The organism is Clostridium minihomine (assembly GCF_900240385.1).
Taxonomy (GTDB): Bacteria; Bacillota; Clostridia; order Oscillospirales; family Acutalibacteraceae; genus Faecalispora; species Faecalispora minihomine.
The window spans coordinates 1-57671 of sequence record NZ_OEQH01000001.1 but is presented as its reverse complement, the minus strand read 5'-3'; the positions used below and the strand labels follow the sequence as shown (position 1 = coordinate 57671).

General features: G+C 43.9%; 50 protein-coding genes, 4 tRNA genes, 1 rRNA gene, 1 other RNA gene and 1 pseudogene (1 of these 57 running past the window's edge). 32 read left to right on the top strand and 25 right to left on the bottom strand.

Annotated elements, in window-relative coordinates; genetic code table 11:
• The 14 genes from C1A02_RS00280 to C1A02_RS00220 form a co-directional block, all read left to right on the top strand.
• Positions 1–77 carry the 3' end of a DUF4366 domain-containing protein gene (locus tag C1A02_RS00280; protein ID WP_101696215.1) on the top strand. 649 nt of this gene lie to the left of the window's left edge, so 77 of the gene's 726 nt are visible here — the last part of the coding sequence; its start codon lies beyond the left edge, outside the window; its stop codon occupies positions 75–77.
• Entirely contained in the window at positions 74–244 is a 171-nt protein-coding gene (locus C1A02_RS13360; protein WP_164997117.1) for a hypothetical protein, read from the top strand. The genes C1A02_RS00280 and C1A02_RS13360 overlap by 4 nt, the downstream gene beginning before the upstream one ends.
• Positions 241–2352, top strand: a complete 2112-nt coding sequence (locus C1A02_RS00275; protein ID WP_101696214.1) for a type IA DNA topoisomerase — start codon at positions 241–243, stop codon at positions 2350–2352. Before C1A02_RS13360 ends, C1A02_RS00275 begins: the two co-directional genes overlap by 4 nt.
• Positions 2353–2551: 199 nt before the next feature.
• Positions 2552–3514 (top strand): DUF4365 domain-containing protein, encoded by a 963-nt coding sequence (locus C1A02_RS00270; protein ID WP_101696213.1) that lies wholly within the window; start codon positions 2552–2554, stop codon positions 3512–3514.
• Positions 3515–3534: 20 nt separating this feature from the next.
• Positions 3535–3933 carry a hypothetical protein gene (locus C1A02_RS00265; protein ID WP_101696212.1) on the top strand — a complete coding sequence of 133 codons (399 nt, stop codon included), beginning with the start codon at positions 3535–3537 and terminating at the stop codon, positions 3931–3933.
• Positions 3934–4130: 197 nt separating this feature from the next.
• On the top strand, positions 4131–6671 hold the full coding sequence (locus tag C1A02_RS00260) for a YodL domain-containing protein (protein WP_101696211.1): 2541 nt from the start codon (positions 4131–4133) through the stop codon (positions 6669–6671).
• A 2-nt stretch (positions 6672–6673) separates the two neighbouring features.
• Positions 6674–6892, top strand: a complete 219-nt coding sequence (locus tag C1A02_RS00255; protein WP_101696210.1) for a transposon-transfer assisting family protein — start codon at positions 6674–6676, stop codon at positions 6890–6892.
• Positions 6893–6999: 107 nt separating this feature from the next.
• The gene (locus tag C1A02_RS00250) at positions 7000–7872 is read left to right on the top strand and encodes a hypothetical protein (protein ID WP_101696209.1); all 873 of its coding nucleotides are present in this window, start codon (positions 7000–7002) and stop codon (positions 7870–7872) included.
• Between the two features lie 93 nt (positions 7873–7965).
• Positions 7966–15909 carry a helicase-like domain-containing protein gene (locus C1A02_RS00245; RefSeq protein ID WP_101696208.1) on the top strand — a complete coding sequence of 2648 codons (7944 nt, stop codon included), beginning with the start codon at positions 7966–7968 and terminating at the stop codon, positions 15907–15909.
• A complete protein-coding gene (locus C1A02_RS00240) occupies positions 15909–16244 on the top strand; it encodes a plasmid mobilization protein (RefSeq protein WP_101696207.1) in 336 nt (111 codons plus the stop codon). The genes C1A02_RS00245 and C1A02_RS00240 overlap by 1 nt, the downstream gene beginning before the upstream one ends.
• Positions 16245–16332: 88 nt before the next feature.
• On the top strand, positions 16333–16617 hold the full coding sequence (locus tag C1A02_RS00235) for a CD1845 family protein (RefSeq protein ID WP_101696206.1): 285 nt from the start codon (positions 16333–16335) through the stop codon (positions 16615–16617).
• Between the two features lie 226 nt (positions 16618–16843).
• On the top strand, positions 16844–17854 hold the full coding sequence (locus tag C1A02_RS00230; RefSeq protein ID WP_101696205.1) for a hypothetical protein: 1011 nt from the start codon (positions 16844–16846) through the stop codon (positions 17852–17854).
• A 32-nt stretch (positions 17855–17886) separates the two neighbouring features.
• A complete protein-coding gene (locus C1A02_RS00225) occupies positions 17887–19221 on the top strand; it encodes an AbiJ-related protein (protein WP_101696204.1) in 1335 nt (444 codons plus the stop codon).
• A gap of 68 nt (positions 19222–19289) precedes the next feature.
• A complete protein-coding gene (locus C1A02_RS00220) occupies positions 19290–20690 on the top strand; it encodes a relaxase/mobilization nuclease domain-containing protein (protein WP_101696849.1) in 1401 nt (466 codons plus the stop codon).
• A gap of 291 nt (positions 20691–20981) precedes the next feature.
• On the opposite strand, the gene C1A02_RS00215 is transcribed toward C1A02_RS00220, so the two are convergent.
• Positions 20982–21338: a helix-turn-helix domain-containing protein gene (locus C1A02_RS00215; protein ID WP_442338921.1), complete on the bottom strand. Its 357-nt coding sequence runs from the start codon at positions 21336–21338 to the stop codon at positions 20982–20984.
• Between the two features lie 214 nt (positions 21339–21552).
• Between C1A02_RS00215 and C1A02_RS00210 the strand changes: the two genes are divergently transcribed.
• From C1A02_RS00210 to C1A02_RS00180, 7 genes are all read left to right on the top strand, one after another.
• Positions 21553–22419, top strand: coding sequence for an AraC family transcriptional regulator (locus C1A02_RS00210; RefSeq protein WP_101696202.1), 867 nt, complete (start codon positions 21553–21555; stop codon positions 22417–22419).
• A 4-nt stretch (positions 22420–22423) separates the two neighbouring features.
• On the top strand, positions 22424–22879 hold the full coding sequence (locus tag C1A02_RS00205; RefSeq protein ID WP_101696201.1) for a GyrI-like domain-containing protein: 456 nt from the start codon (positions 22424–22426) through the stop codon (positions 22877–22879).
• A gap of 1 nt (position 22880) precedes the next feature.
• The gene (locus tag C1A02_RS00200) at positions 22881–23831 is read left to right on the top strand and encodes an ABC transporter ATP-binding protein (RefSeq protein ID WP_101696200.1); all 951 of its coding nucleotides are present in this window, start codon (positions 22881–22883) and stop codon (positions 23829–23831) included.
• Complete coding sequence (locus C1A02_RS00195; protein WP_101696199.1) at positions 23831–24586, top strand: ABC transporter permease; 756 nt, start codon at positions 23831–23833, stop codon at positions 24584–24586. The genes C1A02_RS00200 and C1A02_RS00195 overlap by 1 nt, the downstream gene beginning before the upstream one ends.
• A 452-nt stretch (positions 24587–25038) precedes the next feature.
• A complete protein-coding gene (locus tag C1A02_RS00190) occupies positions 25039–25461 on the top strand; it encodes an RNA polymerase sigma factor (protein ID WP_101696198.1) in 423 nt (140 codons plus the stop codon).
• A gap of 598 nt (positions 25462–26059) precedes the next feature.
• Positions 26060–26221: a hypothetical protein gene (locus C1A02_RS13355; RefSeq protein WP_164997116.1), complete on the top strand. Its 162-nt coding sequence runs from the start codon at positions 26060–26062 to the stop codon at positions 26219–26221.
• A gap of 55 nt (positions 26222–26276) precedes the next feature.
• Positions 26277–27971, top strand: a complete 1695-nt coding sequence (locus tag C1A02_RS00180) for a recombinase family protein (protein WP_101696196.1) — start codon at positions 26277–26279, stop codon at positions 27969–27971.
• Here C1A02_RS00180 and rlmD read toward each other — a convergent pair.
• Together rlmD and C1A02_RS00170 are read right to left on the bottom strand one after the other, a co-directional pair.
• Positions 27863–29251, bottom strand: coding sequence for a 23S rRNA (uracil(1939)-C(5))-methyltransferase RlmD (gene rlmD, locus C1A02_RS00175; protein ID WP_101696195.1), 1389 nt, complete (start codon positions 29249–29251; stop codon positions 27863–27865). The genes C1A02_RS00180 and rlmD overlap by 109 nt on opposite strands.
• 666 nt (positions 29252–29917) lie before the next feature.
• Positions 29918–31723 (bottom strand): HAMP domain-containing sensor histidine kinase, encoded by a 1806-nt coding sequence (locus C1A02_RS00170; protein WP_243577861.1) that lies wholly within the window; start codon positions 31721–31723, stop codon positions 29918–29920.
• 117 nt (positions 31724–31840) lie between these two features.
• Between C1A02_RS00170 and C1A02_RS00165 the strand changes: the two genes are divergently transcribed.
• Both C1A02_RS00165 and C1A02_RS00160 read left to right on the top strand, forming a co-directional pair.
• The gene (locus C1A02_RS00165; RefSeq protein WP_101696194.1) at positions 31841–32362 is read left to right on the top strand and encodes a transcription repressor NadR; all 522 of its coding nucleotides are present in this window, start codon (positions 31841–31843) and stop codon (positions 32360–32362) included.
• A 272-nt stretch (positions 32363–32634) separates the two neighbouring features.
• The gene (locus tag C1A02_RS00160) at positions 32635–33225 is read left to right on the top strand and encodes a hypothetical protein (protein ID WP_101696193.1); all 591 of its coding nucleotides are present in this window, start codon (positions 32635–32637) and stop codon (positions 33223–33225) included.
• Between the two features lie 151 nt (positions 33226–33376).
• Here the strand turns inward: C1A02_RS00160 and C1A02_RS00155 are convergent, their stop codons facing one another.
• The 6 genes from C1A02_RS00155 to C1A02_RS00130 form a co-directional block, all read right to left on the bottom strand.
• Entirely contained in the window at positions 33377–34075 is a 699-nt protein-coding gene (locus C1A02_RS00155; RefSeq protein WP_101696192.1) for a winged helix-turn-helix domain-containing protein, read from the bottom strand.
• Positions 34076–34094: 19 nt separating this feature from the next.
• Entirely contained in the window at positions 34095–34757 is a 663-nt protein-coding gene (gene phoU / locus C1A02_RS00150) for a phosphate signaling complex protein PhoU (RefSeq protein WP_101696191.1), read from the bottom strand.
• Positions 34758–34831: 74 nt separating this feature from the next.
• A complete protein-coding gene (pstB, locus tag C1A02_RS00145) occupies positions 34832–35587 on the bottom strand; it encodes a phosphate ABC transporter ATP-binding protein PstB (protein ID WP_101696190.1) in 756 nt (251 codons plus the stop codon).
• Positions 35588–35589: 2 nt separating this feature from the next.
• On the bottom strand, positions 35590–36513 hold the full coding sequence (gene pstA, locus C1A02_RS00140) for a phosphate ABC transporter permease PstA (RefSeq protein ID WP_101696189.1): 924 nt from the start codon (positions 36511–36513) through the stop codon (positions 35590–35592).
• The gene (gene pstC / locus C1A02_RS00135) at positions 36503–37855 is read right to left on the bottom strand and encodes a phosphate ABC transporter permease subunit PstC (RefSeq protein ID WP_101696188.1); all 1353 of its coding nucleotides are present in this window, start codon (positions 37853–37855) and stop codon (positions 36503–36505) included. The genes pstA and pstC overlap by 11 nt, the downstream gene beginning before the upstream one ends.
• Positions 37856–37934: 79 nt before the next feature.
• Positions 37935–38810 carry a phosphate ABC transporter substrate-binding protein gene (locus tag C1A02_RS00130; RefSeq protein ID WP_101696187.1) on the bottom strand — a complete coding sequence of 292 codons (876 nt, stop codon included), beginning with the start codon at positions 38808–38810 and terminating at the stop codon, positions 37935–37937.
• A gap of 315 nt (positions 38811–39125) precedes the next feature.
• Between C1A02_RS00130 and C1A02_RS00125 the strand changes: the two genes are divergently transcribed.
• Positions 39126–40400, top strand: a complete 1275-nt coding sequence (locus C1A02_RS00125; protein ID WP_243577860.1) for a hypothetical protein — start codon at positions 39126–39128, stop codon at positions 40398–40400.
• Positions 40401–40607: 207 nt separating this feature from the next.
• On the opposite strand, the gene C1A02_RS00120 is transcribed toward C1A02_RS00125, so the two are convergent.
• The 3 genes from C1A02_RS00120 to C1A02_RS00110 form a co-directional block, all read right to left on the bottom strand.
• Positions 40608–40880 (bottom strand): DUF2087 domain-containing protein, encoded by a 273-nt coding sequence (locus C1A02_RS00120; RefSeq protein ID WP_101696185.1) that lies wholly within the window; start codon positions 40878–40880, stop codon positions 40608–40610.
• The gene (locus tag C1A02_RS00115) at positions 40867–41223 is read right to left on the bottom strand and encodes a GIY-YIG nuclease family protein (protein ID WP_101696184.1); all 357 of its coding nucleotides are present in this window, start codon (positions 41221–41223) and stop codon (positions 40867–40869) included. Before C1A02_RS00115 ends, C1A02_RS00120 begins: the two co-directional genes overlap by 14 nt.
• Before the next feature lie 310 nt (positions 41224–41533).
• Positions 41534–42121 carry a nitroreductase family protein gene (locus tag C1A02_RS00110; RefSeq protein ID WP_101696183.1) on the bottom strand — a complete coding sequence of 196 codons (588 nt, stop codon included), beginning with the start codon at positions 42119–42121 and terminating at the stop codon, positions 41534–41536.
• A 411-nt stretch (positions 42122–42532) separates the two neighbouring features.
• Here C1A02_RS00110 and C1A02_RS00105 point away from each other — a divergent pair, with 411 nt between their 5' ends.
• Both C1A02_RS00105 and C1A02_RS00100 read left to right on the top strand, forming a co-directional pair.
• On the top strand, positions 42533–44119 hold the full coding sequence (locus C1A02_RS00105; RefSeq protein ID WP_101696182.1) for a peptide chain release factor 3: 1587 nt from the start codon (positions 42533–42535) through the stop codon (positions 44117–44119).
• Between the two features lie 529 nt (positions 44120–44648).
• Positions 44649–45734, top strand: a complete 1086-nt coding sequence (locus C1A02_RS00100) for a LacI family DNA-binding transcriptional regulator (RefSeq protein ID WP_101696181.1) — start codon at positions 44649–44651, stop codon at positions 45732–45734.
• 58 nt (positions 45735–45792) lie between these two features.
• On the opposite strand, the gene C1A02_RS00095 is transcribed toward C1A02_RS00100, so the two are convergent.
• The 3 genes from C1A02_RS00095 to C1A02_RS00085 form a co-directional block, all read right to left on the bottom strand.
• The gene (locus tag C1A02_RS00095; RefSeq protein ID WP_243577859.1) at positions 45793–47151 is read right to left on the bottom strand and encodes an MATE family efflux transporter; all 1359 of its coding nucleotides are present in this window, start codon (positions 47149–47151) and stop codon (positions 45793–45795) included.
• A gap of 51 nt (positions 47152–47202) precedes the next feature.
• Positions 47203–49146: a 2-dehydropantoate 2-reductase gene (locus tag C1A02_RS00090; protein ID WP_101696180.1), complete on the bottom strand. Its 1944-nt coding sequence runs from the start codon at positions 49144–49146 to the stop codon at positions 47203–47205.
• Positions 49147–50394: 1248 nt separating this feature from the next.
• Complete coding sequence (locus C1A02_RS00085; protein ID WP_101696179.1) at positions 50395–50955, bottom strand: hypothetical protein; 561 nt, start codon at positions 50953–50955, stop codon at positions 50395–50397.
• Positions 50956–51432: 477 nt separating this feature from the next.
• Between C1A02_RS00085 and C1A02_RS00080 the strand changes: the two genes are divergently transcribed.
• From C1A02_RS00080 to C1A02_RS00065, 4 genes are all read left to right on the top strand, one after another.
• A complete protein-coding gene (locus tag C1A02_RS00080; protein ID WP_101696178.1) occupies positions 51433–51750 on the top strand; it encodes a DUF1292 domain-containing protein in 318 nt (105 codons plus the stop codon).
• Between the two features lie 63 nt (positions 51751–51813).
• Positions 51814–52002, top strand: a non-coding RNA gene (gene ssrS, locus C1A02_RS00075) — 6S RNA.
• A 205-nt stretch (positions 52003–52207) separates the two neighbouring features.
• Positions 52208–52555, top strand: coding sequence for a sulfite exporter TauE/SafE family protein (locus C1A02_RS00070; protein WP_101696177.1), 348 nt, complete (start codon positions 52208–52210; stop codon positions 52553–52555).
• Positions 52555–52974 (top strand): sulfite exporter TauE/SafE family protein, encoded by a 420-nt coding sequence (locus C1A02_RS00065; protein WP_101696176.1) that lies wholly within the window; start codon positions 52555–52557, stop codon positions 52972–52974. Before C1A02_RS00070 ends, C1A02_RS00065 begins: the two co-directional genes overlap by 1 nt.
• Positions 52975–52979: 5 nt before the next feature.
• Here C1A02_RS00065 and C1A02_RS00060 read toward each other — a convergent pair whose 3' ends face one another.
• Together C1A02_RS00060 and C1A02_RS00055 are read right to left on the bottom strand one after the other, a co-directional pair.
• Positions 52980–53825 carry a carbon-nitrogen hydrolase family protein gene (locus C1A02_RS00060; RefSeq protein ID WP_370737771.1) on the bottom strand — a complete coding sequence of 282 codons (846 nt, stop codon included), beginning with the start codon at positions 53823–53825 and terminating at the stop codon, positions 52980–52982.
• Between the two features lie 14 nt (positions 53826–53839).
• Positions 53840–54247 carry a Fur family transcriptional regulator gene (locus C1A02_RS00055; protein ID WP_101696174.1) on the bottom strand — a complete coding sequence of 136 codons (408 nt, stop codon included), beginning with the start codon at positions 54245–54247 and terminating at the stop codon, positions 53840–53842.
• A gap of 166 nt (positions 54248–54413) precedes the next feature.
• On the opposite strand from C1A02_RS00055, the gene sigK reads away from it, so the two are divergent.
• Positions 54414–55100, top strand: a complete 687-nt coding sequence (gene sigK / locus C1A02_RS00050; protein WP_101696173.1) for an RNA polymerase sporulation sigma factor SigK — start codon at positions 54414–54416, stop codon at positions 55098–55100.
• Between the two features lie 351 nt (positions 55101–55451).
• Here sigK and C1A02_RS00045 read toward each other — a convergent pair whose 3' ends face one another.
• Both C1A02_RS00045 and C1A02_RS00040 read right to left on the bottom strand, forming a co-directional pair.
• Positions 55452–55736: a hypothetical protein gene (locus C1A02_RS00045; RefSeq protein WP_101696172.1), complete on the bottom strand. Its 285-nt coding sequence runs from the start codon at positions 55734–55736 to the stop codon at positions 55452–55454.
• 24 nt (positions 55737–55760) lie between these two features.
• Positions 55761–56333 (bottom strand): hypothetical protein, encoded by a 573-nt coding sequence (locus C1A02_RS00040; protein ID WP_101696171.1) that lies wholly within the window; start codon positions 56331–56333, stop codon positions 55761–55763.
• A 253-nt stretch (positions 56334–56586) separates the two neighbouring features.
• Here C1A02_RS00040 and C1A02_RS13655 point away from each other — a divergent pair.
• Positions 56587–56745: pseudogene (locus C1A02_RS13655) on the top strand (transposase); the annotation flags it as partial.
• 75 nt (positions 56746–56820) lie between these two features.
• On the opposite strand, the gene C1A02_RS00030 reads toward C1A02_RS13655, so the two are convergent.
• The 6 genes from C1A02_RS00030 to C1A02_RS13610 all read right to left on the bottom strand — a co-directional run.
• Positions 56821–56897 (bottom strand) — tRNA-Ile (locus C1A02_RS00030).
• A gap of 67 nt (positions 56898–56964) precedes the next feature.
• A tRNA-Asn gene (locus C1A02_RS00025) sits at positions 56965–57040 on the bottom strand.
• Between the two features lie 7 nt (positions 57041–57047).
• Positions 57048–57164: ribosomal RNA gene (rrf, locus tag C1A02_RS00020) — 5S ribosomal RNA — on the bottom strand.
• A gap of 84 nt (positions 57165–57248) precedes the next feature.
• Positions 57249–57323: transfer RNA gene (locus C1A02_RS00015), tRNA-Glu, on the bottom strand.
• Between the two features lie 61 nt (positions 57324–57384).
• Positions 57385–57460, bottom strand: a tRNA-Lys gene (locus C1A02_RS00010).
• 22 nt (positions 57461–57482) lie between these two features.
• Positions 57483–57671, bottom strand: a 189-nt coding sequence (locus tag C1A02_RS13610; protein WP_207204859.1) for a hypothetical protein, incomplete at its 5' end; no start/stop codon positions are given.

Below are 57671 nucleotides of genomic sequence, written 5' to 3'. Positions count from 1 at the left end.
AGGACGAGGATACTGAGGAAGAATACGAAACCGAAGATGATACGGAGGACACCGAACAGGAGGAGGATACCAAGTGACCTATTTTACAGACAGTCCCTTTGAAAAAATGATGATGCAGAAACCACGGAGAGGGCGGGGGAACCCGCCCTCTCCCCATAAAGAAAAACAGGAAAAGGCTCACGATAAAAACGAACATTACCGTGAGCTTATCATTACCCCCAAGGAAAGGAGCGACAAAAAATGAATTTAGTGATCGCAGAAAAACCGAGTGTGGCACAGTCCATTGCCTCTGTTATCGGTGCAACCAATAGAAAAGACGGATATATGGAGGGCAGCGGTTACCTTGTTTCGTGGTGCGTAGGGCATCTGGTGGAGCTTGCGCCTGCCGATGCCTACAACGAAAAGTATGCCAAGTGGACATACCATGATTTACCTATCCTGCCTGCCACATGGCAGTATGCTGTGGCAAACGGCAAGGATAAACAGCTCAAAATTCTCCGTGAACTGATGAGCCGTTTTGATGTGGACACCGTAACCGCCGCCACAGATGCAGGACGTGAAGGAGAACTCATTTTTCGCCTTGTCTACAACCACTGCAACTGCAAAAAACCAATTAAAAGGCTTTGGATTTCTTCAATGGAGGAAAGTGCCATTGAAGAAGGGTTTGAAAACCTCAAAGATGGCGCAGAGTATGAACTGCTTTATCAGTCTGCTCTATGCCGTTCCCAAGCTGACTGGATTGTGGGAATCAATGCCACTCGTCTATTTTCCGTCTTGTACCATCAGACCCTAAACGTAGGCAGAGTGGTTTCTCCCACCCTTGCCATGCTCGTTGAACGTGAAAGTGCAATTTCCTCCTTTGTGCCAAAACCGTTTTACACAGTACAGCTTGATTGCAACGGTTTCGTGCTGTCCGGCGAAAGGCTAAGTGACAAGGCGGCGGCTGAGGCACTTTGCAAAGCCTGTGACGGTCAGAGCGTTACTATCGAAAGCGTGGAAAGCAAAGAGAAAACCGAAAAGCCGCCCAAGCTCTATGACCTTACCACTCTGCAACGAGAGGCAAACCGAATGTTTGGCTTTACCGCTCAACAGACCCTTGATTACACCCAAAGCCTTTATGAGAAAAAGCTCGTGACCTATCCCCGTACCGACAGCCGATTTCTAACCACCGATATGGTGGAGAGTACCCCTGCCGTAGTAAAAACCGCCGCAAAGATTTTTTCATTTGGGAACACTCTGGAGCTGTCCATCAACATGGAGCAAGTGACCAATAACAGCAAGGTATCCGACCACCATGCCATTATCCCCACAATGACGGTAAGTAGATCCAAGCTTGCTGAACTGCCTGCCGGAGAGCGTGACATTCTTTCTCTTATCGCCTTACGGCTGATTTGTGCTGTGGGCAAAAGCTGTGTGTATGGGGAAACAGTCATCACCGCCGACTGTGGCAACAATTCTTTTTCTGCAAAGGGCAGAATGGTGCTTGATGAGGGATTTAAGGCGGCTGAATGGCTGTTCCGTTCCACGTTGAAGGAAAAGCCAGAGAGAGAAACTGGAGATAGCGTGAAAACCGCCGCCCTGCCGAGTATCAACCAGGGCAAAGTGTTTTCTTCTGCAAAAGTTGCCATCAAAGAGGGCAAGACCACACCGCCCAAGCACTTTACCGAGGACACCTTGCTTTCTGCTATGGAAACAGCAGGCATTGAGGATATGCCCGAAGATGTGGAGCGAAAAGGCATCGGCACTCCTGCCACCCGTGCAGGCATTTTGGAAAAGCTCATCAAAACTGAGCTTGCCGAGCGTAAGGGTGATAAAAAGACCCAACATTTATTGCCCACTCACAAGGGCGTTTCCCTCATTACCATTTTGCCGGAGGCAATCCAATCACCACAGCTCACTGCCGAGTGGGAGGAAAAACTTAAACACATTGAGCGTGGTGAGCTTTCCGCTGATGCGTTTATGCAGGGCATTACCGATATGACCGATACCCTTGTAAAAACCTATGAAGTGGTTAAGGGCGGCAATGTCCTCTTTCCCTCTCACCGTGAGGCTATCGGCATCTGCCCTCGCTGTGGCGGGAATGTGGTGGAGAACAAAAAAGGCTTTGCCTGTGAAAACAGGGATTGCGGCTTTGCTCTCTGGAAAGAAAACAAGTTTTTCACCGCAAAGAAAAAGGCACTGACAAGGGCGGTGGCCACCGAGTTGTTGAAAAGCGGCAAAGTAAAACTCACTGGCTGTTTTTCTGAAAAGACAGGCAAAACCTATGATGCTATCGTCCTGCTTGATGATACGGGCGGTAAGTATGTGAACTTCAAGATGGATTTTCTCCAAAAAAAGTGGGGCAAAAAGTAAATGGGCAAAAAACAATAAATTCTATTTGAGTAGAAATGCTCATGCTTTTATGCTATAACAATATTAATAACGGCAGCAGATAAATTTGAATTTATCGACTTGTGATATTGACTGTGATTCATGCTAATTGAATTATAGGCGATATGTTGATTTTAACGATGATTTATTTTATAGCTATTATTAAGAAAGGAGATTGTTTATGGCAAGTTCAACTGAACGAATAGGCGTGCATCATTGTGGAGAAATTGCTGAACGTAATAATTGGATGTTTCGAGAGCAACCAGTTGATGATATCGGTATTGATGCTCATATGGAGTTAATCGAATCGTCGGGCAAACCAAAGCAGCTTCTTGCATTGCAAATAAAATCTGGTGCAAGTTGGTTTAAAGAGAAAAAAGATGATTATATAATTTTTAGAAAAATTAATGAAAGACAGTACAATTATTGGACCATGAATTCTTTACCTTGTATTTTGGTTTTATATAATCCTGATGATGAAATATGTATTTGGCAAAAGTTAACGACGGAAACTATTGAAAGAACTAATGATGGGAAAGGAAAGGGCTTTTTTGTTAAAGTTCCTTTAACTCAAATTTTCTTGAATGCTTTGTCAAATGAAAAACTTTTTTCTTTTACAAATTTGCCAGAACATATTACAAATTACAACTTTTTGCTGTCTCAAAAGAAATTCATGCAAATCATTCAAGATGGTGGCGAAATTAAACTGCATTCAACGGAATGGGTAAACAAGAGTAGCGGCAGAGGAGACACGGAGTTAATTGTGGATGACGGAAAAAGTATCGAAAAGTATTCATATCCGTATTGGTTTCCGTTTACACCGTATACTGAGGTTTTTCCACGACTATTCCCTTGGGCAGATTTTTCAGCTGACGAAGATTTTTTTGAGGAAAATGACGAATCTTTTTGGCATGAATACCACTGTTATTATGATAAAGAGGATGATGAATGGTTACTTGTGGGAGATACATTTGAAGAATATCGTAGAAAATTAAACCCAATGCGTAGTATTGACCATTCAGGAGAAGTTGCTGAATATATGATGGTACTTAGCTTAAATGAGTTGGGCAGGTCATTTTTGAATGTAGATAAATTTGTTTCACAAAATCGACCTTATGCTGATACAAGACCAAAAGGAGAATGAAATATTAGGGAGAGAGAGATATGAAAAAAATTAAACTCAATGAGAATTTAGAAAAAAAAACTTCAATTGATGAATACAAACTTGATCCTACTGAAAAGTATGTGATTGACATTGAAGAAGAAATGGAATTTCAAATAGCGACGATGATGTCATTTCAGATAATGGGACCTCCTCCTGCACTTAAGAATTACCATGCGTGGTTATTTGAAAATGATTTCAATGTAGATGCACCAAATCCGACAAATGAAGTTGTCGCTCGCTATTATGGTGTTAAACCACTTTGGAAAACTGCTTATTCACAAGGTATTGTTGTAATGGCTGAGAATGATAGCGACTATTTCATTGTTATGGAATGTAGTAGTAAGAATAAGGGATATAAGCATGCAAAAGTCATTCTTACCATGGGTGGTTGTATGTGAAATAGCTATGCACATGGTAACTTGTTCAAAATGCGATAGTATTATTACCTTGCATGATAGAGAATGCAGCGAATGTCAGCAGAAAACAGATTAAGACAAATTCCAATTTGTCAAACAAATAGATACACCCGTACTTAGAGCAATCATTTTATGGTTGCTCTTTTTTCATGCCTAAAAACAGAAAGGAGCCTTAAACTATGGCCGATAACACCACAAACAAAGACCGCCTAAAGGAAATAACCGACAGTATAGAAAGCGGTATCAAAGAGCTATTCCAAAGCGATAAGTACATGAATTACCTCCTCACTATGTCACGCTTTCACAAATATTCTCTCAACAACACCCTACTCATCTCCATGCAAAAGCCAGATGCCACCCATGTGGCAGGCTTTAACAAATGGCGTGACCAGTTTTCCCGCAATGTTAAAAAGGGCGAAAAGGGCATTAAGATTATTGCTCCCACACCCTATAAGGTAAAAAAGGAAATGGAAAAGCTCGACCCTGTGACACAGGCTCCCATGCTAAATACCGATGGCAAGGTCATTACAGAGGAAGTAGAGGTTAAAATACCTCTTTATCGTGTAGTATCTGTTTTCGATGTGGCACAAACCGAGGGGAAACCTTTGCCGGAGCTTGCAAGCAATCTGACGGGCGATGTGAAACAGTATGAGCTTTTTATGGAGGCTCTTTCTCGTTCTGCCCCTGTTCCTATCTCTTTTGAAAAGATGGATGCAGATACGGACGGATATTTCAGCAGTCAAAATCAGAAAATCGCCATCCGTGAGGGAATGAGCGAAGTACAGACGGTTTCTGCCCTTATCCATGAGATTGCCCATTCCAAACTTCATGACCGTACCAAACAGCAGGCAGAGGTGGCACAGCTAAGTGAAAATACCGAACCACCGAAGCCCAAAGACCGCCGTACCGAGGAAGTAGAGGCAGAAAGTATTTCCTTTGCTGTCTGCCAATATTACGGTATCCAGACAAGCGCGAACAGCTTTGGCTACATCGCCACATGGAGCAAAGACAAGGAACTGCCAGAGCTTAGAGCATCCCTTGAAACCATCAACAAAACTGCTTCTGGCTTGATTGAGGACATTGACCGCAATTTCTCTCAAATAATCAAGGAAAAGAGCATTGACCTTACTCCCGAACATTTAGCTTATGAGGTTGGCGAGCTGTATTTTTCCATACAGGAAACGGAGGGCAGCTATGATTATTCCATTTACGATAAGGACTACAATCTCCTTGATGGCGGCGTATATGATGACCCCGGCATTTCCATCTACGAAGCAATGGACAGCATTGTGGAAGATGCCCCTGTGAACGGGATTGTCGCCCTAAAAGACCGAGCCAATGCAAAACAAATTAATTATGAAGAGCTGACGGAAAAAGCCGATGCCGCTTTTCAAGAGCGTGTTAATCCGACCCCCATCGGCATTAATAGCAGCCATATCAAGGTTGAGGGGCACATCGGCACTTGGTATGCCATTGACAGCACACAAATGGAGGGCAAGGATTATTTTCTTTTGGAACATGAGGACTATGGTGATGAAGCCGCCTGCTTGATAGTCACCACACAGGGCGAGGTTGTGTTAGACGATGTCTGGAATGGCTTTGGCGATTTAGAGGAACACTTTGCCGCAATCATTACTCCTGAGAACACAGAACCGATAATCGTGGAACTCTCCTATCCCTTGCCTGACCCTAATATAAGCCTTGCAGACCGCAATGCTTATGGCTATTTAGATGATGAAATGCTGCCGCTTTCACAGGTACGGGCGGTGGAGCTTTTTGAACAGGATTTGACGGTATATCTTCTTTATGAGGACAACACCGAGGCAATGGCATTTGACCGTGAGGACATCGACAACCACAACGGTATTTTCGGCATGGAACGTGCCGATTGGATCGCTTTGCAGGACTTTGAGGAAATCAAAGGAGATGGTAAACTCTCGCCTGAAATACGGAAACAGCTTTTTATGGAAAGCTCTTATGACACTTATGCCATCTATCAGCTCAAAGACGGCAATGAAACAAGAGATTACCGTTTTGAGGGATTGGAACGCTTGCAAAAATCAGGACTTTCTGTGGAGCATGAGCATTATGAGCTTGTCTATACCGCTCCACTTAAGGATTTTAACGAGAATAAGGCGGCTGCTCTGGAACATCTCTATGAGCAGTTTAACCTAAACCACCCTGCTGATTTCAAAGGTCATTCCCTGTCGGTCAGTGACATCGTTGCTCTTAAGGTGGGTGGTACGGTATCCTCTCACTATGTAGATAGCTTTGGTTTTGTCGAGCTGACACAGTTTTTAGAGCCTGCACCTCTCTCGCCGGATGACCTTTTGACAGGAGAAAGGATTGATACGCCACGGGGCAGCTTTTCCTTGACCTCGATGACACGAGAGCAGATGTCGGCGGCAGGCTATGGTTTCCACCACTCGTCTGATGACGGAGCTTATCACATCATGGGAAACGGTACTCGTGCCTTTGCCATTAGAAACGAAGATAATCCCCTCCGTACCGCTGAACTGTCCACCGAGCAGAATTATAATCAGATTGACGGTGTGCTGAATAATCAACCTACGGTTGCCGAGCTTGAGAAAGATGTAAAAAGCGGCAACCCTATCTCCCTTATGGATCTGCTTGATGCCACACGCAGGGAGCAGAAAGCAAATCCACCACAGAAAAAAGAAAAAACAGCACCGCCAAAAGGTGCAGAAATGGAGCTATGATTATGGGGAAATTTACGATGGAAGAATGTAATCTCATGTGCATCTATGACACAGGCACAAAGGACGGTCTGCTTGGGGAGCTTACGGCAATGCAGGCACATTTACAGCCGGACGAAACCGAGCTTTTGGAGCTGACCCACCGTGTAATGGATAAACTCACTGCTATGACCGATGAGGAATATAGAGAAATTACGGCAGAGCTTATTGCCGATTTCGCATGAATATGCGTTGAAGTTCCAATGCTGTCATAGTAAAATAATAAATAGAAGACAAAAAAATAAATAATTTCAGTACAGCAAACCACATTGCATAAGGGAGGCGGAAAAGAATGGCAAACAATACGACGAAGTATTATTTAGAAACTAATGCACTATATTCCCTAATTAATAAAATTGATTTGTTTGTTGACTCTTCTGACGTATCAACATCATTGTTTGCGTTTGAAGAGCTAATAGATGGAATTGACTCCGAAAACTATCATAAAAGAAAAGTCATGTTGTCAAAGTTAAAGGCATCAAAGCTAAAAATATATCCCTATCTACCAATGGAGTGTATTGCTATTTCTTTCGGGTTGGATATATCTGGATTACCAATTGTTCAGGAGAAAAAAATTCTTCTTTGGAAGAAAGTAAATCTTGTTATTTCAAGTAATGACTATATAACATTTGTCAATGAGCTAAAAGAAAAGGAAAATATCGATTTTCAAAAGGAGAAAGAAGCTATTGACAAACACGAAACGGTAGTTGCAAAGAATTTAAAAGAATTAATTTCGCAAAAGTCTAATGAACTTGATGCAATTAAACAACGACAAATTATAGAACCTGAATACTACAATATCAATATAGAAGATATCTTTTTAGAGCCTAATGAAAAATTAACCTATGAACATGAAAAATTACTCCTTACCCAACTACTAAATTTATGTGGGATTAGTTATGAAAGTAGCGATATTGATAAAGTAGTCCACGATTATGATGGACGTCAACTTGTAGCCTTTATTTTGGGGCAATCAGCCTATACATGGAATCGAAGTCACCACAAAAGATCAACAGAATACAATGATATTCCTGATTTATCTCATTTATTATATCTAAAAGACGAGAATTATGTTATCGTTTCAAATGATAAAATTTATGATAATGCAACATTGGCTCAAATGCGAATGAAGCCTGATGATTTTTTAAAAGGATTTGATAATTAAATAAAAAAATTAAAAATTGAACAATATGTTTACAAAAGCAATCTTGTTATACTGATGAGATTGCTTTTTTTTGCTAAAAAAAGGAGGACTAATATGCCAACAAAAGCACAATCCTTAGTACAGATGGCAGAACAAACCGCTAAACAGATTACAAGCAGCCGCACAGGTTGGACGGGGTTTCTAACCACCGTAGGACGGCTCTACAAGTATCCTTATTATGAGCAGCTTATGATTTACGCACAGCGACCCGATGCAACGGCTTGTGCGGACTTCGACCTATGGAACAACACGATGCGGCGATATGTTCGCCGTGGCTCAAAGGGGATTGCTCTCATTGACCCCACAGGCGATACCCCAAGATTGCGATATGTTTTTGATGTAAAGGACACGGGCGGCGGAGAACATTCTCGCCGCCCTTTCCTTTGGGAAATGCAGGACTATCACGAGGCTCCCATTTTGCAAATGTTGCAGGACAAATTCGGAGAAAACAGCGAAAATCTTTCCGATGCTTCTTACAACATTGCATCAGCTCTCGCAAAAGAGTATTATGATGACCACAGGGCGGACATTCCCTACATCGCCCCCGGTAGCTTTTTAGAGGACTATGATGAGGATAATATCCGAATAGCTTTTGAAAACGCCGCCACCATCAGCATTGCCTACACCCTTATGCAGCGATGCGGACTAAACCCCGATGAATACTTTGAGCATGAGGATTTTTTAAGCGTTTTTGATTTTAACACACCAGATACCGTTGCCCTCTTAGGTACGGCGGTCAGTGAACAATCCGAGCAAGTTTTTAGACAAATATCCATTACCATCGCCAAAACAGAGCGTGAAAGGAGCAAAGAACATGAACAACTTAACTTACAGCCAGAGCGGGGATTATCTGATACCCGACCTAACAGTGACCGAGCCGGCACAGCCGATAGGCAAATACGGCAGAATGAGGAAACAGTACCTCATGGAACATCGGACACCCTTATTCCATTCCCTGCTACTGTCCGAGAAACTGTTTCCCCACCTATTGGAGATAGACCAGACAGCCACCAGACGAATGGAGCAGATTATGGCAGACTTGCAGAAAGTGCAACTAGCTCCCGACAAGATGACCCATCAGATGGAATGGGTTGGATACATGAACAACCTCAAGGCACAGGCAGAGGAAATGATACTGACAGAGCTTATATACAACTAACCCTGTTCCCCACAGAGCAGGAGCAAATACAGAGAATTGGGTCGAGCGAAATGCTTGACCCTTTTTCTATACTCCAAACCGATATTGACCATATCCTCCGCACAGGAGGCAATCGAAATAACAGCATTTTCCGCATTGTTTCCATGTATCAGAAAGAAAAAAACACTGAGGAAAACATCGCTTTTTTGCAGAAAGAATTTGGCACAGGCGGCAAAGGACTGTATTTAGGCGGCACAAAGGTTTCCGTCTGGTATAACGAGCAGGGTATCCATATCGCAAAGGGTGAAACAGCTCTTTATGCCCAGAACAAGCAGCTTATTCCGTGGGAAAAGGTTGAGCAACGCATTAACGAGCTTTTGTCTGAGGGGCAGTTTGCACCACAAGATGCCTTTTCAGATGCTAAGGATTATGAATACCAAAGCCTTGCGGAACGCCTATGGTATCTGCACCAAAACTTTTCAGATGACGCCCCTCACACTTACTTTGACGAGAAACTGTTTCAGGGTGGTTTCCCAAACTCCACACAGCAGATTGCAAAACTGCTTAGAGAGCCTGCCGAGCGTGAAACCATCATTGCAGGCTTACAGCAATTTGCTTCCGACTACGAGCAAGACAGAGCGCTTTTGCGGTTTCATTTCTATCAACCAAAAGAAATGATTGCTGTCTTTGAGGATTTACGATTGCCGATAAAGGCGTTTTCGTCTGTTCTCACCCATGTCCCGCCCCTTAAAATGTTTGTAACCCAAGATGAGGTTGACACTGCTCTATCACATGGAAGCAGCTTTCAAAATGGAAAATATCGCATTTATGAGTTTTTCACTCAACCTCACAGTCCCAAAGAGAAAGAGGATTTTCTAAAAAATGAGTACGGTACAGGCGGCCGAACACACGCCCTTTCGGGTGCAGACCACAGCTATGAAGACCACAGTGCCAAAGGACTGGAATACAAGCGTGGGGAAAAAGACGATAAGCTCCATTTGAAGTGGAATACCGTTGCAAAGCGAATTGACTATCTTATTGCCAATGACCGCTACCTTACCACCGTGGAAAAAGCACAGCTTGCAGAAAATCAGAGGGAAAATGCAGGATTAACAGAAACTACTAACGAGCCTGTGACTACTCAATCAGAGATTGCATTTCCCCCACAGCCTGTTTCAGCAACAGCTCCAGAGGCAGAGCCGCTGGCTGCAATTACTGCCGAGGACATTGATAGCGCACTACAAGCATGGAATGGTGATGGGGGCAGCAAAGCAAGGGTGCTTTCCTATATGCAACTCCATAGCCGGGAGCGTGGCACAGCAGAATGGTTAAAAGGTGAATACGGCGGCAACCTCCCTATGTTCTCCATCAGCAAGGGGAAAAATGCCTTAGAAATGCCGTGGGCAAAGGTACAGCGGCTAATTGGGCAGCTCATAGCGGAAGGTGCTTTTTATACCGAGCCAGCACAAAATACCACAGACTATGGTTTAGAGGACGAACCCCCTCGCTATACGGTGGAGCTTACCTCCGATGCCTATGATGAACCTTTTATCATAAGGGATAACACCGTTCCCGATATGCAAGATGGCAGATACTATGAGGTTGAGGATATTTATCAGACCTACATGACCGAGGATGAGGCACAGGCAGTTGTAGACCGCTTAAACGGTATTACACCAGAGCCGATGCAAGAGGAACAGCCAGAGCCACCGTCAGAAACACCCACAATTCCATACAACATAGGCGATACTGTTTTTCTTGAAAACGGTACGCCTTTTTTAATGGAAGAAATCTCTGTCCATCAAGTCACCCTGCGTGATCCGTCATTGTTCTATCCTATCCTGCGTGCTGAAAGTCACGAGAGCTTTACAAGGCTTTTGGAACGGTATCCTCAGCCAGAGAATCCACAGGAAACAGCAGAAAACTTCCGCATTACTGACACCCGCTTAGGCGAGGGCGGCAAACGAGATAAAATTGCCCGAAACGTTACCGCCATTACCACCTTGCAGACCATTGAGCTTGAAAACCGCCCTGCCACCAAAGCAGAGCAGGAAATCCTATCAGCCTATGTCGGTTGGGGTGGCTTGCCCGAAGTCTTTGACAAAGCAAACAGCAGTTTCAGCAATGAATATATGCAGCTCAAAGCTCTCTTATCCGAGGACGAGTACGAAATGGCACGAGCCTCCACCCTCAACGCACACTACACCAGTCCTACGGTCATCAAAGCAATTTATGATACCGTGGAACGAATGGGATTTTCCACAGGCAATATCTTAGAGCCTGCCTGCGGCACAGGCAACTTTTTTGGTATGCTGCCAGAGGGTATGCAAGGCTCTAAGCTCTATGGAGTGGAGCTTGACAGTATTACAGGTAGGATTGCAAAACAACTCTATCCCTCAGCCAACATTGCTATCACAAGCTTTGAGAAAACCGAGCTGCCCGACAGCTTTTTCGACCTTGCTATCGGTAATGTACCCTTTGGCAACTATAAGCTGGGTGAAAAACGGTATGACAATCAAAACTTCCTTATCCATGACCATTTCTTTGCAAAAGCTCTGGATAAAGTTCGCCCCGGCGGTGTGGTTGCTTTTGTCACTTCAAAGGGAACGATGGATAAGCAATCCCCCGAAGTACGCCGCTACCTTGCACAGAGAGCTGAGCTGTTAGGGGCAATCAGACTGCCAAACAATGCCTTTCTCAAAAATGCAGGCACAGAGGTCACAAGCGATATTTTGTTTCTGCAAAAACGGGATAGCCCGATTGATGTGGATAGGGATTGGATACACCTTGCCAAAGATGAAAATGGCATTACCTTAAACAGCTATTTTGCAGAGCACCCCGAAATGATTTTAGGCACGATGGAGCTGAAAAGCGGTCAGTTTGGTATGGAAAGCACTTGTACCCCTCTGCCGGATGCCGACCTTGCAGAACAGTTTCAGAGAGCCGCCTCCAATATTGAGGGCAGTATCCCCGATGCAGAGCTGCCCGATATGGAGCTTGGCTCTGATAGCTCTATCCCTGCCGATCCAACAGTAAAAAACTTCTCTTACACCCTTGTGGACGGCGAAGTGTATTACCGTGAAAACAGCCGCATGGTGCGGCCAGAGCTTAACCAGACCGCAAAAGAGCGAGTGGCAGGACTTGTAAGTCTTAGAGAGTGTGTGAATGACCTTATCCGTTATCAGCTTGAGGACTATTCAGACGAAACCATTTCACAGGAGCAGGCAAAGCTAAACCGCCTTTATGACAACTTTACCGCAAAATACGGACTGATTAACAGCCGTGGCAACAGCCTTGCTTTTGGCGAGGATAATTCCTACTATCTCCTTTGCTCTCTGGAGGACATTGATGAAAGCGGTAATCTAAAATCCAAAGCTGATATGTTCACCAAACGCACCATTAAAAAGCGTGTATCCGTTACCTCTGTGGACACCGCAAGCGAGGCTCTGGCTCTTTCCATCGCAGAAAAGGCAAAGGTGGACATTGGCTATATGGAACAGCTCACAGGATTATCCTCTGAGCAGATCGCCACCGACCTTAGAGGTGTTATTTTCTGTCTGCCCGACCTTGAAAACGAGGGCAATCCCCACTATGTCACCGCCGATGAATACCTCTCCGGCGATGTAAGGCAAAAGCTCCGCACCGCTAAAATGGCGGCAAGGGTATCCGATATGTATGCCCCTAATGCATCAGCTTTGGAGGCCGCACAGCCAAAAGACCTTGAGGCTGCGGAAATTGATGTACGTCTGGGTGCGACTTGGATTGACAAAGAATATGTGCAGCAGTTCATGTATGAGCTGTTTGATACCCCGTGGCGAAATCAAGACCAGATTGAAGTAAAATACGCTCCCTTTACCGCCGAGTGGAATATTACAGGCAAAAGTGCCGTTGGTTACAACAATGTGGCTGCTTATGTGACCTATGGAACAGACCGAGCCAACGCATATAAGATTTTAGAGGATACCCTAAACCTCCGTGATGTGCGTATCTATGACACTGTGGTTGACCCCGATGGAAAAGAACGGCGGGTACTGAATAAAGATGCCACCACTCTGGCACAGCAAAAACAGCAGACCATCAAAGATGCATTTCGAGATTGGATATGGAACGATGCTGACAGGCGGCAAACCCTCGTAAAAAAATATAACGAGAAATTCAACTCCATTCGCCCCCGTGAGTATGACGGTCAGCACATCAATTTCAGCGGCATCAATCCCGAAATCTCCCTGCGTCCCCATCAAGTCAATGCCATTGCTCATATCCTCTACGGCAACAACACCCTGCTTGCCCACGAAGTCGGTGCAGGAAAAACTTTTGAAATGGTTGCCGCCGCTATGGAAAGCAAGCGGCTTGGACTTTGCCAGAAGCCACTGTTTGCCGTACCAAACCACCTCACGGAGCAATGGGCAAGCGAGTTCCTAAGACTTTACCCTGCCGCCAACATCTTGGTGGCCACAAAGAAAGATTTTGAAAAGAGCAACCGTAAAAAGTTCTGTGCCAAAATTGCCACAGGCGATTATGATGCGGTCATCATTGGTCATAGCCAGTTTGAGCGTATCCCTATGTCATTGGAACGGCAGGAACGTCTTCTCCGTGAACAAATTAAGGAAATCTTGAACGGCATAGAGGAAGTCAAGGCAAGCGGCGGCGAGCGTTTTACCGTCAAGCAACTTGAGCGTACCAAAAAAGGATTGGAGGAACGGCTCAGTAAATTAGAGACGCAGGAACGAAAAGACGATGTAGTGACCTTTGAGCAGCTTGGCGTGGATAGGCTCTATGTAGACGAGGCACACAACTATAAAAACCTGTTCCTTTACACCAAAATGCGGAATGTAGCAGGACTATCCACCACCGATGCACAAAAATCCAGCGATATATTTATGAAATGCCGCTACATGGACGAGCTGACAGGCGGCAAGGGCATTGTATTCGCCACCGGTACACCCGTATCGAACTCCATGACCGAGCTTTATACCATGCAGCGGTATCTGCAATACGCTACTCTCCAAAAGAACGGACTCTCCCACTTTGACTGTTGGGCGAGTACCTTTGGGGAAACCGTAACCGCTATTGAGCTTGCTCCCGAAGGAACAGGCTACCGTGCAAGGACGAGATTTTCTAAGTTCTTTAATCTGCCAGAGCTGATGTCCATGTTCAAAGAGGTTGCGGATATTAAGGTGGCAGATGAGCTTGACTTGCCCACTCCTAATGTTATCTATGAAACCGTGGCGGTAAAACCGACTGAAATTCAATCGGATATGGTGCGTGAGCTTTCCGAGCGAGCCGCCAAAGTCCATGCAAACAAGGTTGACCCCTCCGTTGACAATATGCTGAAAATCACCTCCGATGGGCGAAAGCTTGGACTTGACCAGCGCATCATTAACCCACTCCTGCCCGATGACGAGAGCAGCAAGGTCAATGCCTGCGTGAACAATCTCCACCGCATTTGGCAGGAGGGCGCTGACGAAAAGCTGACACAGCTTGTGTTCTGCGATATTTCCACCCCAAAAGGCAGAACCGCCGCACAGGAATTAAAGGCGGCAAAGGCAGGCACACAGACCGTAAACGGCGTGGAGCTTGCGGCTCTGGAGGATAGTTTACCCGATGAGGTGCTGACCCCTACCGCTATTTTTAATGTCTATGATGATATTCGGGGGAAGCTCATAGAAAAGGGTATCCCCGCTCATCAAGTAGCTTTCATTCACGAGGCAAATACTGAGGTGAAGAAAAAAGAGCTGTTCGCAAAGGTGCGGTGCGGCGATGTTCGGGTGCTGATTGGCAGTACCGCAAAATGTGGAGCAGGAACAAATATTCAAGACCGCCTTGTGGCATTGCACGATTTGGATTGCCCGTGGCGTCCGGGGGACTTGACGCAACGCTCCGGCAGAATTGAACGACAAGGAAATCTCAACGAGGATGTGAACATTTACCGCTATGTCACCGAAGCAACCTTTGATGCTTACCTCTGGCAAACCGTCGAAAATAAGCAAAAATTCATCAGCCAGATAATGACCTCAAAAAGCCCTGTCCGTTCCTGTGAGGATGTGGACGAGGCGGCACTCTCCTATGCAGAAATCAAGGCTCTCTGTGCAGGCAACCCAAAAATCAAGGAAAAAATGGACTTGGACATTGATGTTTCAAGGCTAAAGCTCCTAAAAGCAAACCACCAGAGCAGCCAGTACCGTTTGGAAGATAACCTACTTAAATACTTCCCCGAAAATATAGAAAAAAACAAAGGATTCATCAGAGGATTTGAGCAGGATTTGAAAGTGCTTGCCGAGTATCCCACCGCCGAGAGCATGTTCCTGCCAATGGTCATTAAGGGCGATACTCTTACAGATAAAGACAATGCAGGGGCAGCACTCTTGGAGGCTTGCAAAGAAATTAAAAGCAGCGACCCTGTGGAAATCGGCAATTACCGTGGGTTTACCATGCTGCTATCCTATGGCGGCATGATGGACGGTCATCAGCTCACCTTAAAGGGCGCAATGAGCCATACTGCTAAACTGGGTATGGATGCGAGGGGTAACCTCACTCGTATTGACAACGCTCTTGCAGCTATGCCGGAACGGTTGAAAGCTGTGACGGATCAACTTGATTATCTCTATAAACAACAGGATGCGGCAAAGGCAGAGCTTGGCAAGCCGTTCCCACAGGAACAAGAGCTGAAAGACAAGGTTTCCCGCCTTGCCACTCTGGATGCGGAGCTGAACATGGATATGGGTGCAGCACAGCCACAACCGCCAGTGGAGAGGGTTTCTAAGAACAACCGCCCATCGGTACTGGAAAGCCTTAAAATGCCACCCACAGCTGCCAGAGAGCCAAAGGTGAAACACGAAAAAGGAAGGGAGGAACGATAATGGCACACCGCCAGAGAAAAATACAACTGCATTTTATGGTGACGGAACATGAGCGTGGCTTGATTGCCGAAAAAATGGAACGGCTCGGCACAAAAAACTTAGGAGCCTATCTCCGCAAAATGGCGGTTGATGGGTATATGATACAGCTTGATTTAGCCGATGTGAGGGAATTGGTTTCTCTCCTGCGGCGAACAAGCAACAGCTTAAATCAGCTCACCAAACGTGTACATGAAACAGGCAATGTCTATGGAAATGACATCGAGGACTTGCGGCAGAGCTATGACAGGCTTTGGGAGGTGGCAGACGAAATATTGACCCGGTTATCTTCTATCTGAAAAAACCTCATTGACAAGATGGACAGCATGATTTTATTTTGCTATGCTGTTTGCATAAAATCAGTTTGTGCTTGAAGGCGGAATATCCATGAGAATATTGTTTAAGATACTGCTTTTCCCTATTACTCTGATGCTGACAGTCCTTGTGCTGTTCTGCCAGTTTGTTTGTCTAATCGGAACAACTTTGCTTTCTATCTTGGCATTTTTAATAGCAGTTATTGCCCTTGGTATACTGCTATTTAGCGGACAGCCTGCGGAGGGGTTTAAGTATCTCATCATCGCCTTTTGCATCAGCCCGTATGGCATACCAATGCTTGCGGCTTGGCTTCTCAGCAAAGCCGAGGCATTTAATGAACTCTTGAAGTCTGTATAAAAATGAATGTGGGGAGAAAGCAGACTTCTGCTTTCTCCCCTTAATTGCCACACAGTAGGAGTATCATAGGAAAGCAAGGGCCGCGTAGCCGTTTATCTCGACCCTTGTTTTCCTGTGATGCTTCTGCTACTTTTAGTGTTCTTTTATGTTTAGATTATGATGATGAATTTTGCGAATGTGCATGGTATAATGTAAATATTATTAATTGCTTAAAGGAGTTGATTTTATGGACAGTATTAGAGAAATTGCACTATCAAAAATTGCTGATGTTTTGTCAAGTAGTAATTTGATTATCCCACAGGTGGATATTTGGAAGAAGATTTTCAACAATGCCGGGTTGTCTGACTATTACGAAAATAGAAGTTCGCAATTCACAACAAAGATTGAGGCATATGGTCACAGAGATGACGAAAGAAATCTATATCACAACGAAAAATGCTATAACGGATTATATGAAACATTCAAAGAATTAGAATATTCTCCAGAAGAATTCTTAAAGCTATGTAACAGCATTGTTTCAAAACTCTATGTCTATAATTTGTTTTCTGAAAATGCAGAAAAAGTAACGAAAAAGGCATATATAGATGAATACTTAGATAAAGTAGATAGTAAGAAGAAAAATCATTTATTGAATGAATACCCAAGTAAATCATTTAAAGAGTTGCAAAATAATCTTAATATGCTTGGACTAAATATTGTATTTTTTAGTGATGAGTTAGCAGTATTGCCTTTCACTGATAGTTTAAGCGAAAGTTCATTTGATAATAATGTGTTACTACAATGGTTATCTGTAAAGTATTCAAATATTTCAACTACATATATTGATGCTGTAAAAGCTTATAGCGTGGGCGATGAAGTCGCTTGTATTAGTCATTGCAGAAATGTTATTGCAGGAATTTTTTCCTACAAAAAAGAAGAACAACGAAAATGGATCGATGGTTTGCAACGGACATGTAATAAAGATAAGAATATTTTGAAGGTCACAGCAAATCGTATTAGCGAGTATAAGTACAATGCTAATAGCCCTGACCCCAATTCAAGATACCAATATCCAAGATTCAATTTGATATATAAGCTATATTCATTTACGAGTGCATTAGGAGCACATATAAATGAGGGCAATGTAAATGGAGAAAATATTGATTTTGAAAATGCAACACTTGAAGATGCTTTCATGGCACTTAGAATGACAGAAGCTGTTTTGATTTGGCTTTACCAAACTAATGCTTTGGAATAAAAAACAATGGTAAATGAGGGGAGGTGTTCTATATGAGCGACATGGATAGCCTAAGACAAATAATTGTAGATGAACTGAAAGAAACAAAGGCATACAATCTAGAAGGCGTATTAGAAAAATATGAACTTATCCCTAATCGTGAACTTGACCCAATGCATAGTAAAAGAGTTTATGTGGATTCAGCACTTTGTCGACTTAGTTTGGATAAACTTAAATTGTTAGCTAACAGGATAATTAAAGAAGAGTCTAATCCTGAATTTGCAAAAAAATGCGAACCATTTTTAGATGATGATTTTTTTGAAATATCAACAATTACACGAAGAAAAATTGTGAATTGGCTCTGTGATCAATCAAATGTTGAAGGTAAGCTAAGAATTGACGAAATGTTATCTTCAGCATGGGATTTGGAAAGCCTGCCATCACGTTATAATAGAAGCAATGCTTTAGAAGATATTATGCAGCACATGGTAAGAAATGATGATTTATCTTATAAAGAGTTGTTTGAAGATGTTTTACAAGTAATGTATGTTTCGGATGCTAAATTTATCTCTTTGATAAATGCGATGCTGCATCCTAGAGTAAGGAATACTGATGACCAATTAGATTATGTAAAAAATATTAACGCATTTCTAATTGCTGACGGATATAGTTGTATTAACACAAAACATATTTCGGGTGAGCCAGTTTATGCTATCATTCATACAGAACAAGGTGTTTCACCCAAAGCGAAAAACATAGTATTCGCAAGCATCGGAAAAAAACCCGATATAGTTATTGATGATTCTTTAAGTAATGATATTAAAGTTATTGACCCAGACAACAAATGTCTGGTGTATAACATACCACTTTCGTCTAATGGGATAAGTTGGGATGATTTAGTAACTTGGTGGAACAAGGGTAGCTCAGAGTACAATTTAGATGTCGAAAAAGCCTTATTTGAACGGCTTAAATTATCCCTTGATTCTCCACCTGAAATCATGTTTTTAAGAACATATAATAACTATATCCACAAATTAGGAGATAATAAGTTACCTGCGTTAATCCCACAAGTCTATTGCCATTATGACCCTAAAACGGCAAATATGAGAAATGGACAAATTTATGTGCATCAAAGAATGGATTTTTTAATGTTACTACCTTCGCATAAAAGAATAGTTTTTGAAATTGATGGAGCACAGCATTACTCCGTTGATGGGAAAGCATCCCCAGAGTTATATTCAAAAATGGTCAATGATGATAGAAAGCTGAAGCTTTACGGATATGATGTTTATAGATTTGGTGGATATGAATTTAAGGAAGAACTCAAATGCAGAGAAACAATTGAAGATTTTTTCAGTAAGTTTTTTAAATTCTATAACATCATGTAATTATACAACTAATGACAAGGAGTTGCCACACGGTAGCTCCTTTTTCTTGCCCCAAAGGAGGTGTTACCATCGCTACTACTCGTTTAATTTCCATGCACCAGAACAAAGGGAAATCTATTGCACAATGTCTTTCTGATCGCACTGATTACGCTCAAAACCCAGATAAAACCAATGATGGCGAACTCATCAGTTCCTATGAATGTGACCCTCGCACGGTGCAGGGAGAATTTATGCTTTCTAAACGGCAGTACCACCAGATAACAGGACGAGAACAGACAAATGATGTAATTGCCTATCAGATACGCCAGTCCTTTAAGCCGGGGGAAATCACACCAGAGCTTGCTAATAAAATTGGCTATGAACTTGGGTCCAAATGGACAAAGGGAAAGTATGCTTTCATCGTTGCAACCCATGTTGACAAGGCTCACATTCACAACCACATTATTTATAATTCCACCTCTCTGGACTGCACTAAAAAGTTCAGAGATTTTTTAGGCTCCGGCAGAGCTGTTGGAAAAATTAGTGACCGTATTTGTCTTGAATACGGACTATCCATTATCGAAAATCCAAAGCGTGGGAAAACCAATTATGGCAAGTGGCTTGGCAATAAAAAAGCTCCCTCTTTCTCCGATAAAATTAGAGAAACTATTGATGCGGTTCTTGCAAAAAAGCCTACTGATTTTAATGCCTTTCTGCTTAATATGCAAGCCGCAGGATATGAAATAAAGCAGAGCAAACACATATCTTTTTTAGGTAAAGATCAGAAAAAGCCTATTCGTTTTCGTTCACTTGGCAAGGGATATTCTGAGGACGAAATCAGAGCTGCCATCAAAGGAATTAAGCCGCTTACCTCCAAAAGAAAACCAACACAAAAACCTGTGCAGCGTGTTAATCTGCTTGTGGACATACAGGAAAAATTGCAGGCAGGAAAAGGGGCAAGTTACGAACGATGGGCAAAGGTTTTTAATCTCAAGCAGATGGCACAGACTATCAATTTTTTATCAGAAAACAATCTCCTTGTCTATGAGGACTTAGTGCAAAAAGCTCAAGTCACAACCTCTGCATTTAATGAGCTCTCTGCCAAAATCAAAACCGCTGAAAAGCGTATGGACGAGATTTCTGTACTGAAAACTCACATCATTAATTACGCAAAAACTCGTGATGTTTATACCTCCTACCGTAAGGCAGGATATTCAAAAAGGTTTTATGAGGAACACACTGCCGACTTGCTTTTACACAAGGCAGCAAAGGCAGCTTTTGATGAATTGCAGATGAAAAAACTCCCCACCGTCAAGACCCTCCAAGCGGAATATGCAGAGCTGCTCTCCGCTAAGAAAAAAGCGTATGCTGAGTATGTGACTGTTAAAAAATCCATGCAGGAAGTCCAGACCGCAAAGGCGAATGTTGACCGTCTTTTAGGATATGATGACTCCTTGAAAGAGAAAGAAAAAACACAGGAACAGCGATGAGCTGACCTGTGTTTTATAGCCTCCGTAGGAGGCGTAGCCACTACCACAAGGAAGTGTTCAAATGGGGATTGGGGATACTCCCCAACAAGCAGATTTGCCAAAAATTCCGTCAGGAAATTTTGAGCAAAATCGCAAGGTGTGTACCACCTTGCCCTGCTTGCCACGTTACTCTATCTCCAATATCAGTAACAACTCAAATATTGTTTTGCCCGATAAATGTAAAAGAAAAACGCTGCAAACTCGTATCGGTCGCAACGCTTCTCATTCCATATTCTGTTGTGCTCTGGACATTCATTCGTCCTCTGTTTCGACTTCCTTAATCTCTTTTGCCGTGGCGGTAACTATCCTCAATCCTTTATCGCTCATATCATCAAGCAGACTTTCAAGCTGTCTGCGCTGCGTGGATTTATCCGTTTCTTTATTAGGAAAAAAGAATTGGTCTACCGATACATCTAAAAGAGTGACAAGCTCATAAAAAATTTGCAGGCTTGGGTGCTGTCCGCTGTTTTCAATGGACGCAATATACCGAGGGGCAATGTGCATTTGGTCTGCTAACTGATTCCTTGATATTCCCTTTGATTTTCTTGCTGCTTTTATGGCTTGACCGAAAGCCTTAAAATCGTATTTATCATTTTCACGCTTCATAATTATTTCACCCTATTACATTTTACTGTTCACCCTGCTTTCTTAGATATGATTACACATATCCATCATATGATTTAAATAGTTCATTGTTTTGCTTTGATTTTTACATAAAAGTATTGATATACAATTTTTATTACGATACAGTTTACAAAAGAGGACATCAAAAGCGAGGAATAAATTTACTATTTACGGTATGATTTAGTCAGGAGGTAAAGAAATGGAATGGTTGAAGAATCTGAGCAATGCCATTGATTATATTGAGAAAAATTTAGATGGCGAGATTTGTTACGAAGAAGCCGCTAAAATTGCGTGTTGTTCTACCTACTACTTTCAACGAATGTTTTCCTATGTAGCAGGTATATCGTTATCCGAATACATTCGCCGACGGAGAATGACACAAGCAGCTTTTGAAATACAAACCACAGATACAAAGGTTTTGGAGGTTGCATTAAAATACGGCTATACTTCTCCAACTTCTTTTAACCGGGCATTTCAAAATGTGCATGGAATATCCCCAATTTCCGCAAAGGCAAAAGGAAGTATATTAAATGCATACCCGCCTATCAAATTTTCAGTCAACATAATAGGAGGTAATGTCATGCCCTACCGGGTCGAAGAAAAAGAAGCTATGAGAATTGTAGGTATTCGTATTCCATTGACAATGGATATGGAAGAAAACAAAAGGAACGTCCCGCCTTTCTGGGAAAGCACATTGAAAAGTAAGCAATTTGCAAAAATCTGCAACTTGTCAAACCAACTTCCCATGCGTGTTTTAGGAGCCACGGTCTGTCAAAGTGATGATGAAATTTATTATTACATTGCGGCGGCATCTGACCAGCCTGTACCTGATGGAATGTTTGAATATGAAATTCCAAATGCTACATGGGTTGTGTTTGAAAGTAACGGTTTTTTTAAAGAATCCGTACAGGATATTTTCAAGAGATTTTTAACGGAATGGCTTCCTTTTTCGGGATATGCCTATGCAGAACTGCCGGATATAGAAGTCTATCCGATCAGCAAGGAATTAAACCGTTCAGGACATTCCGAAGTATGGATTGCAGTAAAAAAAGAAAAGGAGAATTAAACTTATGGAATATCAAATTGAAATTAGAAATGTTGAGCCAATGCGTGTTGCTTTCCTGCATTATAAAGGAGTTGCAACAGAAGCGAACAAATTTTTCCCTAACGTTTTCAAATCCATTCAGGGTAAAGCAAATGGTGCACCATTTTTCTGTTACTATGTTATGAATCCAGAAACCAAAATGGGGGAAATGGATTTATGCGTACCAACAGAGCAAAACCCTTTTGGAAATGGAATTGAAGTAAAAGAAATACCGGCTATTAAAGCCATCTGCGTAACACATACCGGCTCTTATGAAACTTTACATCTTGCTTATAAAGCAATCGACCAATATGCCGCAGAGCATAATTTACAGTTGCAACCGCCATTTCGTGAGGTTTATATCAAGGGGCCGGGAATGTTATTGAAAGGAAATCCGGATAAATATATCACCGAGATTTTGTTCCCAATCAGGGAGGAATAAAATGACTGCTATTTGCGTAAATGATTTGGTTAAAAAGTATAAAAGCGGAGTACAGGCCTTAAATGGCCTTACTTTGACGGTAAAGGAAGGCGAAATATTTTCCCTCTTGGGACAGAACGGAGCAGGAAAATCTACACTTATTAACGTGTTGACAACCTACCTGCGTCCTACTTCTGGCAATGTAACGATGTTTGGAAAAGACGCTTATCATGAAGCGGCTGAAATCCGCTCAAAAATTTCTTGTGTAGCACAAAGAACTTCTATTGATACGCATTTATCACTCACAGAAAACATGATGTTTCAAAGCAAGCTCTATAAAGTGCCAAAGACAGAAGCCATAAAGCGTATGGAAATGCTAATTTCCTGTTTTGGATTAGAAAAGTATTTGAAATATCCGGTTTCTTCCTACTCCGGTGGAGTAAAAAGGCGGCTTGATATTGCACTAAATCTAATGTCTAACCCTAAAGTGTTATTTTTAGATGAACCAACCGTCGGAATGGATATTCAATCCCGAATGGCGATGTGGGATATGGTAAAAAAAATTAGAAATGATTTTGGAACTACTATTTTCTTAACAACGCATTATTTGGAAGAAGCCGACGAGTTGAGTGATACAATCTGCATTATGAAAAACGGAAAAGAAGTCATTCAAGGTTCACCAAATTCTCTCCGGGCATACCTGCGGCAGGATATGCTAAAAATCAGCTTTTTAGAAAAGAAAGAAGCTGAAAAATGTTTTGAAACCTTAAAGGGAATCGTTGCTCTCAAAGAGTCCGATTTACGCCATGATAAAATCATTACCAACTTAAAAAGCGGACGAAGCGATTTAGAAAAAACAACTCGTCTACTGTTGGAGCATAGTATTCCGTTCTTGGGAATCGAAATTATACAGCCCACCTTGGAAGATGTTTTTATTAGCCTGACCAGTGACAATGAAAAGGAGGTCAGCTAATGGATATTCTAACCTTATTACACCGCAATATAAAATGGCGTTTTCATAATTCTTTTACGATTGTGATTACCATTTTACAGCCTATGTTATGGCTTGTTTTGTATAGTGCCGTTGCCGGACAATCCATGAAAGGGATTGGAATTGCAAATTATACAGCATTTGTTTTACCCGGGCTGATTGTGTTAGTTAGTTTCGGAGCGTGTAGCAGCAGCGGCATTATGAATTATTTGATGAAAGCAGATGGGAGCTTTTACAGGATACTGATTGCCCCAGTCAAAAGAAGTTCTATTGTACTGGGGCAGGTATTAGAAGCAGTTGTATGTACATTCATTGAAGTCATTATTATGTGCATAGTCAGTTTGTTTTTTTCGGTAAACATTACAACTGGATTCACAGGTATACTCTTAATCGCTCTCATCGTACTTTTAACTGCATTTTTTATTTCGGGACTTACTTATGCTATTAGCCTTTGCCTGCCAAATGAAGTCATGTATGAAACAGTAATGAACGCAATTGTTCTGCCTATCTTTTTTCTAAGTACCGCATTGTTTCCGGCAGATGGATTGTCCGGGGGATTAAAAATTGCAGTCAACCTAAATCCATTCACTCATGTAATAAATGTTTTGCGTGATTTGGTTTTACAAGGCGATATTGTTTATCGTGATGTTAGCTTTGTTGTTGTTTTGCTTATAGGTATGTGTGGTATCAGTTTTTCGTGGGCTTTTCACAGATTGAAAAAGGAAACGGCTTTATAAAAAATTGAACATATAAAAACTCTGCCCAACGGAAATAAAAAAAACCGTTGTTGCAGAGGAAGCAATGCTATGCCCAAAAAGAATAAATAACTTCACGGCGGTTTTGAAATAAAAAATCAAAGCCGCCGTTTTTCTTAAAAAGTTTAAATTGCGGTGGGCGTTTTAAAGTCGCTCATTTTTAGGACACGACGGTATCAGGGAGGTATCGTTGTGTCTATTTTAATTTTTTATGTACTATTTCTTTTTTACTCGTTAAAAAAAGCTTTTACCCTTCAACGGGATATTTCGGCTCTCAACATGAACACACACATCACCATATAATTGCCAATAATTCCCTTATGCCCGGTTGCACTATGCAGCTGGGCTTTTTTGTGTTTATAGAGCCTCACTGCCGTTCTCCACCACCATCCTTTCGATTTCAGCAAACCCAAAATCGAAAGGATGGTAAAACCATGAAAACAATTAATCTGAAAGATTATTACCCTTACTACACACAAGACTCTTTTGTGGAAGTGCCTGATGAGTTATTCGCTATCTTTGAGGAATATGCAAGAGCGGAAGCAACATATGAGAGAAAGAAATACCGCTACAAGGCTCACTACTCTCTTGACCGTGGGGATGGAATTGAGCATGACATCTTGTTTGTTTCTCTCTCACCCGATGAGATTTACGAACGTAAGCTCACAAGTCAGCAGCTCCACGCTGCCATTGCTTCTCTGCCGGACAAACAGGCAAAGCGAATCTATGCTCATTATTTTATGGGTATGAGTAAGACAGCTATTGCCAAAGCAGAAGGTGTAAGTGAAAAAGCTGTCCGCATTGGTATCGAAAGAGGTTTACATACCATAGAAAAATATTTAAAAAATTTTTTCTAAATCACGTTCCGTTTCCTAATGAAAAAAGTCAGGGTATATAGAGGGAGGTAAAATCATTCCCTATGTTCCTTGACAACTGAATATACGATATTTTGAGTACGAAACTTATGTGGCTGAGAAGCAAAGCGACATAATGGGCATCGCCATGATGACCGCTGTAACAAACTTGCCAAAAAGGGAAACCGAATAATTGATGAGAGCCTTTAGGAGCATGAGTATTACAGCAGTTGGAGCGATAAATGCAGCCATTAGACCGAACGGTGGCACGTTCGCCGCAATAACACACATAAGGGATAATGATACTTTCTCACGACCTCCCACAGACTTGAGGGGGAGTTCCTGCGGTATGCGTAGCTTTTGGGACAAGCACATACGGTACCTTGGGACTATGATGCCAAGCTAATGGCAACTCAAAATATCCCCTTGCCGGGGTGCGTGGCAAATACGGCAAACTTATAAAACTGATCGCACCGCACTTTTGTTTTATGCAAATTTGCGGTGTGCTTGGTTTTACTATAATTGATGCAGTGACAAACTTTTCATAAATGATATATACGCTTATACTTTATGTAAGCAAGACACTTGGAGGTGATTGCGAATGGAAAATATCAAAAATGCACCTAATCCCACTGCTACGGCAACTGCACCACCTAAATCTTATGAGAAAACTAAGGCATATCAGGATTTTATCAATGTACTTTCTCAGATTATAGAAAAACATGGTGCAGAGGTTTTAGATGAAATCAATCGTGTTGTCTAAAAGAACAGTGCTTATGGATTGATGTTTTCCAATCATTGATTGGAGGTCAACTACTATGAATCGGAGTGGAAAAAAATGTGTACTTTACCCTCGTGTAAGTACCGAAATGCAGGTTGATGGGTTCAGCTTGGACGGGCAGAAAAACAGCTTAAGACGTTTTGCAGACAGAGAGGAAATGGAAATTGTAGATATTTATGAAGATGCTGGCAAATCCGGCAAATCCATAGAAGGCAGACCCGCTTTTAAACAAATGCTGTATGATATTGAAAATGGCTTAGAAATTGAATATATCTTAGTCTATAAGCTCTCCCGCTTTGGCAGAAATGCAGCCGATATTTTAAATTCTTTGGAACACGTCCAATCCTTTGGCGTAAACTTAATTTGCATTGAAGAAGGAATTGATTCCTCGCAGACAAGCGGAAAACTTTTAATCTCTGTGTTGTCTGCTGTTGCTGAAATAGAACGTGAAAATATCATAGAGCAGACAATGAACGGAAGAAAAGAAAAAGCCCGTCAAGGTGGGTGGAACGGTGGGTTTGCTCCTTATGGCTACTACCTTAAAGATAAGCAGCTCTATATCCAAGAAAATGAAGCAGAAGCGATACGAATTATCTTTGATAAATATGTAAATGGCAATATGGGATTTTATAAAATTGCAAACTACCTTAATTTGCAGGGTATCCCAAAAATCAAACGGGATAACGGTACACTAACCCAGTGGAGTACCCATTTTGTCAGAATGATAATCGACAATCCTGTGTACACTGGAAAAATTGCTTTTGGCAGACGAACAAGAGAAAAGGTCAAGGGCACTAAAAATGAATACCGCCAAGTACACCAAGATGAATACATTATTGCAGACGGTCAGCACGAGGCTATTATAGATGAGGAACTATGGAATGAAGCGCATGAGAAACGAGAATTAACAGGCATTAAATCCCCGTCTAAAATTGGTCGGGACAGGGCGCACTTATTAAGTGGTATTTTAAAATGCCCGAAATGCGGTGGCCCGATGTACACCAATAAACACGCTTGGACAAACAAAGACGGTACATATAAAGAAATCTACTATTATGTATGCAGCAAGGCTCGCACCGCCAGAGGAAAAAGCTGTGATTATAAAGCCATGCTCAAAAAAACTGATATTGAGCCGCTTGTCATTGAGGCTATCAGAGAGCTAATTAAAAATCAGGATTTTGCGGCAGAAATCAAATCAAGGATCGGCAAGGAAATTGATACTTCCACTTTAAATAGAGAACTCAAAAACTATGAAAATAAGCTTAGAGAAGTGGAACTCAATAAAACTCGTCTTGAAAGTGAAATAGACAGCCTGCCGGAAGATACCCGTTTTAGAGAACGCAAGCTCCATGATATGACCCTCCGTCTTGATGGGCTGTATGACACCATCGTAGAGCTGGAAGAAAAAATTGAAGATGTGAAGCTGCGCCGCAAAGCCGTGGAGCAAGATGCTATCACACTGGAAAACATCTACACTCTACTGGAAAACTTTGATAAGGTGTATGATAAAATCAGCGAGGAAGAGAAAAAATCTCTGATTTCTTCGTTAATCAAAGAAATAGAGATTTTTCCATGTGACGAGGCTGAATTGCCTTTGAAGTCTATTTTATTCAATTTTCCTGTTTATAAAGATGGTGGAGATGTTTGTGGGTTTTTGTGGGATAAAAGTACGCACGTCTCCACATGCCTTGTCCTTGGAAACATATCGACCGGAGTCAGGGGCCCGGCTTGATAACCCAGCTCAACAAACAGCTTTAAATCGCGCGCTAAAGTGGCCGGGTCACAGGATACATAAACAATTCGTTGGGGCTGCATTTCAACCACTGTGTGAATCAGTTCCGGAGCACAACCTTTTCTGGGGGGATCCAACACAATCACATCCGGACATTCCCCACGCTGTTTTAAAAGCTCTGCCGCTTGAGCTGCATCCATGCAAAGGAATTCTGCATTCTGAATGTGATTCAGCTGTGCATTTTCCCGCGCGTTTTGCACCGCCTGTTCCACTGCTTCTACTCCGATTACTCGCTTAGCCTGATGTGCCATAGAAAGGCCAATGGTTCCGGTTCCGCAATACAAATCCAGCACTGTTTCTGTGCCGGTCAGCGCGGCGTATTGCCCCGCCAGTTTATACAGTCTTTCAGCCTGATGATGGTTGACCTGATAAAAGGAAAGGGGAGAAATCCGGAAATCCAAGCCGCACATCCGGTCAGTCAAATAATCCTGCCCCCAAGCCACCCGGAATTTTTTTCCCAAAACCACGTTGGTATCTTCCCGGTTGCTGTTAATTAGAACGCTTTTCAGTCCATCCACTTGTTCCCGCAGACGAGAAACCAATTCCGCTTCTCCTTTTAACCCATTTCCGTTTACCACAACACAGATCATCACTTCGCCGGTTCCCTCAGCCATGCGCAAGTAAAGATGGCGTATTTTTCCCTTGTGTGTCGCTTCATCATAGACACTCTCTTCGCTCTGTCGAGCCCATTCCAAAAAAACATCCAGAGCCTTTTCAAACGGAGCCGGCTGCAAAGCACACCGATCACAGGGAACGATGCGGTGGCTGTGATTGGCATAAAATCCTGCAATGATCTGCCCCTGCTTGTCCCTTCCAATCGGAATCTGCGCTTTATTTCGGTATTTGCCTGTTTCCGGAGCCGCCAAAATCGGCTGCATCTCAATCTGATGCATGCCGGCGATTCGTTCCATGGCATCCCGCACCCGATTTTCTTTTACCCGCAGTTCCTCTTCATACGTAATATGGCGAAAGACGCATCCTCCACATTGAGAAAAACAAGGACAGTCCGCTTCGATCCGATGGGAGGAAGGACTTACAATCTCTTCTATTTTGCCAAAAGCATAGGTTTTGGCCGTTTTTAAAATCTTGATGTTTAAAATATCCCCCACAGCTGCTCCGGGAACAAATACAGCAAAACCGTCTACCCGGCCTACGCCATTTCCTTCCGCAGTCATACCAGTGATTTCAATTTGGGTCGTGTCATTCTTTTTCAAGCTCATTGCTTCCTCCTGTCCCTCAGGGACTTCTTTTTCTTTCAAAAGTGTAGCATGTTCCCACGTCGAATACAAGAAAAGAAAATTTTGTAAAAATTTTTTTCTTATTATGAATAATCCGCCTGGTTGTGTCAATGATAATAAATATTAAATTGGTTTCACATGCAATTTATGTAAAACGCAGATTCATTCTAAAGCTTTTGTTAATTCCTTGACTTCACAAGATGTAGTGGTTTATACTAGAAGAAAGAAAACGATTTTATAAGAGAACAATGTTTTATTTTGATTATAAGTCTGCGGCGGATGCCGTACCTTTTTCAATACAACTCCTCCCCAAAAAGGCTAAAACCGGTATTTTGCCGGTTTTAGCCTTTTTTCTTTGCATTCCAATCAAACAGAGAATTTTCATTCTGAGTCACGCTGCCCTACCACCCCATATTTTGTGAAATAGGCATCTGGTAGTTTAAACAGTTTTTTCACACTGTTTTGCATGTTTACGCAACATCATCTTGCATATTCACTAAAATTCAGCATGAATTATTTTCAAATAAAACAGGAACCTACCTTTCAAAAGCAAAGAACAAGCCTTCATTGGCTTTTCAAACAAAATCAGCCCGGAACAGCTGGAACTTTCGCCTGCAGAAGTTCGATTTTGATTTGCTCCTTTTAACACTACAAATTTTCCACAGACAACGGCAGCCTTACGGTAAATGTGGTTCCCTTCCCCACCTGGCTTTCTACACTGACTTCCCCGTGATATAGCGCCGCCAGATGCTTTACAATAGACAGCCCCAGCCCGGTTCCCCCAATTTCTCTGGATCGGCTGGTATCCACCCGGTAAAATCGTTCAAACAGCCGCTCTAAATGCTGGGGGGCAATCCCAATTCCGGTGTCACGCACACGAATCAGCGCCATATGCCTTTGCTGCCGGGCTGTTACGGTTACCTGTCCCTGCGGGACATTATACTTAATCGCATTTTCAATCAGATTCCCGAACAACTGCCCAATTCGAGTGGGGGAACAGTCGCAGAACAAATTTTCGTCCGCGTCCAGTTTCAACTGAACCTCGTGCTTTTCCGCCACCGGGCGAAGCCGCTCTATGGCCGCCTGCAATTCCTCTTTTAAATTGCACCGCCGCACCGAAGAATCCTCTCTCGCATTTTCAATCTGCGAAAGCACTAGCATATCGTCAATTAAATGGTGCAGCCGCTCCGCTTCAATATCCAGCACCTCATAAAAATACCTTCTGGTTTCTTCATCCCGATCGCCCCCCCTTAGCAGTTCAATGCTGCCCCGAATCGAGGTTAAAGGCGTTTTCAGTTCGTGGGTCACATTGGCCACAAATTCACTGCGCAGCTGTTCCAGCTGCCGCATACGGGTCACGTCGGCAATCACAGCCAGCACCTCTCCCTCTTCCCGCTCCCCGGGAATGGGTGCCGTATACACGGTGTACTGTTTTTCTTTGGGCCCCCCGGTGGAAAGAGTTTCCCGCTTGATGTCTTCCTGCCCTTCCCTGTGCCGCATCTTATCTGCCAGCTGACGAATCAGCAGGCTGCCATCCAAAAGGCCGCCTTCGTTTAGGTCACGGGCACCCAGCAGTTCCCGTGCTTTCTGGTTCAAAAAGACAATCCGGTTATTTTTATCCACACACAAAACGCCGTCGTCCATGCCTTGCAGCACACCTTCCAGCTGCTCCTGCTTTTTTTGCCTTTGTAAAACCGCTTGTTCGGTGCTCTCTGCCATGGCGTTAAAGGATCGGGCCAATTCCCCGATTTCGCCGGGATACTGCCCTTGCATACGGGCAGAAAGATCGCCCTGCGAAATTTTTCGGGCCACTTGGCTAAGCCGATAAATGGGTCTTGTCAAACGTTCTGCCATGAACCAGGTTACGGTAGCAATCAGCAACAACCCTAACACCAAGCTGAAAAACGAACCGATCCAAAACCGGCGGGTTACTTGATCTAAATCTGCCATCGACAGCGCCGCGCGCAGATATCCTTTGTCCGGCAGATAGATAGCCGCATAGTAAAAACGTTCCCCCTTGTTTTCAGACAGACGGACATGATACCCATAACCGGAATTCCCAGCCGCCGAAATTTCCGGTCGGTTCAGGTGATTCCCGTGGATAGAGTCGTCATCGATATCCCCCGGCTGTTCACTGTCCCCCAGCACATTGCCCTGTAAATCCAACACAGTAACCCGTATCTGCTGATTGACTACAGACAGGCGTTCACTTTCCATCCGCGTATATTTCTGAGGATTTTTCCAAATCGTATCCTCTTGGGTTGCCATAATTGCCAAAGAAGCATCCAGCCGCTTGGTAAATTCCTCTTGATACTGATGCTGCACCAAAAGTGCAACCAGAGCAAATGCCAAACAAAAGCCCATACACAAGATAATCGAGCTGCTGAGCATCAGGCGTTTTTTGATAGAGCCATTCCACATGACAGAGGATCGATGCACATTTGCCTGTTCCAAACCGTGTATTCCTCCTTTTCATTTGAGTAAAAGCATACCACTTTAGTCAAAAATATGCTACAATATCGCCATAGGGAATCTTCCCGGCTATCTTACCGAGAAAGGGAGTAAAAAACGATGAATTCTGCCGAAAGACGAGAAAAAATCCGGGAACTGCTCAGGCAGAGCCAACAACCAATCAGCGCCAGCACCATTGCCCAACAGTTTCAGGTCAGTCGGCAGATCATTGTGGGAGATATCGCTTTGCTGCGTGCCTCCAACGAAAAAATCGCCGCTACTCCCCGGGGTTATGTGATGGAATCTGACACACCGGCCGGAAAATATCAGCTGATCATCGCCTGCCGCCACAGCGGGGAAGAAATGGAAGATGAGCTGACTCTGATTGTTGACAACGGCGGCAAAATATTAGACGTTACGGTAGAACACGCCGTTTATGGGCAGTTATCGGGCCAACTTCATATCTATTCCCACTATGATGTGGAAAATTTCATCTCAAGGCTGAAAAAAAGCAACTCGGCACCGCTTTCTGATTTAACCGATGGAATTCATCTGCATACCGTTGCCTTTGACAACCGGCAAGACATGGAGCGAACACTGGCCGCGCTAACTGAAAAAGGCTATTTGCTGGAACAGCGGTAAAAACAACTATCCTGCCACTTACAAAATCAGAGGAATCGACAAAGCCATAAAAGCATTCATATTATTTTAAAAAGGTACTCTTGTTGCTGTTAACAACAGGGGTATTTTTTCTTTTTTTCAGGTAGAAAAAGGGTTGGATGAGAGAATCATAAGACGGGAAAAATGAAAAATAACAGATTTTTTGATTTTTTCTAAAAGGTGTCTTGACACCTTTTCACTTTTGGACTATAATGCTGTCAAGACACATGTAAAGACCATTTGAGGTGATTGTAATGAAACAAACCAATCAAAAATTGTTAACCATGGTAATTGCGGCGCTTCTTTGCGCGGTGGGAATCGTCATTCCCATGTTTGCCCCCAAAATTGTTCTGGAACCCATGTCCTTTACGTTAGCCAGCCATGTGGCAATTTTTATCGCCATGTTTATTTCCCCAACGGTTGCTCTGGCCGTAACCATCGGGACAAGCGTCGGTTTTTTCTTTGCGGGGCTGCCCCCTGTGATTGCACTTCGCGCCCTAAGCCATCTGGGGTTTGTAGCGGTGGGCTGTCTGCTTTTGAAAAAATATCCGAATCTGTTAACCAAACCCGCAACCACCATTCTGTTTGGATCCATTCTGGCCGTAGTACATGCTATTTGTGAGTCCCTTGTGGTTACCCTGTTCTATTTTGGCGGAACCCTAAACAGCAGCTTTTACGCCAAAGGCTTCGCATTCTCTGTTTTGGTCATGGTCGGAGTCGGCACCATCGTTCACAGCCTGATTGATTTCGGCATTGCACTGGTAGTGTGGAAGCCGGTCAGCAGGGTCATCCAGATTCCGGTCAGCGCCGGAATGGCCTCTTCCAAAAAACGAACTGTTTCCTAAAATCACTCCATATACATTTCTTTCTAAAAACTCAAAAAATCATTGCGCCCGGTAATCCATTGCAGATTTACCGGGCATCTTTTTGTCTAGGGGCTATCTGAAAATTTCAAATCATCCATCTGTTTCTACTGCAAAAGACGATTTTAATGCCCTAATCTTCTTCTGTAAATTTATAGCCAACTCCCCGAACAGTCTGCACCAGATGGGGGGATTCCGAATCATCCTCAATTTTTTGGCGCAGATAGCGAACATGAACATCCACCGTGCGGGTATCCCCGTAATATTCCACACCCCACACCTTATCCAGCAAAGCATCCCGGGTCAGAACCTTTCCACGGTGGCGCATCAGCATTACCAGCAGATCAAATTCTTTGGCAGTCAGTTCCCGGGGTTCCCCGTTCTTCGTGACGGTGTGGCGCGCAATGTCCACCTTCAGCCCTCCCCCGGCAAGAACCTGTTCGGCCATGTCCTCTGCCGATCGAGAGGCTCTGCGCAGCACAGCCCTTACCCGAGCACACAGTTCTTTTACGCTGAAAGGCTTTACCACATAATCATCGGCTCCGATTTCCAGCCCCAGCACCCGGTCAAATTCTTCACTGCGGGCAGTCAGCATTAAAATCGGCAGGTGTCTTCCTTCCGGGCTTTCCCGCAAAATCCGGCAGACCGCCAGTCCATCCGGCGGCGGCATCATCCAGTCCAATATAACGGCATCCGGCTTTCTTTGCCGCACTGCCGCCAAAAGGGAAGTTCCATCTGCGAATTCCGCACATTCATATCCGGCGTCTTTCAGGCCGAAAGCCACCAGTTTTCGGATATTCGGTTCATCATCGGCTACATAAATCAACGCCATTTTCTTCTTCCTTCCCGTATTACAGTTTTGGATTCAGATCCGGATGTTCCCCGTTTTCCATATAAATCACCCATTCGGCAATGTTGGTGGCGTGATCTGCCGTTCGCTCAATGTATTTGGTGATGAAAATCATATCCACTTCACACATCACATTATGGGGATTTTGCGTGATAATATCGCAGACTTCCAAAATAATCTTAGAAAACATGGCATCCACCACGTCGTCATATTCGCAGATGGCTTTTGCCTCTTCCATATCCCGCGAGATGAACACATCAATCGCACGGCGGAACATGGATCGGGCTTCTTCCATCATGCGCACCACATGAGAAAGCGTCAGGCTGTTGCCGTTAAAATCTCCGCCCGCCACAATATCACAAATATCCGCGCACTGATCCGCTACCCGCTCCATGTCCGTCAGAATTTTCAGACAGGCGGCAATCATGCGCAAATCCCCGGCAATGGGCTGCTGCAGTGCAATCAGCTTCAGGCACATCTTTTCAATCTCATGTTCCTGCCGGTCAATCTGATCATCGCTTTGAGCCACCAGTTTGGCTTTTTCCAAGTCCAAAGTGCGTAAAGCTTCTATCGTTACCAGCAAGCGGCTGTCTATCGCGTCCCCCATAGAGGTAATCTCTTGCGCCAGTTCGGTTAATTCCCTTTCAAAGGTATTCCTCGCCATCTCTTAGCCTCTCTTTCTGCCGTGGCCCCCCTCGGCTCCCAGTAATGTAATAGTAACAAACCATCCGGTGAAAATCAACCGAATCGGCCCGTAATATACCGCTCTGTCCGCTCATCCCCCGGCTGCTCGAACATCACCCTTGTTTCTGTGAATTCCACCACTTCGCCCAGCAGGAAAAACGCGGTTTGATCCGAAATACGCGCCGCCTGCTGCATGTTGTGGGTCACGATAATCACGGTGTAACGATCCCGCAGAACATCCAGCAAATCCTCAATTTTTTGAGTGGAAATCGGGTCCAGTGCACTGGTGGGCTCATCCATCAGCAGAATGTCCGGTTCCACTGCCAGTGCCCGGGCAATGCAAAGGCGCTGCTGCTGACCGCCGGAAAGCCCCAAAGCGGACTTTTTCAGCCTATCTTTTACTTCCTCCCACAGTGCGGCGCTTTTCAGGGATTCTTCTACAATCTGATCCAGCTGGGCCTTATTTTTGATGCCGTGGATACGCGGGCCATAGGCGATGTTGTCATACACACTCATGGGGAACGGATTGGGCTTTTGGAACACCATTCCGGCTCTGCGCCGCAGCAGGTTCACGTCGGTACGGGGATCGTAAATATCCTCACCGTCAATGGTGATTTTCCCGGTAATCCGGCAGCCCGTCACCATATCATTCATACGGTTTAAAGTTTTTAGACAAGTGGATTTTCCACAGCCGGAAGGCCCGATAAAAGCCGTTACCTGGCGCTCTGGAATGTCCAGCGAAATATTGTGCAGTGCCTGAAAATCACCGTAAAATAAATCTAAATTTTGAATTGAAATTTTAGTTGCCATAATTACTTGGATCCTTTCCGCAGAGCCTTACTGAAAAGCCCCGCTAAACGATTCAGCAGAAACACCAGAATAAGAAGCACCGACGCGGTGGCGAAGGCAATGTTCATGGCGTCCGGCGTGGTGGCCTCTCGGGCAGTCTGGTACAAATGCAGCGTCAGCGTGCGCCCGCTGCTGAAAATCTGCTGAAAAAAGCCTTTGGGCATCTGATAGGCAAGACCCGAGGTAAACAGCAAAGCGGCAGATTCGCCCACGATGCGCCCCATGGCCAAAATCACCGCGGTCAACACACCGGGCATGGCGCAGGGCAAAACGATGCCCAAAACCACCCGCAGCTTGCCGGCCCCCAGAGCAAAAGCACCTTCTTTGTAAGAGGCAGGAACCGCCAGCAAAGATTCCTCTGTGGTTCTGACAATGGTGGGAAGAATGCAAAGCGTCATGGTCAGGCAGCCCGCCAAAATTGAGATTTGAAGCTGGAACAAAATACAAAACACCGTGTAGCCAAACAGGCCAAACAGAATGGAAGGAATTCCCGACAGGATTTCAGTGGTAAAGCGAATGGCCTTTACCAACTTGCCTTGCTTCGCATATTGGGTGAGATAAATAGCCGAGCAAATCCCCACCGGTGCTGCAATCAGCAGCGTAATCACCACAATGTACAGCGTATTGATAATCATGGGCAAAATGCCCTTGAGATCAGCCTTTGTTTCCGAATAAGGGGTGGTAAGGAAGGTCCAAGAGATATATCCCACGCCATTTACCAGAATATACCCCAAAATTCCCACAAGAACCGCTACGCACAGAAATGCAGCCCCGTTAATAAGAAGATTTAGGGCAATGTCCAGGGGCTTGGGGCGGCGGTTGTAAAGGGATTTCCCTTCCCCGCCCAAAACCGTCTGATTGGCCAACGAGGCCGATTTATTCGGCATGGATCTTCACTCCCTTCTTCGAAATATAGTTAAACAGCAGGTTTACCGCCATGATAAAGACAAACAGCACCAGTCCGATGGCAAACAGTGCCTGCCGGTGCAGGCCGGATGCGTAAGACATCTCCATAGCGATACCGGTGGTCAAAAGACGAACCGTCCCCAGCAAAGAAGGCATATTTGCCACGTTGCCGGCCACCATGATCACCGCCATGGTTTCGCCGATAGCACGTCCTACCCCCAGAATCACACCCGCCAGAATTCCGGATTTAGCGGCGGGCAAAGTGACTTTAAAGATGGTTTCGGTGCGGGTGGCACCCAGCGCCAAAGAAGCTTCCCGGTAATACATGGGAACTGCCCGCAAAGAGGTTTCTGTCACACTGACAATGGTGGGCAGAATCATTACCGCCAGAATTAAAATGACCGCCAAAAGGCTGTCGCCAATGGTGCTTCCGGGGAACAGTCCGCGGATAAACGGCACAATTACCAGCATTCCGAAAAAGCCATAAATCACAGAAGGAATTCCAGCTAAAAGTTCCACTGCGGGGCGAACGATACGCGCCAAGCGCGGATTTGCGGTTTCTGACAGGAAAACCGCTGTCAGAATCCCCACCGGAACGCCAATGAGAATCGCCCCGGCGGTCCCGGCAATGGAGGACAAAATCATGGGAAGAATACCATAAACATCTGATTTCGGCCGCCAGCGGTCGCCAAACAGGAAGGAAAACACACCGATCTCTAAAATTGCCGGCAGCCCGGCATAGATAATATAAACCGTCAGCAAAACCACGGAACCGATAGAAACACAGGCAAACACCTGAAATACCGATTCCGCCAGACGTTCCGTGCCCTGCGTTCGCAAAGACAAGATAGAGGCCAGCACCCCACCAATCAGGGTACACAAAAAGGGCCAAAGAAACCGCATTTCAATCTGACTGATGTTTAGGGAAGCAACCGCCGTTTGAATGGCACCTGACGCTGCCATCACCAACAGAGGTGACAGGCCTGACAGCAGAAAAAGCAGCCCGGCCGGAACCGGTTTTCGCAACAGCAAAAGCAAAAGCCCGCCAATTGCGCACACCAGACCCAACACCACGCTGAGCCGAACCGCCAAAGGAATGGTCACAAGGCCGCTGTGCTGCGGGCCGACCACCCAAAATCCCCGAACAAATACCAATTGAATGCCGCTGACCGTATATTTTAAACCACGAAACACAAAAGTGATATAGGGCAGAAAAAAGGAGAGGACACCCATTGCGCCCAGTCCCACCGCGATCCATTTATATACCGTGTTTCGTTTTTGCTCCTGATCTATGGTTTGTTTCCCATCCATCGTTCGCTCCATATGTTACCTCCTCACCGCTTGACGCCAAAGCATCCCGGCGTATCTATGCAGATACCCCGGGGTGCTTGTGTCCGCTGAATTAATCTACCGTTACCAAACCGGCATCTTGAATCATCTGTTTGCCTTCGTCTGATTTAAGAAAGTCAAACCATGCCTGAACCAGCTGATTGTCGCTGCCTTTTTTATAAATTTCAATGAAGGGTCTTTGCACTGTATAGGTTCCGTTCGACACGTTTTCTTCATTGGCTTTCACTCCGTTAATATCCAGTGCTTTTACAGAAGTGTTGATGGAATCCAAAGAAACATAACCAATCGCTCCGGGGTCACTGGCTACCTTGGATACCACCTCGCCGGTGGAAGAAAGCTCTGCGGACAGCTTTGTTTTTTCCTGCACCTTAAAGATGGACTCAAACCCATCGCGGGTACCGGAAGTAGCTTCCCGGCCGATTACCGTAATGCGCTGATCCGCGCCGCCCAGGTCTTTCCAGTTGGTGATTTCACCGGTATAAATCTTTGCCACCTGTTCGCTGGTCAAATTACTGATTGTGTTGGAAGGGTGAACCGCAAGGGCAATGCCGTCAATGGCAATTTGAGTCACTTCAAAATCCTCAGGTTTTTCTTCCTCTTTCAAATTACGGGACAGGTCACCGATCAGTGCTGTGCCGTTTTGTACAGCTTTCACCGCATCCCCAGAGCCGGTGCCACCCTTTTCCACGGTAACCTGCGGATATTTTTCCATAAATCCTTCGCCCAAAGCCTGAACCACTTTGGCCATGGAAGTAGAGCCGTTTATTGTCAGCTTTCCGCTTAAATCGGTTGTATCTGCCTGAGAAGAAGACGATTCCCCTGCGGGAGCCGAAGTATCGCTTTGACCTTCTATGGTAGAAGAACAGCCTGCCGCCGCCATGGAACCTACCACCAGCACTGCAAGTAACGCTAACATTTTTTGCTTCATCTATTTTTCCTCCTGCATTCTGTTTCTTTCTCTTTTGCGCATTCTTATCCTAAAACTTCTTTGTTAAATTCACGTTAAGTGCGTTTTAGAAGTGGTTAAAAATCATTTCAGCTAAATTCACACGCTGTTCTGTGAGAAAATCCACTGCAAACACACCAGTTTTAAAGCATTTTCGAATCATTTGACAAACCAACAACTTTGATCAATAATATAAGTTGTTACTTATTATTCCATTTAGTGGAAAGTCAGCCGTAAAAGGGAGGGATAAAAAAGCAGCCGAATACAAATGATTTTATGGAAAAGGAGAGGATATCATTGCAACAGAACACCCCCGTAAATGTGGGAATCGGTTTTGCCACCGGGCGAAAAAGCTTTCGTAAAGTTTTAAAAACGAATATTTTAAATTGGCGCGAATGCGGACTGACTCAGAATAAAAATCTGAATCTGAACGTATTTGTGGCGTACGATTTAAAATACGAAAACACAAAGGTTACCGATTACACCAGTATTCACCCAAAATTGACTGCCGAATTGGACGGTACCTTTTTTCTGGGAAAAACCGCAATGAACCGAGAGATCTGCCACCTTTTGCGAAACAACGTTCTTTCAGAAGAAGAGGCCCGATTGTTTTTCAGCAGTGGATACGCCGGTCAGCGCAATGCTCTTCTTTACTGGGCTGTAAAACATCATATGGATTATTTGCTGTTTTTGGATGATGACGAATACCCGATGGCCGTCACCAATACACGAGACTGGGCAATCTGGAGCGGCCAACATGTTCTTCTGTCCCATTTGCGCCACATGACAGACACCGGAGCCAACATTACTCACGGGCACCACTGCGGCTATATTTCCCCCATTCCCTCCATTGAATTCAACAATGTCTTATCTCACGCAGATTTCCGTGTTTTTATCGAAGCCATCAGCAACGATATTATTAACTGGGGCACCATGGAAACCGTGATGAAACAAGGCGGAGTCACTTATGCGGACACTGGGGTGCTGACCAGCAACACACCTTTCGAAGTTCCTGTGCACAACGGCTGCAAATTCATTTCCGGCTCTAATTTGTGCATCAACCTGAAAGACAGGGAACGGGTGTATCCCTTCTATAATCCACCCGGCGCACGGGGTGAAGATACTTTTTTGAGCACCTGCCTGGAAAAAAGCCAGGTTCTTCGGATCCCTTGCTATACCTTTCATGATGGTTTTTCGGCTTACAACCATTTGATGGACGGTGTTCTGCCCATTCGCCTAAAACCAGTCTGTGCAGATTTGGATTTTGTCATTAACCGTTTTTATCGCGCCTGTTTGGGGTGGATTCGCTACAAACCCCTTCTTTTATATATTACCCAACCTGATACTTACGAAAGCAAGATTCAGGAAATCCGAAATCAGCTGACATTCACTTTGCCGAAGCTTTCTGCGTATTTTGGTCGGGAAGATTTTTGTAATATTTCGGCGGAACTGGAACTTTACCACAATAATGTGGAAACCCATTACCGGCAGTTCCAGCAAACTCTTCAGATCTGGCGCAAGCTGTCGTCCTATTTGGAAAGCGAACCCAAAACGCCGAAAGCCTCAGCCTAAAAAGCCTCATTCAAAGCGTTTCGCCTGTATGATTTTCCAACCATATTTCAATCAAATGAGAACGAGTTTTTCAGAACAACTATTTTATTTTGTGATAATACAAAAACCCCCTTTTGTCTTTCGTCGTGCGGCACAAAAGCCGTACGATTGTGACAAAAGGAGGTTTTCATTTTATTTCGTATCGATTGGTTGCTGATTGCTTGGAATTCATTCAAATTCGGCCCTCCAATAACGGGAACCATTTGCTTCCCGACACATCAGGCCATAATCCACCAGTTCCCTTCTCAGAAGAAAGTAGTCCCCAAATGTATGCCACTCACCGCAGATAGTGTTAACTTCCTGCTCGGTATAGCTGCGTTCCGGTTCAAATTTTTGTGCCAGATAATGCAGCACCGCCGCCCGAACGCTGCTTTTTTGAGGCAGCTGTGTAATTTTACCTTCAGGGTTTAAAAAACGATCGATATTTTTATTTTGTTCCAACTATTCTTCCTCCGTTATTCTGCTTTTCGTTCCAAAGTTCCAGCAACGTAGCAATATCTTCTGAAAACTCATGCGGTGTTTGGGTTTCTTTCTTTTCGATTTCTTCCAAAATCTCAATAATAAAAGCATCTATGCCGTACTGCTTCCAAGCCGATGCCATAGCCGCCTCTGGACACAGATTGGTGGAACGGTGAAAGGCAAAGCGGTTTTTGGCGCTTTGTAAATCGGCACTGGCACGAATCCAGACTTCGCCGGTTTGCGTGCAGCAAATTCGATATACACCGCCGGTTTGTTTGCTGTTTTTATATTGATTCTTCATTGCCTTTTTGGCTCGTTCGTCCATCTTTTCCTCCTGCCTATCTGCCCCAATTGTTTGAACGGTTCAAATCCTCTTTCACGGCAGAAACTTCATCTATTTTCATTTCAAAATATTTTTATCATTTCTCTAATTCTTTTTAAGGGAAACTTCATGGAACCATAATTGTTTCTTTTTAAACGACTTCTATCCGGTTCCTAAAAACATTGTAATACACCTTTCACCTCTGCGCAATCAACGCTTCGTAGAGTGGGTCCGAATCAAAATAAAAATGCAAAAAAGCCGGAACCTCTTATGAGAAAAAAGGTTCCGGCAGAAATTTAGCTTGATAAAAAAATTAAAGAAGAACATCCTCCAGCTTACGCTTGGGAACATAATGAACATCGTTTTCATCACGGTAATAAGTGATTTTTTCCCCGGCCTGTGCTTCCTTGAGCACAATGGTTTCATCGGGCTTTCCAATTGCCAAAACCAGCATGGGCTTTACATGCTCCGGTAAATTCAGCGCACGGCCCACTTCTTCTTCTGAAAAAGCTCCCAGAGCACAGCCGCCCAGCCCCATCACTTTGGCAGAAAGCAGAATGGTCTGGCTGACGATGCCCACGTCCCGCAAAAACCCCGGTGTGGCCGCCGCAATGTGGGTATCGTGGCAAATCAGGATAAAGGCCGGCGGGCGGTGTCCCTCCCGGGGAAGATGCAGTTCTTTTAAGGCCCCGGCCCACTTGGTCAGGGACTGTAAAGTTTCCACTTCTTGCGCCTCATGAACCAGCCGATAACGCAAAGGCTGAAGATTCATAGTAGAAGGCGTATAGCGGGCACAGTCCACCATCTGTTCCAGTTCTGTTCGGCTTACTTTGCAGTTTTCGTCATATCCCCGGCTGCTTCGGCTGCTTTTCAGCAGTTCTTTCCATTGGCTGTAATCCATGAACAATCCGCTCCTTTTTAATATGATTGATCGATTGTTTTTTAACATCCATCCTCACCGTTTTCAGAATGTATCATCATGAAACAAACGGTAGAAACTGGACAAACTATGGTTAGCTTTGCTCTTTTTAAACTTGTGACCTGCGGTTAATTTGATGCAGTAAAGTTTTAAAACTTTACTGCATGGTTATTTAAGATATAATTCTTCTGGCTCTTAATTCTTCTCAAATTGGCACAAGCATTTTTCCTGATAGTTTTTTCAAAAAGCGTTTCGTACTCTTTTGTGTGCGGCGTGAGGTTATTATAACATAAATTTTTCATCACACATCCATATAAATTGAAATTTGTCTTTGCGCGTGGTATACTGTCAAAGTGCTTTTGATACTAACCTGGATAGACGGAGGAACCTGACTTGGCTGACTATAAAAATTTAATTGAAAAACGGAGAACCTTTGCGATTATTTCGCACCCCGATGCCGGAAAAACAACGCTGACCGAAAAATTCCTGCTCTATGGCGGAGCCATTGCTTTGGCTGGCTCGGTAAAAGGAAAAAAGAATTCCCGGCACGCAGTTTCTGACTGGATGGAAATTGAAAAACAGAGAGGAATTTCCGTTACCTCCTCCGTCCTGCAATTTAAATATGAAGACTTCTGCATCAATATTCTGGACACCCCCGGGCATCAGGACTTCTCTGAAGATACCTACCGCACTTTGATGGCGGCGGACTCTGCAGTGATGGTGATCGACGCCTCAAAGGGTGTTGAAAACCAAACCCGAAAACTGTTTAAAGTCTGTGTCATGCGGAACATCCCTATTTTCACCTTTATCAATAAGATGGATCGAGATTCCAGAAGTCCTTTTGACTTGCTGGAAGAAATCGAGCAGGAATTGGGAATTAAAACATATCCCATGAACTGGCCCATCGGATCCGGAAAAGAATTCAAAGGCGTTTATGATCGAAAAAGCAACCAGATTCTTTCCTTTAAAGGCGAAAGCGGAAAGCACGAAGCAGAAAAAACCGTATCCGGACTGGATGATCCCAATTTAAAAGAGATCATCGGCCCTTACCTGCACGAACAGTTGCAGGAAGATATTGAGCTTTTGGATGGTGCGGGCTATGAGTTTGATATGAATGCAGTTCGCCACGGCAAGCTTTCTCCGGTATTTTTCGGCTCTGCATTAACGAATTTTGGTGTAGAACCCTTTTTGGAAGAATTTTTGCAAATGACCAGTTCTCCCTTACCCCGCAAAACACAAGAGGGAGAAGTGGATCCCTTTGATCCGGATTTTTCTGGCTTTGTCTTTAAAATACAGGCCAACATGAATAAGGCTCATCGGGACAGAATTGCATTTATGCGCATCTGCTCGGGCAAATTCGAGAAAAACATGGAAGTCTTTCACCAACAGGGCGGCAAGAAAATCAAGCTTTCCCAACCCCAGCAGATTATGGCACAGGAGCGCGAAATCATTGAAGAAGCTTATGCCGGCGACATTATCGGCGTGTTTGATCCGGGCATTTTCTCCATTGGGGACACCTTATGCTCCCCGGGAAAGAAGCTGGTGTTTGAGGGAATTCCCACATTTGCGCCGGAACATTTTGCCCGTGTGCGCCAGATGGACACCATGAAACGCAAACAGTTTGTAAAGGGCATGTCGCAAATTGCACAGGAAGGTGCCATTCAAATCTTCCAAGAGCTGAACGGCGGCATGGAAGAAGTGATTGTGGGCGTGGTGGGTGTTCTTCAGTTTGATGTGCTGGAATACCGCCTGAAACACGAGTATAATGTGGATATCCGGCTGGAAGGGCTCCCCTATCAATACATCCGCTGGATTGCCAATGATAATTTGGATCCAAAACAGCTAACCGTTACCTCAGACACAAAAAAGATTCAGGATCTGAAAGGCCACAGCCTTTTGCTGTTCACCAGCGAATGGAATATCCGCTGGGCGCTGGATCACAATGAGGGATTGGAACTGAACGATTTCAGTCGGGGATAATTCAAAACAGATCACACCAGCAAAGCTCTTATCCCCTTTTTCTGTTAATTCAAAGCAGGTGCCTGTTGAGGTACCTGCTTTTTTATTCCAATGTAATCTGTCAGCTGTTTTGCTCCCCATGATATCGGAAAAAATATATTTTTTCGCAAGAAAAGCTTTCTTATCAACGTTTTAAACCGTTTCTGATTTTGCATATCCCGTTTTGCTGTTCTGTTTCAAGTGTGAAAAACGGTTCTCAATTCCGGCAAAATCAAAAAACTCCTGAAAGAGTATGATAAATCCATTTTTAAAATAACATCCGAGTTAAAAAACGTTTTTTATTTTAACTGGATTCTTAATCCATATTATTCCTATGATAGGATTTGAAACTCATCCTTGAAATTTCAACTAATTTGCGCTATATTGTTATAGAAACATACAAAAAATTGAAAATTTTTTATAAGAAAATAGAAAGAATTGAGAAACGTTTTTTATTTTTATAAATCTTTTTCTTTTGCAGTGGCATCCCATCCGCAGAAAGGAAACTCTTATGGAATTCAAAAAAACTACCTTAAAAGACATTGCCCAAAAGGCAGGTGTTTCTCTCTCAACGGTGCACAAAGCCCTTTATGACAAACCGGGCATCAGCGAAAGAGTAAAAAATGAAATTGTTGGAATCGCCACCAGCATGGGCTATAAAACTAATTATGTGGCTTCATCCCTAAAGCGCAAGCCCATTCGCATTGCCGTTGTGATTCCTTTGCCTGATTTAGGCCCCAACCGCTATTTTTATCAGGATATTTGGAAGGGACTTCGTCAGTTTAAACCCCAAGCTGCAGAATTTAATGTGGAATTTTTAGAGTTTGGATTTTCCGGATCCATCGAACAGCTTCCCAAAAAACTCGAAGAAATCTACCGCAGCTGTGCAGACGATATTGCAGGCCTGATTACAGTTGCTACCGAAAGCCCTGCAGTTTCTTATTTTATTGACCGCTTAATTCAAAAGAATACCGCAGTGGTATTGCTGTGTTCTGATCTGCCCCAATCCGAACGCTTATGTTGTGTAAGAGCACAGGATGCCATGGCAGGCGGTCTGGCGGCAGAACTGCTGCACCGATTTACCGCAGGACAGGGAAAAATTGCGGTTGCTGCCGGCGATCCGCTGAATCCTTCCCATTACCTGAATGTGGATGGCTTTCAAACCTATCTGTCCAAATATGCACCCCAAATGGAAGTAATCCGGATTTATAACGACAATGCCCCCCAACAGCTGTATCAAGAAGTCAGGCAGCTGTTGGAACAGGACGAAGAAATTACCGGCCTATATTCCTGTAATGCCCGCAACACGCTGCCTTTGTGTCGAGCCGCAAGAGATACCCCCAGCAATCGAAAACCCCACATCATCGGCAGTGATTTATTCCGGGAAAATGAAGAATTTCTTCTGCAAAATACATTACAGGCTATTATTTATAAAAACCCCATTAAAATGGCGTTTTTAGCCTGTCAAACCATCTTTAATTATCTGGTAAAAAATGAGTTTCCCAGAAAAGAAAATGTTTATGTTTTCCCTACGATTGTCTTAAAAAGTAATTTATCGCATTACACCAATGAATTAAGTTTTTTGCAAAACGAGTAAAAAAGCCCTGTTCTTTTCCAAAACATGGAGAAGACAGGGCTTTTTTTATTTCTTAAACTTATAAGCTTTTCACGGCAGATTGCAGCGCCGAATTTCTTTTTTCCCGGGTGGCTGTCAAAAACAGAATCAGAATCAAGGTCGTTAACAGGTCGGCCGCCGCCTGTGTATAAAAAATTCCACTCACCCCAAACGAGTTGACAAAAACCACTAACAGCGGCAAGTATGCCAGCCCCTGACGGCAAATACTGAACACAAAACCGGCCTTGCTGTAGCGAATGCACAGCAGATATACCGTAACCATCGACTGAAATCCATAAGTGAAAAACAAAAGACTGCCCGCAACCAATGCCCGTGTTCCCACCTGCACCACATTGGAATCCTGCGAAAAGGCAGATACAATGGAGCCCGAAAAAGCAATCTGTATGACAGAGATAACCAAAGCACCCCACATGCCCCAGGCATAAGCAGTTCGGGTTGCCTGGCGAATCCGCTCAAAATATCCCGCTCCGTAACTATATGAAATAAAGGTTTGATAGCCCCTGGAAAACCCTGTAACAGCCAAAGTGGTCATACCGATCACTCGATTCGCGATTCCCAATCCAGCCACCACTGCATCCCCGAAAGGTGCGGCTGCAATATTGGCTGCCGTCATCGAAATGCTTTGGAACAGGTTAATACAAAGAAGCGGAATACCGATTTTTAACACCGGCTCAAGAATCCACCAGTGAAGCCGAACTTTATGAAAATTCAGCCGCAGATAACTTTTTCTTCTCAGGTAATACTGAACCAACATACAGAGCGACACAAACTGGGCAGTTGCCGTAGCCGCAGCCGCCCCGCGAATTCCCCACTGAAGCCCAAAAATAAAAAGAGGGGCCAACACGATATTTAAGGCTGCCCCAGTCATTTGCGAAAGAGTGCTCAGCGCCACATTCCCTTCTGCCCGCACCAGATTGGCCAGGCAAACCGAGGGAATATAAAATAAAAAAGAAACAATTAAAATCTGCCCATATTCTAAGGCCAAAGGAAGCACCGTAACCGATGCGCCCATCTGCACCAAAAGCTTGGGCAAAACCGGCAAAAGCAACTGAGTGAGCACGCTGAAAAAAACGCAGTAGAATACCGTGGATGCTAAAACGGTTTCGGCTCGTTCCTTTTCACCCGCACCCAACAGTTCTGCAATATAAGCGGCGCCGCCGTTGCCGAATAACAGCCCGATACCCGGCATGAGCAGCACCAGAGGATAGATGATAGAAATAGCACCCACGGCCTGAGTCCCCAGCTGCGCCACAAAAAAATTAATTGCCAGCTGATAGAATCCCGTTACAGAAAGCCCCACAATGGTGGGAAGCCCCAAATAGGCCAGTGCTTTGCCCACCGGTGCACTTTCCATGATTTCCAACCGCCGATTCTTCATTCCGTCTCTCTTCTCCCCTTTTCTTTCAACCGGCATTCTTACCAACCGTTCTTATCGCTGTGGATGGAACACACAGCGCACACCCCGGATGCGGGGCAAATGGAAGCATTGGTTGCAGCTGGTACATTTGAGCTTTTCTCCGGCCCGAAGCTTTGTTACCAAGTCCCCCTGACAAATTAGAGGACGGCTCATGGATACAAACGAAATTCCCGCATCCATCACCTGTGCTATGTCCTGCAAAGAACGAATTCCGCCCACCAAAATCAAAGGCATGTCCAGTTCCTGCTGCAATCGGGCAGCACGTTCCAAATAGTAATTCCGCTCATCTGGGCGTTTTCGGACAAAATCACATCCGCTCAATTCCGCCGCGGTTATATCCAGTTTTTCCAATTCCGCCAGAATATATTTGAGATCTTCCTCATATTGTTCGTCATTTTGCTGCACATTGCAATTCAGCTTAACCAAAATCGGATAATCCCGACCGCATTCCCGCCGGACTTCTTCGATAATTTCGGCACAAATCCGAAAACGGTTTTCCACTGATCCGCCGTATTCATCGGTTCGGGTATTCATTTGGGGCGTTAAAAACTCACTGAGCAGATAATCGTGAGCCATATGCAGTTGCACCCCGTCAAAACCAGCCTGCTTGGCCCGGGATGCTCCGTCGGAAAAGCTCTGAACAATTTTCTGAATCTCTTGTCGGGTCAACTCTCTTGCCGGCTTTTCCGGTGTATATTCAAAAGAAGACGGAGCCACCGGTTCTTCCACATCCGCTTTTCCCCCGGCATGGTTCAGCTGAGCAATGACACAGCCCTCAAAATCATGAGCCTCGGCAGTCAAACGTCGCATTCCCGGAATGAAACAATCGTCGTAAACCCCATTCTGAGAGGGGGAAGCTTGCCCTTGAGGATGCACATAAAAATGGCCGGTAATAATCATGCCCACATCATTTTCTGCCAGCGTACGCATGATTTCCAGCTGTTTTGCACTGACCGTACCGTCTTCGTTTTCCACCCCATCCCGAGTGGCAGAACGCACCAAGTGGTTTTTTAGCTCCAGCCTTCCCAAAATGGCCGGGTCAAATACCTCAGAATACCCCATACTTTTAGCTATCATCTCATAAACCGGAAGCTGTACCCGGTATTTTTTCCCCATGCGCACCACTTCAAACAACAATGCATCCATTTCAGAAGGGCCGCCTTTTTGCAAATCCTTTTGCATCGAGGTAGTGCTGTCAGCAGAAACACTGTCTAAAATATCCAGATTCTCCTGAACCACATCGGTGGAAAACGGAATGCCCATGGCTTGAGCCAGCTGCCCGATTTCTTCAACCAACCGGACATAAATTTCCCTTTTGCGAAATTCGGATCGAATTTGCCCCATAGTGCTTTGAAAAAACGCCCCGGCTGCTGCCATGGGAGAAACACAAGAAAATTTCTGAAAAGTATCCCGAATAATATAGTCCGAAACCAAGGTTTCTATCCCACTTTCCTGCAAATCCTTCTCAATCTCGTAAAAGATAGGGGGACAGCTGAAATCCCGGTTACCATATACCACCCGAAACAAAGAGCCCTTTTGGGTAATTTGTGCCGGGCCGGATACATATGACGTAATATAAACGCAGCCATCCGCCACGGTTAACCCGGGCAGCTTTACCGTCATGCGGCCGCCTGTACCGTATACATTCAGAATCGGAATGATAACTGTGTCCGGTCTTGCCACACGGCGAAGAAAAGGATAGGTTTCTTCTAAAGAATACCCTTTTACACATACAAAAATCACATCCGGGCTTTCCTGATATCCTTCCATATCAAATACTTTTGCATCCGCTATTCTCAGTTCGCCTCTTAAATCAGAATGAACAATCAGGCCATACCGCCGCATTGCATCCAAATGATTTCCTCTGGCAATAAACGAAACATCTTTGCCGCTGGCCGCTAAAAACCCGCCGATTGCTCCGCCGGTTCCTCCTGCCCCCAGGATCAAATACTTCATGGAATCCCTCCGGTGATAAAAATGAAAGAGGCTTTGCCAAAGAATCGGCAAATCCTTCCAAATGATTTGTCCTAATGATATCACTTTTCAAATCTTTTGCAAAGTAAAAAGGAGAGCAAAAAGCCCGTTTTTGCTGAAAAAACCAGAATTTTGGTGAGAAAATTTTTATTTATTCGGCCAAATTAAGCATTTTGTGACCTTTTAATAGACCTCGGGCACAAAATTAAAAAGCAAAAGGAAAAGGCTGTGATCACCGGATCACAGCCTTTTATAATTATATTTTAAGAATTCTGGTTCGTTTGCACCGTTTCGGTTTCAAACGCCTGTTGATCGAACCCTGTTTTACAAACAATTCGTCGTACTGATTCAGCGCAATGAGTAAATGAACTCTTTCAATCGAATGCCCTGTCACTTGCAATAGAATAAAAATCCTTTTAAGAAAGGTACCCTAAGGGAACGTGGAAAAAACATTATCATACGCTGAACGGGAAACCATCTTGGAATTCAGCCGCGAAGCACGGGAGTATTTCCACATGATATCGGAACCGAAATCCCACCGGATTGATTTTAACGTTTTAAAACCGAATACGCGGTGACTGATTTGACCTGATATTTAGGACTCAGTCCTTTCTGTTTGAAATATGACTGCTGAAACAAACTCCACACGCCGGGCAACCTAAGTCCAACAGACCGACGGACTGGGGTTGCGCTTCTTCTTGTACCATTGGACTCACCCCTTTCAAATGAACTGATTTCAGACGCCACTTCCAAGAGAGTTTGCGTTATGCTGTCATTTTTGTGACAGCACCTGAAACCTTCTCCTCAAAACAGCTCATGCTATTTTAGCGTCCGTTATCAAATTCTTTCCCTTTGCAACTATATTATACCACCAATTGAGTAAATGTCAATACAATTTAATAAAATGTTTAAAAATAATTAGTTAATATCTTCAACGAATAGGAGATGTATAAAGTTTCTTGTTTGCTGCGGGCTTCAAACGCCAACAAACTTGGCGCCCACCCTGGCCGGGGAATGGAATCCGTCTTTTTTATCCGATTCACTGTATGTAAACTAATATGCTCAGCTTCACGATTTCTTTCCTACAATTAAAAGATCTTTCGCTGTACTGACAGGCTCACCCCCGAACATACTGCCGTAACCGATCATTCTTTTAAATAACTGAAAGAAGCAGACACTATCTGTTTCGCGGCATTCGGAACTCAAGAGCAGCAAAATAAGGGTAGAAAGTTACCACTTTTGCATGATTTCGGGCAGTGGCTCCCCTGCAAAGCGCTCTTCCGAAATAGTATACATTTCGTACAGATCGATGTTTCGGCTGTCCTTCGGCGCTTTGTATATGGCAATTTTCTTCACAATTGTTCCATCCGGCTCTTTATAAAGCACAAGCATTTCCTTGTTATCTCGGCTCATATAAGTCAATGGATAGGTGGAGCCAACGGGCGCTTCCTCAATGATTTGTGAATAAGCCGTAGCTGACCAGTTTTCTTTGAAAGACGATAGGGAATCAGGCAAACCATTGTCAGTGTTTTTTGAGGAATCGGCATTACTTTCCTGTATTTCGATATATTTTTCACTGTCCACAGGAACCGTATCCCGAATATCCTGATTGACTAATTCCGTTATTTCTTCAATCTGCGATACCGTAAGATTGGCCAGCTCGGCATTTGGATCATGCGATATCCCTACCCCGGATGCAAGACCACGATTACCAAAAGCGTAAACCATCATGCTCAAAGCAATGATAACCGTAATTGCTAGAAAAAGAATTTGAGTTTTATTTTTTTTCATGGTGTATTCTCCTTTCTTTTAACACAGAATCAGGCTCTGATCAATATAATAATTAGAAGACACAGGCAAAACCGAAACTACCATAATACAGGATATCCTGAACCGTATTTTCGTTTTCATAAATTCTTTCGTCTTCATCCTAGCTTCTTTCCAAACAAATGGAAAGACACTGTTTGTCCCGCTTTCTTTTACGGCTCATCCGAACAGGTTCATCCGACTTACCCCCTAAAATGAAATAAGGAATTAAAAACTCTTCATTTATAATAACAGATCAGAATGATGCTTTGTGACATTTCATATCATTTTTTAATTTTTTAGCAATAAAAACGAAACTTACGTTATGCTATTTCTAAAAAATTGAAATGAAAATATTAAAAATATTTTTGAAAAATTTGCACATAAATATTTTTATTGACTTCATTCTGGAACAACGGTAAAATGAATCCATAGCTTTTTAATAGACGAGGAGATGACAATATGATCGAAGAATTCGGCCCAGATGTACTGACTTTAGTTGACGATGAAGGAAATGAGCATGAATTTGAAGTATTAGATGTAATTGACAATGATGACGGATGCTTCTATGCTTTGCTTCCCACCTTTGATGACCCCCAAGACAGCGTGGAATCGGAAGGAACTTACTATATTTTCGAAGCAATCGACCAAGACGGCGAGCAGCAGCTGGCTGAAGTGGAAGATGATGAATTGCTGGAAAGATTGGCAGAACTCTTTGAAAGCCGCTTTGACGAGCTGTATGAAGAAGAGGAAGATATTTCTGACGAAATCGACGATTAATTTCTTTTAAAGCATTATTTTTCATGAAATTCTGTTATACTATTGCTACAGACACAGAAGCATTTCTTCCTGCCTGGTGCGTGGACCGATGCAAAATAACCCTACAATTTTGAATCGGGAGCCCGGCTCCGACAGCGGATTGCAGACCTCCCGGCTTCGGCCGGACGAAGGGAGCATGAAACGGTTGGGAGGGCACCCACCTGCTGTCAAGTAGCAGGTTATCTTAGCACGTTACGGCCAGGCGGGCCTTTTATTATAAAAATAACAAAAGTGGCATAACCGTTATCAGCGGAAAACAGTAATGTTTTTATGTTTTTGTTTTTTCATTTTTTAATAACAGAATCAGCCCTTGCAGCATTTTTGCTGCAAGGGCTTTTATTTCATCAAGCGGATTTGCCGCTAAGCCGCGTTTTTTTCTTGGGTTTTGGGGAAGAATACCCGCAAAGGAGTGGGTTTGATGAAACGGCCTTTTCATGTATTGGGAGGGTTTTTAGCGGGCATCGCCAACGGTCTTTTGGGCGCAGGAGGCGGCATGATTGTAGTCCCCATGCTGAAAAAATCCGGATTACCTGTTGTGAACAGCCACGCTACTTCTGTGGCAGTTATTCTGCCAATTTGTATTCTAAGCGCAGGCTTGTACTTATATCGAGGCAGCGTCACCTTTGGCCAGGCTTTGCCATACCTTCCCTGGATGCTGGCGGGCTCGGTAATCGGCTCCTGGGCTTTGCCTAAATTAAATAAAACCCTGCTGCGCCGCCTGTTTGGCGCGTTAATGCTGTGGGCTGCATGGAGGATGCTGTTCTGATGGAATGGATTTGGATGGCTTTGGCCGGACTGGCCGCCGGAATGTTGGGCGCTATGGGGATGGGCGGCGGCGGGGTTCTGATTATTTACCTTACTTTGATTGCAGGGCTGGATCAACGGGCCGCCCAGGGAATTAACCTGATTTTGTTCATTCCCTGCGCCATTCTGGCCTTAATCTGTTATATCCGAAAAGGGCTGATCGATTTTAAAACAGCTCTATTTGCCGCTGCTGCCGGTTTGGTGGGCGCTTTGGGCGGTGTGTTTTTGTCCGGCTCTTTAGATGTGGTGTGGCTGCGCCGAATTTTTGGGGCAATGCTGTTGATCATCGGGATTCAAGAGCTGTTTACAAAAAAATGTCCTCCCGGCAAAGACAGCCAAGAGGACACCCCAGAAGAAAAATGTGAAAAAACCACGGAATAAGCTTTTTATTGTGAACGCGTTAAATCTTGTAAACGGTAAATATCCTGACGACGGTTTTCCATCGTCTGCATACGGTTTCGAACCTTATCCAGATAGTCCAGGTCTATTTCAGCCATAGTGACGCCTGGCTCCTCTTTTGAGCGGGCGATCACCGTACCCCAGGGGTCAACTACCATACTGCTTCCAAAAGCCGTTAAACGGGCATTTTGGCCAATCTGGTTCGGCGCTATCACATAGCAGCTGTTTTCAATGGCTCTGGCCCGCAGAAGCGGCTCCCAATGATCCTTGCCCGTAAGCAGCGTAAAATTAGAAGGGTTAAAAATAACCTGTGCCCCTTGTTCCGTCAAAAGCCGGAACAGCTCTGGGAATCGCAGATCATAACAGATCGCCAATCCCAAAACACCCAATTCGGTTTCCACCGTCACAATGCGGTCACCGGCAGCAACTTCTTCTGATTCACGTACCGCTTTGCCGCTGGGCAACACAATATCAAAGGTATGAAGCTTTCGATACTTAGCCAAAAGCTCCCCTTTGGGAGAAAACAGAAAACTGGTATTATGCACCCGGGAATCCCCCGGGATTTTTTCTGCCCAGCTGCCGGCGTGAACATAAACTCCAAATTTTTTGGATAAATCCGAAATAAGCTGGAACGTCTGGCCCGATTCATCTTCGGCAAAGTTCGCCGCCGGCAGTTTTGCTTCGGCAATCACATTCATGTTTTCAGTCAGCGAGATAAGGCGCGCACCTTTCTGAACGGCTTCCGCAATATATTTGGAAATCGTTTTTAGGTTTTCGTCCTTATCCGAGCCGGTTCTGAGCTGAACCATGCCCACCTGATAGTTGCGCATCATTCATTCCCCCCGCTTCAAGAAGACACTTTTGCAGATTTTTGGCATTCTGAGCAGACCCCATAGAAAATTAAACTATGAGAGTTAATCTGAAGGCCGCAGCTGCGGGCCAGTTGCTGATCAATGGAATCGGGTAAAAGCTGATACTTAATATCCATGACTGCACCGCACTCTTCACAGATAAAATGCTCATGCTCTTCTACAACTGCATCGAAACGCTCCTGTCCATTCACCACACCTACACTGACAATAATTCCTTCTTCTTTAAAGCGGGAAAGGTTCCGGTAAACAGTTCCCAGGCTTAAATCCGGATAGTCCGGCTTCAGGCACTGGTAGATCCATTCTGCGGTGGGGTGGATCTCGGTACTCAAGAGTACATCCAAGATTGCTTTCCTTTTTCGGCTAAAGTTTTGACGTTTTTGCATAAGCACTATCCTTTCAAAAAGAAACAATAATCATTATCTTTTTGTATTACTATCATATCATGCCCAGCCCCGATTGTAAAGAATCTTCTCTGTTTTTCTTCGGGACTTGCAACATACAGGCTTTCAGCAGCATACAATACAAAAACAAAGAAAATGAGGGATATGAATGCTGTTATCTTTGCTGCGGGAGGCCATTTCCAATATTTTGTTCCTTGTGCTGCATGTAACCGGCAACGGATCCTTTCCCCGCCCGCTAACAGCACAAGAGGAACGCGAATACTTAGAGCGGTGGAAAAACGGGGATACCCAAGCCCGCAGTAAACTGATTGAACATAACTTGCGACTGGTTGCCCATATTATCAAAAAATATTATTCGAATCTCAATGATCAGGAAGACCTTATTTCCATTGGAACAATCGGGTTAATCAAAGCCATTGACAGCTTTAACAGCGACAAAGGGATTCGTCTATCCAGCTATGCGGCCCGATGCATTGAAAACGAAGTGCTGATGTTTTTTCGAAGCGGCAAAAAGAGCGCTCAAGATGTCTCTTTAAATGAACCCATCGATACAGACAAAGACGGAAACACCTTGACCCTAATCGATATCATGTCCACAGAAGATAATATCATTGATAATTTAGACTGTAAGATTAAGTCAGAACAGCTGAAAAAACACATTAGTGACAGCTTATCTCCCCGAGAGAAAACCATTATCGAGCTGCGTTATGGATTAAATGGTCAGACACCGCTAACACAAAGAGAGGTTGCCTCTTCCTTGGGAATCTCCAGATCCTATGTATCTCGTATCGAAAAAAAAGCACTGGGAATTCTTCTGAAACAATTTAATAAATAACGAATTCGACAGTCTTAGTTAGATTAATAATATTTTTACCATATTATACCATGATTCTCTAACTTAGTAAAGAACAATTCTTAAAATTGAGTTTTCCATAAAAGAATAGATTTATTTTACATTTCTTTCGATTCTTTCTGCTCTCCTTCCTGTTTTCCCATAAAAACCCGCATCAAAGTTGACATTTTGTCACTTTGGTGCGGGCTGCATGTCAGATGGTTTTTATAGAAATACATAAAGAATCATACCACTATTAGACTAGAAAATCAATTAAAAATCATATTGCGTATCGAAGCCGCTGATAAAGCAGCCTTCCTGCGCAGTTTTTAATTTCTATCTTTGATTGAAGTGCTAAAAAATAAAATTAAGGAGAACCAAAATGATCAAAGCACTCATTAAGATGAGGTATCCCTTATCATGAAGCAGTTCACGGTTTGACAGTTTATATTTTTTACTAATCCAATAAGTCCCAAATAAAAATACAGCGAGAAAAATCAGATTTGCAATCATGTATCCCGATGGTGAGATAAGAAGGTGAAATAGTTCTCCATATTTAGAATAGAACAGGCTGAGTATCATCCATATAATAGCCAACATCATAATTGGATACCATTTTTTTACTGTATTTTCCTTCATATAATCTTGCCCCTTTTATGTGCTTTAATAAATATATGAATAAGTATGATACCCCGGAGTCCAACCCATCCCACCATGATTATCGGGACCATAATAGTATTCTACTGAAACTAAAACACCTCTAACATTCATACCTTCAAGAATATTATTAGCAATAGCTGCTGCAATTGCTACTGCAACAATTGCCGGTACACCACCTGCGGTCAAGACCACTACAACCTCGGCAGCTCCACCAGCAAGTATATTTGCGGTTGAAAAATAAATACGATACTGTTCTGTGTGTCGATCCCCCTCTTTCGGATTAGATGGAAATTTCATAATTCCAATCGAATTAGAGGAAGGAAATTGATTTCCTTTACTTATTCTTTGTTTTTCCAATTCTAATATATGCTTAATTTCCTGTTCATTCAGTCCCAGATCTCGCATCTTCTGAACAAGCTCTTTTTCTGTCATCTGCTCATATGCTTTTGCATTAAATGTAGAATACACTATGCCTTGCGTAGAATGCTGGGCAGCAAAAGCGGTATTTACCACCGGAACCGTTAATAGAGCGCATACACAAAGACTACTTACTATTGTTTTAAATTTCCGATTCATTGAAAAGCTCCTTTCATCATTCACACTGTTGACATCAATCAATGTACAACATAGGCTTTTTTCAGTTTAACATACATTTGGTTAAATCACTGGAATCTCTCCCTTTACTAAGAAATACTGCCTTCTATTCATAAAGACAATTTCTAACAGGGATTTGTGACATTTTTTTAAAAACTTATTAAAAAAACACTTGAAAGTTCATTAACATAAAAAATCACAAAATAATTAGGCTCTAGACTAAAACATCTTTACCGAAGGCTGCAACAACAAAATGAAAGTCCTCAAAGGCAACGCTTTCGGCTTCCGCAATGTTTATCGTTTCCGCAACCGTATTCTGCACACATTCAATTACCCCACAAAAAAGGAGTCGCTTGACACCACTCCCTCTAATTTCTATTTTGGGTTCGATTGACATAGAATCAATAATGATAGATGCAAAAAAGCACAGGATACGTTCCATAAACGAACGTATCCTGTGCTTTTTATATGGTGGGCCATCAGGGACTCGAACCCCGGACCGACCGGTTATGAGCCGGTTGCTCTAACCAACTGAGCTAATGGCCCCCACAAATAAATTTGGTAAGAAAAAAGCCGCCGCTAAAAATAACGACGGCGGCAATTTCCTGCACTTTGGCTCCCCAAGTTGGACTCGAACCAACGACCCTGCGGTTAACAGCCGCATGCTCTACCGGCTGAGCTATTGAGGAATATCAGTGTTGGCATCTTCCTATTGTCCCGGGCCGTCTCCAGCCAAGTATCGTCGGCACTAATGAGCTTAACTTCCGTGTTCGGTATGGGAACGGGTGGACCCTCATCGTCATCGACACCAACTATAGTTCCGCAGAGGAGGTTTTGGCCTTCCTGCAGGATATGGTAAAAACAGTTTCCTGTTTCTTACTGCTTGTTTAGGGTATTTGGTGACCCGTGGGGGAATCGAACCCCCGTTACCGGCGTGAGAGGCCGGTGTCTTAACCGCTTGACCAACGGGCCACATCTCAGCTTTTGCCAGGTGCAGAGACCAGAGGATTCCGACCTCCGCCTGACTTTTCTGTGGTGCACCATCAGGGATTCGAACCCGGGACACCCTGATTAAGAGTCAGGTGCTCTACCAACTGAGCTAATGGTGCCTGCCAAGCTAAAGCTAGGCGTTCACACTGCCTTTTGGCAGCCGTTGCGCTCGCAGCCCTTCGCCAATCTTTTTGTACCCTGCGCGGGCACTAAAAACTGAATAAAGAAGAAACAGAAGTTAAAGCGAATGAGCAAGGCTCTAACCAAGAAATTATGGTCAAGCCCTCGACCGATTAGTACTGCCAAGCTAAATACATTGCTGTACTTACA

Excerpts from the sequence above, each read along its gene's own strand:
- C1A02_RS00190 (WP_101696198.1), top strand. The coding sequence starts at position 25,039 with ATGAAAACAATTAATCTGAAAGATTATTACCCTTACTACACACAAGAC.
- C1A02_RS00265 (WP_101696212.1), top strand. The coding sequence starts at position 3,535 with ATGAAAAAAATTAAACTCAATGAGAATTTAGAAAAAAAAACTTCAATT.
- C1A02_RS00225 (WP_101696204.1), top strand. The coding sequence starts at position 17,887 with ATGAGCGACATGGATAGCCTAAGACAAATAATTGTAGATGAACTGAAA.
- pstA (WP_101696189.1), bottom strand. The coding sequence starts at position 36,513 with ATGCCGAATAAATCGGCCTCGTTGGCCAATCAGACGGTTTTGGGCGGG.
- C1A02_RS00155 (WP_101696192.1), bottom strand. The coding sequence starts at position 34,075 with ATGGCGTTGATTTATGTAGCCGATGATGAACCGAATATCCGAAAACTG.
- C1A02_RS00200 (WP_101696200.1), top strand. The coding sequence starts at position 22,881 with ATGACTGCTATTTGCGTAAATGATTTGGTTAAAAAGTATAAAAGCGGA.
- rlmD (WP_101696195.1), bottom strand. The coding sequence starts at position 29,251 with ATGAGCTTGAAAAAGAATGACACGACCCAAATTGAAATCACTGGTATG.
- C1A02_RS00090 (WP_101696180.1), bottom strand. The coding sequence starts at position 49,146 with ATGAAGTATTTGATCCTGGGGGCAGGAGGAACCGGCGGAGCAATCGGC.
- C1A02_RS00165 (WP_101696194.1), top strand. The coding sequence starts at position 31,841 with ATGAATTCTGCCGAAAGACGAGAAAAAATCCGGGAACTGCTCAGGCAG.
- C1A02_RS00245 (WP_101696208.1), top strand. The coding sequence starts at position 7,966 with ATGCCAACAAAAGCACAATCCTTAGTACAGATGGCAGAACAAACCGCT.
- C1A02_RS00130 (WP_101696187.1), bottom strand. The coding sequence starts at position 38,810 with ATGAAGCAAAAAATGTTAGCGTTACTTGCAGTGCTGGTGGTAGGTTCC.
- pstB (WP_101696190.1), bottom strand. The coding sequence starts at position 35,587 with ATGGCAACTAAAATTTCAATTCAAAATTTAGATTTATTTTACGGTGAT.
- C1A02_RS00230 (WP_101696205.1), top strand. The coding sequence starts at position 16,844 with ATGGACAGTATTAGAGAAATTGCACTATCAAAAATTGCTGATGTTTTG.
- C1A02_RS00210 (WP_101696202.1), top strand. The coding sequence starts at position 21,553 with ATGGAATGGTTGAAGAATCTGAGCAATGCCATTGATTATATTGAGAAA.
- phoU (WP_101696191.1), bottom strand. The coding sequence starts at position 34,757 with ATGGCGAGGAATACCTTTGAAAGGGAATTAACCGAACTGGCGCAAGAG.
- C1A02_RS00040 (WP_101696171.1), bottom strand. The coding sequence starts at position 56,333 with ATGAATCGGAAATTTAAAACAATAGTAAGTAGTCTTTGTGTATGCGCT.
- C1A02_RS00060 (WP_370737771.1), bottom strand. The coding sequence starts at position 53,825 with ATGATGCGCAACTATCAGGTGGGCATGGTTCAGCTCAGAACCGGCTCG.
- C1A02_RS00205 (WP_101696201.1), top strand. The coding sequence starts at position 22,424 with ATGGAATATCAAATTGAAATTAGAAATGTTGAGCCAATGCGTGTTGCT.
- pstC (WP_101696188.1), bottom strand. The coding sequence starts at position 37,855 with ATGGAGCGAACGATGGATGGGAAACAAACCATAGATCAGGAGCAAAAA.
- C1A02_RS00160 (WP_101696193.1), top strand. The coding sequence starts at position 32,635 with ATGAAACAAACCAATCAAAAATTGTTAACCATGGTAATTGCGGCGCTT.
- sigK (WP_101696173.1), top strand. The coding sequence starts at position 54,414 with ATGCTGTTATCTTTGCTGCGGGAGGCCATTTCCAATATTTTGTTCCTT.
- C1A02_RS00195 (WP_101696199.1), top strand. The coding sequence starts at position 23,831 with ATGGATATTCTAACCTTATTACACCGCAATATAAAATGGCGTTTTCAT.
- C1A02_RS00250 (WP_101696209.1), top strand. The coding sequence starts at position 7,000 with ATGGCAAACAATACGACGAAGTATTATTTAGAAACTAATGCACTATAT.
- C1A02_RS00080 (WP_101696178.1), top strand. The coding sequence starts at position 51,433 with ATGATCGAAGAATTCGGCCCAGATGTACTGACTTTAGTTGACGATGAA.
- C1A02_RS00070 (WP_101696177.1), top strand. The coding sequence starts at position 52,208 with ATGAAACGGCCTTTTCATGTATTGGGAGGGTTTTTAGCGGGCATCGCC.
- C1A02_RS13355 (WP_164997116.1), top strand. The coding sequence starts at position 26,060 with ATGGAAAATATCAAAAATGCACCTAATCCCACTGCTACGGCAACTGCA.
- C1A02_RS00260 (WP_101696211.1), top strand. The coding sequence starts at position 4,131 with ATGGCCGATAACACCACAAACAAAGACCGCCTAAAGGAAATAACCGAC.
- C1A02_RS00275 (WP_101696214.1), top strand. The coding sequence starts at position 241 with ATGAATTTAGTGATCGCAGAAAAACCGAGTGTGGCACAGTCCATTGCC.
- C1A02_RS00055 (WP_101696174.1), bottom strand. The coding sequence starts at position 54,247 with ATGCAAAAACGTCAAAACTTTAGCCGAAAAAGGAAAGCAATCTTGGAT.
- C1A02_RS00235 (WP_101696206.1), top strand. The coding sequence starts at position 16,333 with ATGAGAATATTGTTTAAGATACTGCTTTTCCCTATTACTCTGATGCTG.
- C1A02_RS00045 (WP_101696172.1), bottom strand. The coding sequence starts at position 55,736 with ATGAAGGAAAATACAGTAAAAAAATGGTATCCAATTATGATGTTGGCT.
- C1A02_RS00110 (WP_101696183.1), bottom strand. The coding sequence starts at position 42,121 with ATGGATTACAGCCAATGGAAAGAACTGCTGAAAAGCAGCCGAAGCAGC.
- C1A02_RS00255 (WP_101696210.1), top strand. The coding sequence starts at position 6,674 with ATGGGGAAATTTACGATGGAAGAATGTAATCTCATGTGCATCTATGAC.
- C1A02_RS00180 (WP_101696196.1), top strand. The coding sequence starts at position 26,277 with ATGAATCGGAGTGGAAAAAAATGTGTACTTTACCCTCGTGTAAGTACC.
- C1A02_RS00100 (WP_101696181.1), top strand. The coding sequence starts at position 44,649 with ATGGAATTCAAAAAAACTACCTTAAAAGACATTGCCCAAAAGGCAGGT.
- C1A02_RS00095 (WP_243577859.1), bottom strand. The coding sequence starts at position 47,151 with ATGAAGAATCGGCGGTTGGAAATCATGGAAAGTGCACCGGTGGGCAAA.
- C1A02_RS00115 (WP_101696184.1), bottom strand. The coding sequence starts at position 41,223 with ATGGACGAACGAGCCAAAAAGGCAATGAAGAATCAATATAAAAACAGC.
- C1A02_RS00065 (WP_101696176.1), top strand. The coding sequence starts at position 52,555 with ATGGAATGGATTTGGATGGCTTTGGCCGGACTGGCCGCCGGAATGTTG.
- C1A02_RS00240 (WP_101696207.1), top strand. The coding sequence starts at position 15,909 with ATGGCACACCGCCAGAGAAAAATACAACTGCATTTTATGGTGACGGAA.
- C1A02_RS00085 (WP_101696179.1), bottom strand. The coding sequence starts at position 50,955 with ATGAAAAAAAATAAAACTCAAATTCTTTTTCTAGCAATTACGGTTATC.
- C1A02_RS00270 (WP_101696213.1), top strand. The coding sequence starts at position 2,552 with ATGGCAAGTTCAACTGAACGAATAGGCGTGCATCATTGTGGAGAAATT.